Origin of the sequence: Raineyella sp. LH-20, from assembly GCF_033110965.1 — a bacterium.
GTDB lineage: Bacteria > Actinomycetota > Actinomycetes > Propionibacteriales > Propionibacteriaceae > Raineyella.
Genome location: NZ_CP137003.1, coordinates 2,016,401 through 2,072,886 on the forward strand (window position 1 = coordinate 2,016,401; position 56,486 = coordinate 2,072,886).

At 70.0% G+C, this 56,486-nt stretch carries 54 protein-coding genes, 2 tRNA genes and 1 pseudogene (2 of these 57 running past the window's edge); 38 read left to right on the forward strand and 19 right to left on the reverse strand.

What is annotated here, in order from left to right:
- The 6 genes from glp to R0146_RS08740 form a co-directional block, all read left to right on the forward strand.
- Positions 1–906, forward strand: partial view of a molybdotransferase-like divisome protein Glp gene (gene glp / locus R0146_RS08715; RefSeq protein ID WP_317688779.1) — the 3' portion only. The gene continues 417 nt to the left of window position 1, outside the view; the window shows 906 of its 1,323 coding nt (coding positions 418–1,323); its start codon lies off the left edge, out of view; its stop codon occupies positions 904–906.
- Between the two features lie 6 nt (positions 907–912).
- Positions 913–1,395: a cyclic pyranopterin monophosphate synthase MoaC gene (gene moaC, locus R0146_RS08720; RefSeq protein ID WP_317688782.1), complete on the forward strand. Its 483-nt coding sequence runs from the start codon at positions 913–915 to the stop codon at positions 1,393–1,395.
- On the forward strand, positions 1,392–1,907 hold the full coding sequence (locus tag R0146_RS08725; RefSeq protein WP_317688785.1) for a MogA/MoaB family molybdenum cofactor biosynthesis protein: 516 nt from the start codon (positions 1,392–1,394) through the stop codon (positions 1,905–1,907). The genes moaC and R0146_RS08725 overlap by 4 nt, the downstream gene beginning before the upstream one ends.
- A complete protein-coding gene (locus R0146_RS08730) occupies positions 1,904–2,602 on the forward strand; it encodes a GNAT family N-acetyltransferase (protein WP_317688787.1) in 699 nt (232 codons plus the stop codon). The genes R0146_RS08725 and R0146_RS08730 overlap by 4 nt, the downstream gene beginning before the upstream one ends.
- A 25-nt stretch (positions 2,603–2,627) precedes the next feature.
- Positions 2,628–3,539 carry a hypothetical protein gene (locus R0146_RS08735; RefSeq protein ID WP_317688789.1) on the forward strand — a complete coding sequence of 304 codons (912 nt, stop codon included), beginning with the start codon at positions 2,628–2,630 and terminating at the stop codon, positions 3,537–3,539.
- Positions 3,540–3,616: 77 nt separating this feature from the next.
- Positions 3,617–3,689: transfer RNA gene (locus R0146_RS08740), tRNA-Ala, on the forward strand.
- Positions 3,690–4,538: 849 nt separating this feature from the next.
- On the opposite strand, the gene R0146_RS08745 is transcribed toward R0146_RS08740, so the two are convergent.
- Positions 4,539–4,862, reverse strand: coding sequence for a hypothetical protein (locus R0146_RS08745; protein ID WP_317692447.1), 324 nt, complete (start codon positions 4,860–4,862; stop codon positions 4,539–4,541).
- Between R0146_RS08745 and R0146_RS08750 the strand changes: the two genes are divergently transcribed.
- Both R0146_RS08750 and R0146_RS08755 read left to right on the forward strand, forming a co-directional pair.
- Positions 4,812–5,507, forward strand: coding sequence for an AAA family ATPase (locus R0146_RS08750; RefSeq protein ID WP_317692357.1), 696 nt, complete (start codon positions 4,812–4,814; stop codon positions 5,505–5,507). The genes R0146_RS08745 and R0146_RS08750 overlap by 51 nt on opposite strands.
- Before the next feature lie 2 nt (positions 5,508–5,509).
- Positions 5,510–8,023, forward strand: coding sequence for a S8 family peptidase (locus tag R0146_RS08755; RefSeq protein ID WP_317688791.1), 2,514 nt, complete (start codon positions 5,510–5,512; stop codon positions 8,021–8,023).
- A 94-nt stretch (positions 8,024–8,117) separates the two neighbouring features.
- On the opposite strand, the gene R0146_RS08760 is transcribed toward R0146_RS08755, so the two are convergent.
- Both R0146_RS08760 and R0146_RS08765 read right to left on the reverse strand, forming a co-directional pair.
- On the reverse strand, positions 8,118–8,531 hold the full coding sequence (locus tag R0146_RS08760; RefSeq protein ID WP_317688792.1) for a hypothetical protein: 414 nt from the start codon (positions 8,529–8,531) through the stop codon (positions 8,118–8,120).
- Positions 8,532–8,746: 215 nt separating this feature from the next.
- Positions 8,747–9,715: an EamA family transporter gene (locus R0146_RS08765; protein WP_317688794.1), complete on the reverse strand. Its 969-nt coding sequence runs from the start codon at positions 9,713–9,715 to the stop codon at positions 8,747–8,749.
- Positions 9,716–9,786: 71 nt separating this feature from the next.
- Between R0146_RS08765 and R0146_RS08770 the strand changes: the two genes are divergently transcribed.
- Positions 9,787–10,698: a LysR family transcriptional regulator gene (locus R0146_RS08770; RefSeq protein WP_317688795.1), complete on the forward strand. Its 912-nt coding sequence runs from the start codon at positions 9,787–9,789 to the stop codon at positions 10,696–10,698.
- Between the two features lie 96 nt (positions 10,699–10,794).
- Here R0146_RS08770 and R0146_RS08775 read toward each other — a convergent pair whose 3' ends face one another.
- Positions 10,795–13,065: a multicopper oxidase family protein gene (locus tag R0146_RS08775; protein WP_317688797.1), complete on the reverse strand. Its 2,271-nt coding sequence runs from the start codon at positions 13,063–13,065 to the stop codon at positions 10,795–10,797.
- 725 nt (positions 13,066–13,790) lie between these two features.
- On the opposite strand from R0146_RS08775, the gene R0146_RS08780 reads away from it, so the two are divergent.
- Positions 13,791–14,360: a hypothetical protein gene (locus tag R0146_RS08780; RefSeq protein WP_317688799.1), complete on the forward strand. Its 570-nt coding sequence runs from the start codon at positions 13,791–13,793 to the stop codon at positions 14,358–14,360.
- Positions 14,321–14,806, forward strand: a complete 486-nt coding sequence (locus R0146_RS08785) for a glycosyltransferase (RefSeq protein WP_317688801.1) — start codon at positions 14,321–14,323, stop codon at positions 14,804–14,806. The genes R0146_RS08780 and R0146_RS08785 overlap by 40 nt, the downstream gene beginning before the upstream one ends.
- A gap of 57 nt (positions 14,807–14,863) precedes the next feature.
- Here R0146_RS08785 and R0146_RS08790 read toward each other — a convergent pair whose 3' ends face one another.
- Complete coding sequence (locus tag R0146_RS08790) at positions 14,864–15,313, reverse strand: MarR family winged helix-turn-helix transcriptional regulator (protein WP_317688803.1); 450 nt, start codon at positions 15,311–15,313, stop codon at positions 14,864–14,866.
- A 111-nt stretch (positions 15,314–15,424) separates the two neighbouring features.
- Here R0146_RS08790 and R0146_RS08795 point away from each other — a divergent pair, with 111 nt between their 5' ends.
- From R0146_RS08795 to R0146_RS08815, 5 genes are all read left to right on the forward strand, one after another.
- Positions 15,425–16,612 (forward strand): MFS transporter, encoded by a 1,188-nt coding sequence (locus R0146_RS08795; RefSeq protein WP_317688806.1) that lies wholly within the window; start codon positions 15,425–15,427, stop codon positions 16,610–16,612.
- 65 nt (positions 16,613–16,677) lie between these two features.
- Positions 16,678–17,502: an aldo/keto reductase gene (locus tag R0146_RS08800; RefSeq protein ID WP_317688808.1), complete on the forward strand. Its 825-nt coding sequence runs from the start codon at positions 16,678–16,680 to the stop codon at positions 17,500–17,502.
- A 15-nt stretch (positions 17,503–17,517) separates the two neighbouring features.
- Complete coding sequence (locus tag R0146_RS08805) at positions 17,518–18,363, forward strand: N5-glutamine methyltransferase family protein (protein ID WP_317688810.1); 846 nt, start codon at positions 17,518–17,520, stop codon at positions 18,361–18,363.
- Between the two features lie 103 nt (positions 18,364–18,466).
- Complete coding sequence (cysE, locus tag R0146_RS08810; RefSeq protein ID WP_317688812.1) at positions 18,467–19,288, forward strand: serine O-acetyltransferase; 822 nt, start codon at positions 18,467–18,469, stop codon at positions 19,286–19,288.
- A gap of 73 nt (positions 19,289–19,361) precedes the next feature.
- Positions 19,362–20,615 (forward strand): NAD(P)/FAD-dependent oxidoreductase, encoded by a 1,254-nt coding sequence (locus R0146_RS08815; RefSeq protein WP_317688814.1) that lies wholly within the window; start codon positions 19,362–19,364, stop codon positions 20,613–20,615.
- Between the two features lie 35 nt (positions 20,616–20,650).
- Here R0146_RS08815 and R0146_RS08820 read toward each other — a convergent pair whose 3' ends face one another.
- Complete coding sequence (locus R0146_RS08820) at positions 20,651–22,168, reverse strand: dolichyl-phosphate-mannose--protein mannosyltransferase (protein WP_411567191.1); 1,518 nt, start codon at positions 22,166–22,168, stop codon at positions 20,651–20,653.
- A 198-nt stretch (positions 22,169–22,366) separates the two neighbouring features.
- Here R0146_RS08820 and rsmI point away from each other — a divergent pair, with 198 nt between their 5' ends.
- From rsmI to R0146_RS08855, 7 genes are all read left to right on the forward strand, one after another.
- Complete coding sequence (rsmI, locus tag R0146_RS08825; protein WP_317688819.1) at positions 22,367–23,221, forward strand: 16S rRNA (cytidine(1402)-2'-O)-methyltransferase; 855 nt, start codon at positions 22,367–22,369, stop codon at positions 23,219–23,221.
- A 91-nt stretch (positions 23,222–23,312) separates the two neighbouring features.
- Positions 23,313–24,209, forward strand: coding sequence for a TatD family hydrolase (locus R0146_RS08830; protein WP_411567132.1), 897 nt, complete (start codon positions 23,313–23,315; stop codon positions 24,207–24,209).
- Positions 24,210–24,390: 181 nt separating this feature from the next.
- Positions 24,391–25,347: a resuscitation-promoting factor gene (locus R0146_RS08835; protein ID WP_317688823.1), complete on the forward strand. Its 957-nt coding sequence runs from the start codon at positions 24,391–24,393 to the stop codon at positions 25,345–25,347.
- Positions 25,348–25,451: 104 nt separating this feature from the next.
- A complete protein-coding gene (rsmA, locus tag R0146_RS08840; protein WP_411567192.1) occupies positions 25,452–26,294 on the forward strand; it encodes a 16S rRNA (adenine(1518)-N(6)/adenine(1519)-N(6))-dimethyltransferase RsmA in 843 nt (280 codons plus the stop codon).
- Positions 26,287–27,240, forward strand: coding sequence for a 4-(cytidine 5'-diphospho)-2-C-methyl-D-erythritol kinase (locus R0146_RS08845; RefSeq protein WP_317688827.1), 954 nt, complete (start codon positions 26,287–26,289; stop codon positions 27,238–27,240). The genes rsmA and R0146_RS08845 overlap by 8 nt, the downstream gene beginning before the upstream one ends.
- Positions 27,224–27,727 (forward strand): MarR family winged helix-turn-helix transcriptional regulator, encoded by a 504-nt coding sequence (locus R0146_RS08850; protein ID WP_317688829.1) that lies wholly within the window; start codon positions 27,224–27,226, stop codon positions 27,725–27,727. Before R0146_RS08845 ends, R0146_RS08850 begins: the two co-directional genes overlap by 17 nt.
- Positions 27,728–27,737: 10 nt before the next feature.
- The gene (locus R0146_RS08855) at positions 27,738–28,232 is read left to right on the forward strand and encodes a DUF2809 domain-containing protein (protein ID WP_317688831.1); all 495 of its coding nucleotides are present in this window, start codon (positions 27,738–27,740) and stop codon (positions 28,230–28,232) included.
- A 7-nt stretch (positions 28,233–28,239) separates the two neighbouring features.
- On the opposite strand, the gene R0146_RS08860 is transcribed toward R0146_RS08855, so the two are convergent.
- A complete protein-coding gene (locus R0146_RS08860) occupies positions 28,240–28,719 on the reverse strand; it encodes a DUF4188 domain-containing protein (RefSeq protein ID WP_317688833.1) in 480 nt (159 codons plus the stop codon).
- Positions 28,720–28,855: 136 nt separating this feature from the next.
- On the opposite strand from R0146_RS08860, the gene R0146_RS08865 reads away from it, so the two are divergent.
- A complete protein-coding gene (locus tag R0146_RS08865) occupies positions 28,856–29,548 on the forward strand; it encodes a MerR family transcriptional regulator (protein ID WP_317688835.1) in 693 nt (230 codons plus the stop codon).
- Here the strand turns inward: R0146_RS08865 and R0146_RS08870 are convergent.
- Entirely contained in the window at positions 29,530–30,219 is a 690-nt protein-coding gene (locus tag R0146_RS08870; protein WP_317688836.1) for a TetR/AcrR family transcriptional regulator, read from the reverse strand. The genes R0146_RS08865 and R0146_RS08870 overlap by 19 nt on opposite strands.
- A gap of 195 nt (positions 30,220–30,414) precedes the next feature.
- Between R0146_RS08870 and R0146_RS08875 the strand changes: the two genes are divergently transcribed.
- The 4 genes from R0146_RS08875 to R0146_RS08890 all read left to right on the forward strand — a co-directional run bounded on the left by R0146_RS08875 (position 30,415) and on the right by R0146_RS08890 (position 34,006).
- Positions 30,415–31,248: a sulfurtransferase gene (locus R0146_RS08875; protein WP_317688838.1), complete on the forward strand. Its 834-nt coding sequence runs from the start codon at positions 30,415–30,417 to the stop codon at positions 31,246–31,248.
- 94 nt (positions 31,249–31,342) lie between these two features.
- A tRNA-Gln gene (locus tag R0146_RS08880) sits at positions 31,343–31,424 on the forward strand.
- Between the two features lie 211 nt (positions 31,425–31,635).
- A complete protein-coding gene (locus R0146_RS08885; protein ID WP_317688840.1) occupies positions 31,636–33,282 on the forward strand; it encodes an HsdM family class I SAM-dependent methyltransferase in 1,647 nt (548 codons plus the stop codon).
- Positions 33,275–34,006, forward strand: coding sequence for a hypothetical protein (locus R0146_RS08890; protein ID WP_317688842.1), 732 nt, complete (start codon positions 33,275–33,277; stop codon positions 34,004–34,006). The genes R0146_RS08885 and R0146_RS08890 overlap by 8 nt, the downstream gene beginning before the upstream one ends.
- Before the next feature lie 234 nt (positions 34,007–34,240).
- Here the strand turns inward: R0146_RS08890 and R0146_RS08895 are convergent, their stop codons facing one another.
- From R0146_RS08895 to R0146_RS08940, 10 genes are all read right to left on the reverse strand, one after another.
- Positions 34,241–34,984 carry a hypothetical protein gene (locus R0146_RS08895; protein ID WP_317688844.1) on the reverse strand — a complete coding sequence of 248 codons (744 nt, stop codon included), beginning with the start codon at positions 34,982–34,984 and terminating at the stop codon, positions 34,241–34,243.
- Positions 34,985–35,104: 120 nt separating this feature from the next.
- Entirely contained in the window at positions 35,105–36,670 is a 1,566-nt protein-coding gene (locus R0146_RS08900; RefSeq protein ID WP_317688846.1) for a terminase large subunit domain-containing protein, read from the reverse strand.
- Entirely contained in the window at positions 36,657–37,370 is a 714-nt protein-coding gene (locus R0146_RS08905; RefSeq protein WP_317688848.1) for a hypothetical protein, read from the reverse strand. Before R0146_RS08905 ends, R0146_RS08900 begins: the two co-directional genes overlap by 14 nt.
- A complete protein-coding gene (locus R0146_RS08910; RefSeq protein WP_317688851.1) occupies positions 37,367–37,624 on the reverse strand; it encodes a hypothetical protein in 258 nt (85 codons plus the stop codon). Before R0146_RS08910 ends, R0146_RS08905 begins: the two co-directional genes overlap by 4 nt.
- On the reverse strand, positions 37,621–38,736 hold the full coding sequence (locus R0146_RS08915; RefSeq protein ID WP_317688853.1) for a hypothetical protein: 1,116 nt from the start codon (positions 38,734–38,736) through the stop codon (positions 37,621–37,623). Before R0146_RS08915 ends, R0146_RS08910 begins: the two co-directional genes overlap by 4 nt.
- Positions 38,737–38,783: 47 nt before the next feature.
- Positions 38,784–39,215 carry a hypothetical protein gene (locus R0146_RS08920; protein ID WP_317688856.1) on the reverse strand — a complete coding sequence of 144 codons (432 nt, stop codon included), beginning with the start codon at positions 39,213–39,215 and terminating at the stop codon, positions 38,784–38,786.
- A gap of 2 nt (positions 39,216–39,217) precedes the next feature.
- A complete protein-coding gene (locus R0146_RS08925; RefSeq protein ID WP_317688858.1) occupies positions 39,218–39,586 on the reverse strand; it encodes a hypothetical protein in 369 nt (122 codons plus the stop codon).
- Positions 39,586–39,876 carry a hypothetical protein gene (locus R0146_RS08930; RefSeq protein WP_317688860.1) on the reverse strand — a complete coding sequence of 97 codons (291 nt, stop codon included), beginning with the start codon at positions 39,874–39,876 and terminating at the stop codon, positions 39,586–39,588. The genes R0146_RS08925 and R0146_RS08930 overlap by 1 nt, the downstream gene beginning before the upstream one ends.
- Positions 39,877–40,277: 401 nt before the next feature.
- Positions 40,278–41,687, reverse strand: a complete 1,410-nt coding sequence (locus R0146_RS08935) for an AAA family ATPase (protein WP_317688863.1) — start codon at positions 41,685–41,687, stop codon at positions 40,278–40,280.
- 70 nt (positions 41,688–41,757) lie between these two features.
- A complete protein-coding gene (locus tag R0146_RS08940) occupies positions 41,758–42,000 on the reverse strand; it encodes a hypothetical protein (protein ID WP_317688865.1) in 243 nt (80 codons plus the stop codon).
- 92 nt (positions 42,001–42,092) lie between these two features.
- Between R0146_RS08940 and R0146_RS08945 the strand changes: the two genes are divergently transcribed.
- The 7 genes from R0146_RS08945 to pth all read left to right on the forward strand — a co-directional run bounded on the left by R0146_RS08945 (position 42,093) and on the right by pth (position 50,332).
- A complete protein-coding gene (locus R0146_RS08945) occupies positions 42,093–42,713 on the forward strand; it encodes a hypothetical protein (protein WP_317688867.1) in 621 nt (206 codons plus the stop codon).
- Entirely contained in the window at positions 42,710–44,113 is a 1,404-nt protein-coding gene (locus R0146_RS08950) for a tyrosine-type recombinase/integrase (protein WP_317688869.1), read from the forward strand. The genes R0146_RS08945 and R0146_RS08950 overlap by 4 nt, the downstream gene beginning before the upstream one ends.
- Positions 44,114–44,514: 401 nt before the next feature.
- Entirely contained in the window at positions 44,515–46,062 is a 1,548-nt protein-coding gene (locus R0146_RS08955) for a N,N-dimethylformamidase beta subunit family domain-containing protein (protein WP_317688872.1), read from the forward strand.
- Between the two features lie 112 nt (positions 46,063–46,174).
- Positions 46,175–47,563, forward strand: a complete 1,389-nt coding sequence (gene glmU, locus R0146_RS08960; RefSeq protein WP_411567133.1) for a bifunctional UDP-N-acetylglucosamine diphosphorylase/glucosamine-1-phosphate N-acetyltransferase GlmU — start codon at positions 46,175–46,177, stop codon at positions 47,561–47,563.
- Between the two features lie 113 nt (positions 47,564–47,676).
- Positions 47,677–48,645, forward strand: coding sequence for a ribose-phosphate diphosphokinase (locus R0146_RS08965; RefSeq protein WP_317688874.1), 969 nt, complete (start codon positions 47,677–47,679; stop codon positions 48,643–48,645).
- Positions 48,646–48,934: 289 nt separating this feature from the next.
- Positions 48,935–49,531 carry a 50S ribosomal protein L25/general stress protein Ctc gene (locus tag R0146_RS08970; RefSeq protein WP_317688877.1) on the forward strand — a complete coding sequence of 199 codons (597 nt, stop codon included), beginning with the start codon at positions 48,935–48,937 and terminating at the stop codon, positions 49,529–49,531.
- A gap of 198 nt (positions 49,532–49,729) precedes the next feature.
- Positions 49,730–50,332, forward strand: coding sequence for an aminoacyl-tRNA hydrolase (gene pth, locus R0146_RS08975; protein ID WP_317692359.1), 603 nt, complete (start codon positions 49,730–49,732; stop codon positions 50,330–50,332).
- 15 nt (positions 50,333–50,347) lie between these two features.
- On the opposite strand, the gene R0146_RS08980 is transcribed toward pth, so the two are convergent.
- Positions 50,348–51,484, reverse strand: coding sequence for a PrsW family intramembrane metalloprotease (locus R0146_RS08980; RefSeq protein WP_317688879.1), 1,137 nt, complete (start codon positions 51,482–51,484; stop codon positions 50,348–50,350).
- A 320-nt stretch (positions 51,485–51,804) separates the two neighbouring features.
- Between R0146_RS08980 and mfd the strand changes: the two are divergent.
- The 3 genes and pseudogenes from mfd to R0146_RS08995 form a co-directional block, all read left to right on the forward strand.
- A pseudogene (gene mfd, locus R0146_RS08985) lies at positions 51,805–55,398 on the forward strand (transcription-repair coupling factor); the annotation flags it as partial.
- 211 nt (positions 55,399–55,609) lie between these two features.
- On the forward strand, positions 55,610–56,131 hold the full coding sequence (locus R0146_RS08990; protein WP_317688881.1) for a hypothetical protein: 522 nt from the start codon (positions 55,610–55,612) through the stop codon (positions 56,129–56,131).
- Positions 56,132–56,255: 124 nt separating this feature from the next.
- On the forward strand, positions 56,256–56,486 hold the start of the coding sequence (locus R0146_RS08995; RefSeq protein ID WP_317692360.1) for a nucleoside triphosphate pyrophosphohydrolase. 432 nt of this gene lie beyond the right edge of the window; the window shows 231 of its 663 coding nt (coding positions 1–231); its start codon is at positions 56,256–56,258; its stop codon lies beyond the right edge, outside the window.

Sequence of the window (56,486 nt, forward strand, 5' to 3'; positions counted from 1 at the left end):
GCGGACGCGGTGGTGCCGTACGAGCACACCGACCGCGGCTCGCAGGCCGCGACCTTCCTGCACGCGCCCGAGGTGGGCGCCAACATCCGCCATGTCGGTGAGGACATCGCGGTCGGGGACCACATCGCCTCCATCGGTGACCAACTCGGCCCGCGCCAGATCGGGATGCTCGCCGGGATCGGCATCGACCAGGTGCTGGTCCGCCCCCGCCCCCGGGTGGTGGTGATCTCCACCGGCTCCGAGCTGGTCCAGCCCGGCTTCGAGCTGGCCGAGGGGCAGATCTACGACTCCAACTCGTTCATGCTCGCGGCGCTGGCCCGCCGCGAGGGCGCCCAGGTCTTCCGAGTCGGGATCGTCAGCGACGACCCCGATGTCGTCGCCCAGTCCATCTCCGACCAGTTGGTCCGGGCCGACCTGATCCTCACCACCGGTGGTGTCAGCGAGGGCGACCGCGACGTGGTCAAGGCGGTGATGCCGGGCCTCGGGCCGACCGACTTCTGCCGGACGGCGATGCAGCCCGGCAAGCCGCAGGGCTTCGCCCTGATCGGCGACGACCGCACCCCGGTGATCATGCTGCCAGGCAATCCGGTGAGCGCCTTCGTCTCCTTCGAGGTGTTCGTCCGCCCGGTGCTGCGCAAGATGATGGGCGTGCAGCCGTTGGTCCGCCCGACCACCCACGCGCTCACCCGGACGATCATCCGCTCCCCGAAGAACAAGACCCAGTTCCAGCGTGGCCTGGTCACCAGCACTCCCGACGGCCGCCGGCACGTCACCCCGATGGGTGGCGGCGGGTCGCACAAGCTCGGCGATCTGGCCCGGGCCAACGCCCTGGTGGTCATCCCGGAGGGCGTCGAGGTGGTCGACGCCGGCCACCCGGTGGAGATCTGGATGATCGACGATGAGTGAGGCGGCATGACCCAGGACGAGACCGAGCTGACCCACCTGGACGAGCGGGGCGCTGCGCGGATGGTCGACATCTCCGGCAAACCGGTGACCACCCGCACCGCGACGGCCCGGGGCCTGGTCCGGCTCGCCCCGGCCGCGGTGGCGGCGCTGCGCGACGACACCCTGCCCAAGGGCGACGCACTCGCCGTGGCCCGGATCGCGGGGATCCAGGCGGCCAAGCACACCGCCGACCTGATCCCGCTGTGCCATCCGCTGCCGTTGAGCGCGGTCACCGTCGACCTCGAGGTGGCTGACGAGGGAGTCCGGATCGAGGTGTCGGTCCGGACGACCTCGCGGACCGGGGTGGAGATGGAGGCGCTGACCGCGGTCACCGTCACGGCGCTCACCGTCATCGATATGACCAAGGCCGTCGACAAGCACGCCACCATCACCGACGTCCGGGTGGTCGCCAAGGCCGGCGGCCGCAGCGGCGACTGGAGCCTGACGTGACCACAGCGAACCCTCGGGCGGTCGTCATCACCTGCTCGACCCGGGCCGCCGCCGGAACGTACGAGGACCGCTCCGGCCGTGATGTGGTGGCCGGCCTGCGCGCCCTCGGCCTGGAGTGCGCCGACCCCGTCGTGGTGGCCGACGGACCCCCGGTGGGCGCCGCGCTGCGCGAGGCCCTCGCCGGGGGACCCGCCGTCGTGGTCACCACCGGCGGCACCGGACTGTCCCCGACCGACACCACCCCGGAGCAGACCGCCCCGCTGCTCGACCGTCAGCTGCCCGCCCTGGCCGCCGCCGTCGTCACCCGCGGGGTCGGCAACGGCGTGCCCACCGCGATCCTCAGTCGTGGCCTGGCCGGGCTGGCGGGACGGACGTTGGTGGTCAACCTGCCGGGCTCGAGGGGCGGAGTCGCCGACGGGATGTCGGTGCTCGGCGACGTGCTCCTCCACGCCCTCGACCAGATCCGCGGCGGAGACCACCCGAGGGACGACCACCCGAGGGACGAGGGGTGAGCACGCTCGGCGATCCGGCCTGGCCGGTGTCGCTGCACCGGGGGCGGGTCGCGCTGCGTCCGATCCGGCGCCGTGACGCCCGCGCGTGGACCGAGGTCCACGACCGCAACGACGCCTGGCTGCGTCCCTGGGAGGCGACCGTCCCGCCGCGCTCCGGCACCCGGGCGCCCGGCACGTACGCCGAGATGACCCGCGACCTGCTCCGGCAGGCCGCCGGGGGACGTACGTTGCCGTGGATCGTCTGGTACGACCCGGTCGACGAGGGCGATCCGCGGGGGCGGGGCGTGCTGGCCGGACAGCTCACCGTCTCCGGCATCACCCGGGGATCCGCGCAGTGGGCGCAGTTGGGCTACTGGGTCGACGAGCGCTGGGCGGGGCGCGGGATCATCCCGCTCGCCGTGGCGATGGCCACCGACTACTGCCTGGGCCCGCTCGGCCTGCACCGGATGGAGATCGTCATCCGACCGGAGAACGTCAACAGCCGCCGCGTGGTGGAGAAGCTCGGCTTCCGCGGCGAGGGGCTGCGCCCCGGCTACCTGCACATCGACGGCGCCTGGCGCGACCACCTGGTGTACGCGCTGAACGCCGACGAGGTGGGGCCGGGCGGGCTGGTCGGTCGGCTCGCGGCGACGGGCCGGGTGGCCGGTCTGGTGGACGATTCGCCCGACACTCCGCCGAGGATCACAGGCAGGTAACGGCTCACCCCGTACGGTTCGGGGTGTGGGACTGACGGGAGTGATCATCGCTGTGGTGGCCGTGGCATGGCTGGCCTTCGGCGTGCCGCAATTCCTGTCCGTCCCCCGCTCGGTCGACGAGGAGGTGCGAGATCCCGCCGAACAGATCGGCGGTGCCGTACGCATCCTCCGCTCCCGCGACGACTCTCGCGACGGTGAGGCCTCCGCCGCCGGCCGGGAGGCCGGGGTGGCGGGATCCCCGGGACCGGCCTCGGTGCCCCTGGTGGGGGCCGACGGGGAACAGTTCGCCCGTGCCGAGATCTCCACCCGGTTCACCCGGCACGCCGAGCTGAGCCGGCTGCGACGGATCGACCACGCCGCCGTACGGATCCGCCGCCGGGCGGTGTTCGGACTGGCCGTGGTCGACCTGCTGCTGATCGTCGGCTGCCTGGTCCTCAGGTGGCCGTGGGGCTGGTTCATCGGTGCCGGGGCGCTGTTGGTGCTCGGTTTCGTCGCCCTGCGGGTGAGCGTGGTGTTGGTGGACCGGGAGCTGGACCGCCGGATCGCCGAGCTGCGGACCGGCAACCAGGAACGGACCCTCGCCATCAGCCGCGAGGAGCTGCGCGCCGCCGGTGCGGCCGCCGAGCCGGGCTCGGACGCCTCGCGCACCTCGCGGGACGTGGTGTCGGTGCGGCAGCCGCTGTTCGACGACCTGCCGCGCCGCGACGTGGCGCCCTCGTTGTGGGAGCCGCTGCCGGTGACCGCCCCGACGTACGTCCAGCGGCCGATCGCGGCCCGCAGCGTACGGACGATCGACCTGGCCAGCCCCGACCTCAACGCGGCGATGGACAAGGCCCAGGGCGACCTTCCGGTGACCGCCGACGGCCAGGGCCAGCGGGACGGAGCGCGTGTCGATCGGGCGTCCCGGAGGCCCAAGCTGCGCGCTGTGGGGGAGTGACCCGCCGGTTTTGGGGACGCGGCGATCGGGTGCTAGAGTTCCAGTCCTGTCGGGGCACTCCGGTGTCCGCCTGACAAGGGGCATTGGCGCAGTTGGTAGCGCGTCTCGTTCGCAATGAGAAGGTCAGGGGTTCGAATCCCCTATGCTCCACCGATAGTTCGCCTTCGGGTGACGTCTTCCCTGGTCATCGACATATCTGTGCGCGGGTTGTAATAGGCGTCTTCAGGTGTCGGGTGATCCGTGCGTGGTGTCGACTGGCCGGGCCGTCTTGGCCGAACTGACCGTCGCGTGTCGTCCTGGGCAAGGTGAGCCGTGTGTGGGTCGGTCGGCAACTGGGGACGTACACGGTTGTCACTGATCATCGGCATGTAGTGCAGGGTCGGCCCCGGGGTCGTGCCGTGGTCGAGCATTGTCAGTGGGCGCCGATAGAGTTCGTGACATCGGAGCGTAAAGAGGGGTGCCATGGCGCTGGTCACGTCCTTGGCGGGTCGGGTCCGGAACACGAGCCTGTCGAAGAGCCACTCCCTCCTGCCGCTGTCGCTGACTTCACATCGAAGATGGTTGACAGGTGTGAGTATGCGAAGTTACATCCGACCCACGAGGGCCTCGGCTACTTCGGCTTCAACGAACCAGCCAAGGCACACATCGAGGTGATGAGCTACGATCGTCTTGTCAACGCGACCACTGAGCGGAACAGGGACCATCTCTGGGTGGACATGCTCAACACTTCCGCTACCCGGCGCATCGGTCAGGTGATCGGGCCGGACCTCGGCATACAACCGCACCGCCCGTTCCCTCAACTCAGGCGGATACCTCCGCGACGTGTCTTCTCGCATGACTCCATCCTTCCCAAAGTCTGGAGTCTCCGGACACACTGGGAGGATTCACAGTGGGCTTGGGCTCCTTCGGTGCGGCCCCTGGGCAAGGAACCGTCAAGCACCGGTAGGATGGGCCAACGATGACTACCTGAACGGCGAAGGAGAGTTGAGCATGGCACGATCAGACTTGCTCCTCGCTCTCGTTCAGTCCGGCGCAGGCGGTGATGACTTGGCATTTCGTCGCGCGGCAGAGGCATTGATCGCCGAGGAAGAGAACAAAAAGCATAATGTGCTCGCTTCGCAACTCACGGAGGCTCTCCGGCGAAAGAAGCCAGGTGCAGGTGCAACCATTACTTCGCTCGCGCGCAATGATGCCATGCGCGGATTGTTCTATGAACAAGAACCGCAGCGTCGGCTGGCTGAACTTGTCCTGCCAGTTGAGGCGCGCCAGACCGTGATCCAGTTCATTGAAGAGCATCACCGGCGTGACCTTCTGCGCAGTCACGGCGTCGAGCCTCGACATCGCCTTCTGTTCGTTGGTCCGCCCGGTGGTGGGAAGACTTCTCTTGCGGAAGCTGTAGCAACCGAGCTAGCTGTTCCTCTCCTTAGCGTCAGGTATGAGGGCCTAATTGGCAGTTTTCTTGGCGAGACTGCCGCTCGCATGGAAGCACTCTTCGATGCAGTGCGCATACGTCCGTGCGTTCTCTTCTTTGACGAATTCGATGTCGTGGCAAAAGAGCGCGGCGACACGCACGAAACCGGGGAGATCAAGCGTGTTGTCAGTTCACTGTTGCTTCAGGTAGATCGGTTGCCGAGTCACGTCATTGTCGTTGCCGCGACCAACCATGCGGAACTCTTGGATCGCGCAGTCTGGCGACGCATGCAACTTCGTCTCGAACTGCCGTACCCAACGAGAGCCGGAAAAGTGGAGTGGTTGCAGGCGTGGTCGACGCGAACCGGCGTTGATCTCGGGCTGTCTCCACGCACTATTGCTGACCGACTGGGGCGCGTTAGCTTCGCTGAGCTTGAAGAGTTTGCGCTCGACGTTCAGCGTCGTTCGATCTTGTCAGGACCGGAGCCCGATTCTTTGGCAGTGGTTCAGCAACTATTGATGCAGTGGTCTAGCCGAGCCGCTGTTAGCGAGGAGTGACGATGCCGGATGAACGGGTCTCGAAGACGAGACCCGTAATATTTGGACGGATCGTCGATTCTAAACCCATACCGGCGCGTCGTGGCGGAGGGGGCCGAGCGCAGTTCTCAAACCCTGATGAGCGATTTCGTAGGATTGATGCGCGCTTCGATGAGGCATCGGCTGCCCTTGGAGACCAGGTCCGGCTTGTTGAGTCGATCCATGCTGCCGACCCCCAACTTGTCCTTGTTTTTGAAGCCCTCGATGAGCAGATCGACCTGAGTGGGGTGGTAGAGAAGCTCGGCGTTGAGATTCTTATGGAGGCAGAAGACGCGATCGAGCCGTCAGATGAGTTTCAACTCCGCAGTGACAAGCCGAGGAACCCGTTCATCGCTTCGTGTCTGCACGCGGTCTGCACTGATCAGAAGACATTCGGCAGCCTCCTATCACTCTGGCGGACCTGGAAGACAACGCAGCACCTCCCACATGGTTACTCGAAGTTGCGCGACCTCTTTGCGCACCTAAAGGACGTCCGTCCTTGGGGACCTCAGGACAGGCTGGGTTCCATCAACTGGGATGACTACTTCGCGGGGCACATCGATGACCGACTCCACAGCGTTGAGATCGAGCTATGGTACCGCCGCAGTTCTGAGAAGCGGCAACAGAGCCAGCAGGAAGTCGCGACGCTGATCGAGACGGCGGGCGGGCACATCACCACGAGCGCCATTGTTGATCAAGTCGGCTACCACGGATTGAAGTGTATGGTGCCGACTCAGATGCTCCGCGATCTTGCAGCAGGTGACCACGAGGCGGTTCGTCTGGTCAGATCTGCGCACGTGATGTACCTGCGGATCGTAGGACAGTCATTACCAGTTGTTGCACCACCGATCGAGTCGCAGGGATCCGTGGGGGCGCCATTGCCCGACGGTGACCCAGTGCTATGCCTTCTCGATGGGGTTCCGGCCGCGAACCACCCACTCTTGCAGGACCGTGTAGTTGTGTTTGACCCTGACGACTTGGCGAACCTCGCCACCGTCGAGGAACTCCGACACGGGACTTGGATGTCCTCTGTTGCGGTCTGGGGAGATCTTGCGGGAAATGAAGGAGTCGCTCGTCGTCCAGTCCTGGTCCGACCTGTACTCACTCCTGCAAATGACACGATCAACCGAGACGAGGAGCTTCCTCCGAGTGAACTTGTGCCAGACCTCATGTGGCGCACCTTCCGAGAGCTTTTCGACGGTACTGAGAGTCAGCCTGCTGCCGCTCCAAGCATTACAGTTGTAAACATATCGATCGGTGATCCGGCTGCGCCGTTTGACACCATCATGTCTTCTTGGGCGCGCATTATTGACTGGCTCAGCTACGAGTACGGCGTACTGGTCATCGTGTCGGCTGGCAATCATCCTTATCTCGAGCTCAGCCCGGCGACGTCAGCTGACATCACTCGAGCGGTCGGCAGCGACCGTCGCCTAGCGACCCTCGAAGCAGTGTACCGACGGCAGAACCAGCGCCGCTTACTTGCGCCTGCCGAATCTGTCAATGCGGTTAGCGTGGGTGCGATTCACGGCGATGAGTCCCTTGCCGTTCCGCAGGGCTATGCCATCGATCCAGCCGATGGGTTGCCTTCTATCAGCCCGATCTCTCCAAGCGGTAGCGGGTACCGCCGAAGTATCAAGCCGGATCTTGCCGCCAATGGTGGCCGCGTGTTCTTCCGCGAAGGCATCACACCACAGGACGCCATCACCTTCGCCGGTCTCAGCTCCATTGGTCCTGGAATTAGGGTCGCGACACCGGCTCAGTTCCAAGAGACCCACATTGCTGGTACTAGTCCGGCAGCTGCACTCATGTCACGGAGAGCGGCGAGGCTCCATGATGTGGTGGAGCAGATAACAGCAGGAGAACCGCTAACGCGCAGGCAACGAGCGTCGGCGATCAAAGCACTCCTGGTCCATGGCACTTCAGTGCCTGACAACGCCGTGCACGCACCGCTGGCGCGCGAGGTCGCATTCGGGAACGGTGCAGCTGTGCGAGACCTGGCGGATGGATGCGCCACCAATGAGGCTGTCATTCTATATGTGGGGTCGATCGGTGCCAACGAGGAACAGGAGTTACTCTTCCCTCTGCCAGATGGCCTGAGCGTGCGTGAGACTAAGCGCATCGATGCAACCTTGGTCTGGCTCACACCTGTCAACTGGCGGCATCGGCAGTACCGAAGGGCAGCTCTTTCCTTCGTGAAACCGGCCGGTTCGATCCCAGCGTTGGGAACGCCCAATGGAGTTTCGTCGGACGCATCTATGCGTGGAGCGACGACGGTGCAGCATCAGTCGTGGGAATTCGAGAAGGCACTAGCCTCAGGGCAAGGTTCGAACATGGCTGTCCGCGTCAAGTGCTACGAACAGGCGGGTGGTCTACTTGGCGAGCGCATTGACTTTGCAGTCGCTCTGTCGCTCTGGGTCGCGCCAGCCCTGAACATTGATGTCTACAGCCAGGTGAGGGCCCAGGTTGAGACTCGGGTAGCGATTCGCCCACAGCAGTGAGGCCGGGCGCGTCCGCACCTGGCGATACTTGCCACCTCGGACTGTCACGAAGACAGCTCTGTCGCACTTCGGTGGTGGGCTACGACGCTCAACTTCAGTTCACCCCTCGTTGGGATGCCGGGCGCAAACTCACTCTGCGTTCGAGGAGGCGGGTTCTGACGGTTGCCGCGTTAACGTCGAATCTGGCTCCGATGCGTGCCAGCGACATTCCGCTTTGGTGCAGGCTGACGGCTTGGTCGATCTGCTCCCTGCTGAGGCCCTGTTTCCGGAGCTGCACACCCGCGCGCTTGAGTGCGTCGGAGATGCCGACGCGGTTGTAGCCGTGCTCGGTGGCGAGCTCGCTCAGGGTGGCGCCACCCTGGTAGTCGGCGATCATGGCGGCCAGCTCATCGGCGCGCAGGTCCCGGATGTTCCGGCTGGCCGGTGTACGGGCAGGCCTGGTAGCTGGGGTGTTGGGTGCCGGCAGCTTGGCGATGAGGCGCTCCAAGTCGCTGGCGAGCGTCTTCATGCTGACCCCCGTTGTGTAATAGGTTCCAGCAGCGCCCACCGATAGTTGTTCCCGCCGTGTCGTAGGCCGGCTTCCGGTCGCGATCCTCTTATCTACGCAGGCGCACCCGGCCTTGCGCCCTTTCGACGCGCACAATGGCTGATCGACGTAGCTGCCCGAGCGCGTGGTTCGTTGCGTCGGGGGCGATCAACCGACCGGTGTCATGGTGACCGTGGTCAGTTGCGTGACACCTCATCCGTGATGAGGACGTCCCCGGCCGCGGTCACGGGTTCTGGAGTGCGCCCGTCCGGGGACGGCCTGTCGGGCGCTGCTGCTGTGCGCGCGGGGCGGGCCGCCCCGAACACCACGCCGGCGGCCACCAGAGCGGCCCCGACCACTTCGGCGGCAGTGATGCGCTCTCCCAGGGTGATCCAGGAGGCGACGATGCCGAAGCCGGGCACCAGCATCGAGAACGGTGAGACCACCCCGGCCGGATGCCGTGTCAGCAGCCAGGTCCAGATCCCCGACCCGACGACGGTGCCGAGGATGACGGTGTAGGCGAGACCCGCGAGTGCCCCGGCGGCGTCCATCGACAGCGCGCCGGCCAGGGATCGTACGATCCGATCCGGCCCTTCAGTGACCAGTGACAGGGCCAGCATCGGCACCGGCGGCACCACCGACATCCACAGCGTGAGGTGGAGGGGTCTCGGGGCACCCGCGCGGCGGCTGCAGATGTTGCCGAACGCCCAGCCGAGCGCGCCGGCGAGGGTGAGCAGGAACGGGACGAGGGCCGCGCCGCCGGTGCGACTCCAGCCGACGACGGCCAGACCCGCCATCGCCACCAGGGTGCCGATCACCGCGCGGCGGCCCACCCGCTCCCGAAGGAGGACTGCACCGAGCAGCACGGTGAACGGCGCGGAAGACTGCAGCACGAGGGAGGCGAGTCCGGCGGGCATCCCGGTGGCCATCCCCCAGTAGAGGAAGAGGAACTGCAGGGTGCCGAAACCGAGGCCGTAGCCCACCAGCCAGCGGACCGGCACCCTGGGACGCGGGACGAACAGGATCGTCGGGATCGCGATGAGGGTGAACCGGATCGCGACGAGCAGGAACGGTGGGAAGTGGGTCAGCGAGACGTGGATCGCGACGAAGTTGATGCCCCAGATCAGAGCGACGAGGGTGGCCAGGAGTTTGTGGTGGAGGGGCATGTCGCCATCCTGGTGGCCCTGACCCTGTAGCACAACTGACAGTTTGTGAAGCAAGTATGTAGGCTTCCTTCATGGAATTGCGCCATCTGGAGCTGTTGCGGGACCTGGCGCACTACGGCAGCGTCACGGCGGTCGCGCGGGCGACGTTCCGTACGCCGTCGGCGGTCTCCCAGCAGCTCAGGACCGCGCAACGCGACCTCGGTGTGTCGCTCGTCGAGCCGGCCGGTCGGGGGATCCGGCTGACCGAGGCCGGTCGTGTCCTCGCCGAGGGCGGCACCGACGTCGCGGCGGCCATCGAACGGGTCCAGGCCAGGTGGGACACCTTCCGCAACGACCTGACCGGCACGGTGTCCGTCGCCGCCCTGCCGTCGGCCGCCACCTTCCTGATCGGACCCGTGCTGCAGGCCCTGACCGCCACCGGGATCGAGCTCACGCTGCACGACCACGATGTCGCGGAGGCCGATTTCGCCACCCTGGCCGCCGACGTCGACATCGTGATCGGCCACAGTCTCACCGGGGAGCGGCCCGCCGGCACCGAGGGGCTGCTGGTCGCCAGCCTGGCCCGCGAGCCGCTCGATGTCGCGATGGGCGTACGCCACCGACTGGCCGGACAGCCCCGGGTCAGGCCGGAGGATGTCCTCGACAGCGACTGGATCGGCGTCCCGGTCGGCTACCCGTTCGACACCGTACGCCTCGCGATCGAGAGCGTCGCCGGGACGCGGCTGCGGATCCGGCAGCGGCTACGGGACAACCGGCTGATCGAGACCCTGGTCGCCTCGAGCGACTGCCTGGCCATCCTGCCGCGGTTCACCACCCCGACCGGCGACGGGCTCGTGCTGCGCGAACTCGAGGGGGTGCCGGCGACCCGCTTCATCTCGGCCATCCTGCGGCCGGACAAGGCGGAACGTCGCGCAGTCCGCCACGTCCTCGACCAGCTGCGGCGGGTGGGGGCCGAGCGCAGCGGCCCGGTCGGCTGGTCGTGACGCCAGGCCGGAGGCTCACCCGGGCGGCTCAGCGCGGCGACGGAAGGCGGCCATCGCCACGCTGAGCTGACGATCTCGACCGTCACGACCGGCCCGTCAGAAGTCCGTCCCCTTGATGTAGCTGCGTGTCACGTTCAGTGGCACCACCTTGTCGGGCCGCATCATCTCGTTGTCCTCGTGGTCGATGATGTGGCAGTGCCAGACGTACCCCTCGTTGCCGGAGGGGTCGAACGGGAAGGCGGCTGCGGCCCCGGTGCTCCCGACCGGGGCGCTGTTCGGCGACCACCGGACGATGAAGCGGGTCACCTGGCCGGGGCGGGTCATCACGGTGTCCTTCCACCCCGCTTCGTACGACTGCGGCGGCACCGCCGCCCCGACCAGATAGGGCCCGACATCGGGGTTGCCGCCGAGGGTGCTCCCGACCGTCACCTTCGTCGGCGTGGAGGTCTTGGTCTTCGGGTCGTACACGTTCCCCTGCCCGGTCACGTAGTCCGCGGGCGGGCCGTACCCGCCGATGAACACCCCGGGCGGGTAGGGCAGACCCGTCGCGGGATCGATCGCCGTGCTGCCGGGAAAGAGCAGTGAGTACGCGGCCAGGTAGGCCTTGGCATTGAGGACTTGGCGATTCATCAACTGGAACTGCACCAGGTGCAGATGGATCGGATGGGCGTCGGCGGTGAGGTTGATGATCTCCCACAGTTCGGTCGTGCCCTCCTTCGGTGCCTCCGAGACCTGGAGGTGCAGCAGCGGGTCGCCCGCGGGAAAGTCGGTCCGCAGGCCTCCGTCGGGACCGTCTGGGAACTTGTCCACAGCGACCGACAGGCCGGTCCACTTGGTGTTGTTCACCAGCGCCTCGAACGGGCCCTTGGGTCCGGCCACCTCATTGAGGGTCAGCTGGCGGGTGACCGCCGGGGTGACGCCCGTCGCGGGCGTGCCGGTGACCGGGTCGACCAGTCGGACGATCGCGCTGCGCGGCCGCAGCGAGCCTCCGCCGGCGGGGTCGTAACCGGTGTCGGTCGGGACCTGAGCGGAGACCCGGAACTGCATCACCCTGCCCGTGGTGCTCGTCGGGGTGGCCCCACCGTCGGGATAGGGCACCGGCGCGGTGTTGCGCAGTTGCAGCGTGTTGAGCGGGAAGGTCACCCCTTTTGCGGCGAGCAATTGCCGCCAGGTGGCGTCATTGAAATCGATGATGACGTCGTAGCGCTCGCCCGGCATGATCAGCAGGCTCTTCGGCACTGCCTTGTTCGTCGAGTTGGGATCGATCAGCGCGGGCCGGTCGAGATAACCACCGTCGGTGCCGATGACCCACATCCGCGGGCCGCGCACCCCGCTGGCCGAGTCGACCAGGGAAAGGTCGTACGTGCGGGCGTTGGAGCCGTTCAAGAACAGGAAGCGGTGCCGCTTGCCGTCGACCGCCTTGTAGGGCCAGACCTTCCCGTTCACGGTGATGGTGTCGCCGACGAACTCCGGCATCCAGTACGGGTGCAGCGCCGGGTTCATCCCGACGTTCGGGAAGAACAGTTGGCCGTTGACGTCGAACATCCGGTCCTGGATGACCAGGGGGATGGTGGCCTGCGCACCGGTCAACGGTGAGCCGGTGCCGATCCCGTACGGGGCGAGCCCCGGCGGCAGCCAGTCCGGCAAAGGATTGCCGAGGGCGTCGGTGTCCCGGTCACGCAGCAGGTAGGCCCCGGCGATGCCGGCGTACACATTCAGGCGAGTGGCGCCCAGGGCGTGGTCGTGGAACCAGATACTGGCCGCTTCCTGGGCGTTGGGATAGCGGTACACGCAGTGTGTGCCCGTAGCGTCCACTCCGTAGGCCGCGGGCCCTTGGTGGTGACCGTCGCTGGTGAACCAGGCGTCGGGTCCACCGTCGAGCCACGGCGGCACCTCGCCGCCGTGCAGGTGGGTCACCGCGGGGACCGGACCGGTGTAGTGGTTGGCACTCGGCCCTTGGGTCAACGGGTCGGCCCAGTGCAGCGTCTGATCGGTCCAGTTGTGCCACCCGACGCCCTGCGCGGTCTGCGACCTGGGCAGATTGTTGGTGAAGGACACCTGGGTGGGGGTGCCGCGCTGGGTCAGGACGACCGGTCCGAGATAGCTGCCGGATCCCGGGGCGACGATGCTGGTCGCACCGCTGGGCCGGTAGCCCCATACGTACGTGCCGGTGCTGGCGTACAGGCCGTTCGCTCCCGCGAAACCTGTCGGCAGCATCTGCCAGGTGAACTCGCTCATCGACAGTGACACGTCCTGGGTGCCGTCGACGAGGGTGAGACTGGGGACTGGGTCGATGAACTGAGGGATCTTGTTGCCCGCCAAGGGCTGAGTGACCGTGAGCGCGGCGTACGCTCCGGGTCCCTCCAAGAAGGTGAGTCGAGCGCTCAGGAAGAGGCCCATGGCCCCCGCGCTTCCGAGAACGAATTGGCGCCGCGAAATGGCTCCAGGCATCGCGATTTCCCCCTTGAATCCGAACCTGCGAAATGGGATCGGAGACCGCATCGGCGCGCCCGAGACGCGGCTCTTGGATCGAAAGTCTAAACTCGACGTGACAAAGGTCACAAGATCCTCATAGGTCGAATGATGGCTGCGGCACAGGCTTCCGTGGGCCCGCTGGGTCCGCAGACTCGGCCATTCCCATCGCCTCCCGCGTGCTGCCCGGCTCCCGCAAGTCCTCACCCAGTACGCACCCATCGCGAATCCCCGGACGGTGGCGTGATCTGTCGATGGTCGCGTCGACGTCGAATCCGGCGCCGATGCGTGCCGGCGACATGCCTCTGGAGCACACCGGCCGACGCCTACGCTGAGGGCATGTCTTGTGCCATGCCGGATCCCTGTGCACGCCGATGAGGCTGTTGCTGGTCGCCTGGGGATCCCGGGGTGATGTGGTGCCACTGGTGAATCTCGGCCGCGGCCTGGCTGCGGCGGGGCATCGTGTCACGGTTGCCGCGGCGTCCGACCTAGTCCACCTCGCCGACGAGGCCGGGCTCGAGTCCAGGCCGTTTCCGATCGTGCTCGGCGGCGGGGGCGATGACCCCGTGGTCGCCCGGTGGCTCGCGGGTGCCAACGGTCAGCGCGAGGAGATCCGACTCATGCGCGCCGCCATGGACCACTTCGCGCCGATCCTCGCCGAAGGGCTCGCGGCCGCGGTGGACGATGCGGACGCGGTCGTGTCGGGCGTCATCAGCACCGCCGGTCTCGCCGGTTGGTCCCGGCGGGCCGGGCGTCCGCTGGTGGCGGCCACCATGTTTCCCCAACTGCCGACCGCCTCGGCCGATGCGACGCTCTACCCCGTACGACCGGGATGGTCGCGGGCCAACCGGATGGCCGGCCGGCTTCAGCTCGCGTTCACGCACACCCTGTTCGGTCGTCCGGCTGCGGCGGTGCAGCGTCGGCTGGGACTCCCGCTCACGGGGCGACGAGGATACCTGGACGCGATCCGCACCACCCCGACCCTGATCGGTGTGAGCCCGCTGCTGGTGCCTCCGCCCTCGGATTGGCCGGCTCACGTGCGCGTCACCGGTGCCTGGCGCACCGAGCTGCCGACCGGTTTCGAGCCCGACGGTCGGCTGGTGGAGTTCCTCAGCGCCGGCCCGCCGCGATCTATCTCGGCTTCGGGTCCATGCCCAGCCTCGACGCCGCCCGGCTTCGCGCGCTGGTGAGGGAAGCCGTGGCTCGCGCGGGCGTCCGCGCGGTGATCGGAGGCGTCCTCCATCAGGGCGACGAGGCGGTGTCGGCGGTGACGGACACCGCTGTCAGCATCGCCCCGACCCCGTTCGGTTGGCTGCTGCCGCGCACCGCCGGCGTCGTCGCTCATGGTGGCGCCGGCACGACCGACGCTGCCCTCGCCGCCGGCGTCCCGCTCGCCGTGGTGCCGCACATGGGCGACCAGTTCTACTGGGGACGGCGGGTCCACGACCTGGGTGTCGGCCCCGCGCCGCTCCCGCGCCGTGACCTGAGCGTCGATGCCCTGGCCGACCGACTGGAGGCGCTGGCTGACCCTGACCTGCGAGATCGGGCGCGGATGCTCGGCCGGCAGTTACGTGTCGAGGACGGCGTGAGCTCCGCGGTCGAGGTCATCGACGAACTCGTTCGCACTCCGGCATAGCTGCGGCCAGCACCACGACTCGCAGGCGTGCGGTCTCCCCCTCGGGGCGACAGAGACTCAGCTGTCCGCAGGCACACCCTGCAGGACATGCACCACCGGGGCAAGCTCGGGCTGCTCCGTCGCCTTCGCCAGTACGCGTTCCAGCGTCTCGTCGTGCACCGGGCGGGCCCGTTCGTAGAGTTCCCGGCCACTCGGGGTCAGCTCGGTGTAGATGCCGCGGCGGTCGTCGGCGCAGAGGATCCGGGTGAGCAGTCCGCGGTCCTCCAGGCGCGTCACCAGCCGGGTCGTGGCGCTCGGGCTCAGCGCCGTGGCGCGGGCGAGCTGGCGCATCCGCATGTGCCAACCGTCCTGGCGGCTCAGCGCATCCAGCACCGTGTACTCGACGACCGAGAGCTGTACCGAGGCGCTCAGCGCCTGCTCCAGCTCGGCCTCGATGAGGTTGTGGAGCGCCGCCAGGGTGCGCCATCCACGGGCGCGGATCTCCACGGCGTCGTCGGCGATGCCCATGCTGCCTCCAGATAGTTGTTTGCGCTGACTAGTTGCGTGTGCAATGATGATTGTCGTCACCGCAATAACCAGCGTGTGCAACGATTCTAGCAGAGAGACCGGACCGTCACCATGCCATTGGGACTCATCGCGCTCGCTATCGGAGCGTTCGGCATCGGACTCACCGAGTTCGTCATCATGGGCCTGCTTCCCGAGGTCGCGAGCGGCTTCGGCGTCAGCGAGGCCACCGCGGGCTGGCTCATCTCCGGCTATGCCCTGAGCGTCGTGGTCGGGGCGCTGGGCCTGACCGCCGCCACCTCGCGCTGGCCGCGCAAGAAGGTGCTGCTCGGCCTCGTCGTCCTGTTCATCCTGGGCAACACGCTCACCGCGCTGTCGCCGGACTTCAGGGTCGCGCTGCTCGGCCGCGTCCTCGCGGCGCTGTGCCACGGGGCCTTCTTCGGCATCGGCTCCGTGTTGGCCGCCGACCTCGTCGCGCCCGAGAAGAAGGGGAGTGCGATCGCCCTGATGTTCACCGGCCTCACTGCGGCCAACGTGCTCGGCGTGCCCTTCGGCACCTTCCTCGGGCAGCAGTACGGCTGGCGTGCCACCTTCTGGGCCATCGCCGCGATCGGCGTCCTCGCGTTCGCCGGGATCGCCGCCCTGGTGCCGGCCACGTCCGCCGACAGCACCGCGGTGAGCCTGCGCCGCGAACTCGGGGCCTTCCGGTCGAGCCAGGTCTGGTACTCGCTGATCGTGACCGTGCTGGCGTACGGCGGCATGTTCGGGGCCTTCACCTACATCGCCTACACCCTGACCGGGGTCTCGGGCTTCGATGCCTCGGCCGTGCCGTGGCTGCTCGTGCTCTTCGGTGCCGGCCTCGTCGTGGGCAACTGGGCCGGTGGCCGGCTCGCGGATCGCTCGATCGACGCAACCCTGGTCGGATTCGTCACCGCGCTCGTCGTCGTCCTCGTCCTCTTCGGCCTGCTGGCCGGCTCCCAGATCGCCACGATCGTGCTGCTGGTCGCGATGGGCGGCTTCGGCTTCGGCACCGTGCCAGGGCTGCAGAGCCGCATCATGCGCTACGCCGGCGGCGCACCCACCCTGGCCTCCGGTGCCAACATCGGCGCCTTCAACGTCGGCAACGCCCTCGGCGCCTGGGCCGGCGGGGTCGGCATCGCCGCGGGTCTCGGCTACACCGCCCCGATCTGGATCGGAGCCGTCATCACCGTCGCTGCGCTCGTCGTGATGATCCTCGCGGCCTCGGCGGCGCGGCGTACGACGCCGACCCCCGCCCCGGTGCTGGTCGATGTGGCCGGCTGACCGCTCAGCCCTGAACAATCCCTCTGCCACGCGCAGGAATCCATCCCTCTGACAAGGAGAACACCATGACCATCCCCACCATCGCCCTCAACAACGGCGTCGAGATGCCCCGGCTCGGCTTCGGCGTCTTCCAGGTGCCGGATGAGGAGACCACCGCGGCTGTCACGGCCGCCCTGGAGGCCGGCTACCGCAGCATCGACACGGCCGCGATCTACGGCAACGAGGCCGGCGTCGGCCGGGCCCTCGCCGCCTCCGGCCTCACCCGCGACGAGGTCTTCGTGACCTCGAAGCTGTGGATCACCGACTTCGGCCACGACGCGGTGCTGCGCGGTTACGACGCCACCCTGGAGCGTCTCGGCCTGGACCACCTCGACCTCTTCCTGCTGCACTGGCCGGCCCCCACGCAGGACCTCTATGCGGAGAGCTGGCGCGCGCTGGAGGAGCTCTATGCCGACGGCCGCGTACGGGCCATCGGCGTCTCCAACTTCGAGCCGGAGCACCTGGCGCGGATCACCCGGGACGGCGGTGTCGTGCCCGCGGTGAACCAGGTCGAGCTGCACCCCGCCCTGCAGAACCGTACGGTCGTGGCCGCGAACCAGGCGCTCGGCATCGTCACCGAGGCCTGGAGCCCGCTGGCCCAGGGGGCGGTGCTCGGCGAGGCGGCGATCACCGCGATCGCTGAGCGGCACGTCCGGACCCCGGCCCAGGTGGTGCTGCGCTGGCACTTGCAGCAGGGGCGCGTGGTGATCCCGAAGTCGGTGCGCCCGGCCCGGATCGCCGAGAACCTCGACGTCTTCGGCTTCGAACTCTCCGCCGACGAGCTCGCGGCGATCGACGCCCTGGAGCGCGATGGGCGCACCGGCCCGCACCCGGCGTCCTTCAACGGCTGAACGGCCGAGACGTCGGTGCGGGCCCGAGCCGCAGTCCCGCGGCTCGGGCCCACCGCCCTCGGTGGAGGTCCGTACACTCGAGGCATCGACCTCGATGCCTCCTCGCCGTCGGCGCGGCCCCATCTCGACCTGCTCCGCCGGACCGGGTCGGTCTTCGCCGAGGACGAACTCTCCGCACTCGCCGCCGCTGCGGCGGACGCCGACGACCTGACCGTCCTGGTGGCCAGTCGGGCGGAAGGGGTCCCGATCGAGGTGCTCGTCGGGTACGCCCGCTTCGGTGAGCTGCGGATCGCCGTCGCCCCGGGCGTCTTCGTTCCTCGCCACCGCACCGAGTACCTCGTCGAGCGGGCCGGCCGTCGGGTGCGACCGGGGGACACGGTGCTGGATCTGGGCTGCGGCACCGGGGCCGTCGGTGCGTTGATCGGTCACCGGGTGCCCGGCCTGGCGCTCACGGCCATGGACGCGGACCCGGTGGCGGTGGCGTGTGCCCGGGGGAACCTGCCGCCGTCGGCCCGGGTCGTCTGCGGGGACTCACCGGCGCTGCTGGCGCCGGCCCGGTTCCGGGTGATCGTGGCCAACCTGCCGTACGTTCCGAGCAGCCGGATCGCCTACCTGCCACATGACGCCCGGGACTGGGAGCCACTGCAGGCGCTGGACGGGGGCCCCGACGGGCTGGACCCGTTGCGCCGGGTGGCGCCCGATCTGCCGGCCCGGCTGGTGCCCGGCGGCTGGTTCCTGCTCGAACTCGCCGCCGACCAGGTGGAGACGGCACGTACGGTCCTGACGGCGGCCGGCTTCGCCGCGTCCGCGGTCGGCGTGGCCGACGACGGTGAGACCTGGGTGCTCGAAGCGCAACGGTGATCCGGGACACGTCTTGATAATCAGCATCTGTGATGGTATCCATAAGTCCACGTACACCTCGGAGGGGCGGGCCCGTCCCGCGAGGTCGTCGAAAGGACCAGTGATGACCGATCACATCTGGCAGCGGATCCGCGAAGAGGTGGCGAGGGACGCCGCGCAGGAAGCGAGTCTGGCGAGTTTCCTGCACTCGGTGGTGCTGGGGCACCCCGATCTCGAGTCGTCGCTGGCGCACATCCTTGCCAGCAAGCTCAACAGCACCACGCTCACCGAGCTGACCCTCTTCGACATGATCAAGGCCGCGCTCGACGCCTCGCCGGAGATCGGGATCGCCGTCCGGGAGGACCTGGCCGCCGTGCTCTCCCGCGACCCGGCGACTCGTGGCTACTCCCAGCCGCTGCTCTACTTCAAGGGCTTCCACGCCCTGCAGGCCCACCGGATCGCCCACTGGTACTGGGTGCACGACCGCCAGGCGCTGGCGCTCTACCTGCAGAGTCGTACGTCGGAGGTCTTCGCCGTCGACATCCACCCCGGTGCGCGGATCGGCAAGGGCATCCTCTTCGACCATGCGACCAGCATCGTGATCGGTGAGACCGCGGTGATCGAGGACGACTTCTCGATGCTCCACGAGGTCACCCTCGGCGGCACCGGCAAGGTCGGCGGGGACCGCCACCCCAAGATCGGCCGCGGCGTGATGATCGGCGCCGGCGCGAAGGTGCTCGGCAACATCAAGGTCGGCGAGGGCGCCAAGATCGGCGCCGGCAGCGTCGTGCTGTCCGACGTGCCCTCCTTCACCACCGTCGCCGGGGTGCCGGCCCGGCCGGTCAGCTACCCGGCGAACGCCCACCCGGCGCTCGACCTGGAGAACGAGCTGATCGAGTCCGAGCGGCGGGAGCGACAGAACGCCTGGGGTGCCGGTCCCGCCTGACCCGTCTGCTCGGCCCGTCCGCCGCACCGACGAACGACGTCGTACGGTCCGGCCGGGTCGCTAGTCTGAGGGCATGCCTGCCGCCGACAACGCGCCGATGACCACCCCACCCTGGGGGACCAGCTCCCGGACCTGCGGACCGGTGGCGGACACGACCTGTGACCTACTGGTGATCGGCGCCGGCATCGTCGGCCTCACCGCGGCGCTCACCGCCACCCGGGCCGGAGCCCAGGTGGTGGTCGTCGACGCCGACCGGATCGGCGCCGGCACCAGCGCCTCGACCCCGGGCATCGCCTCCATCCTGCACGGCGTCTCCTGTCAGCGGATCGAGGAGACCCACGGCACCGACGCCGTCGTGACCTACGTCGCCGAACTGGAGCGGGCCCTCGAGGTGATCCGGGCCGAGGCGGCCGCCGGCGGCGTGCCGACCCGGGCACTGCCCAGTCATGCGGTCGTCGAGGACGGTCACAAGGCGCACTACCTGCACCGGGAGCGGTTCGCGATGCGGGCCGCCGGCATCAACCCCGAGGCCGAGGACGTGCCCGACCTGCCGTTCCCCACCCGCCCGTCGATCCGCGTCGACGACGCGCTGGCGATCCAGCCGCGCCTCTACGTCGAAGCCCTCGGTCGAGCCGTCGTCGCCGGCGGCGGCCTGGTCCACGAGGGCAGTCGGCTGGGCAAGCTGGTGCCCGGATCGCCGATCCGGGCCCACTTCAAGGGCCACGACGAAGCCGGGGTGGAGTCCGCCGCGGTCGTCCGGGCCAGGGCGGTGCTGCTCGCCACCGGCGCGCCCGATCCCGACTTCGGTCTGGTCGGGCCTCGGCTGCTGCCGACCACGGTGCATGCGCTCGCCGGTCACGGCTACGACCTGGCCGGCGCCTATCGGGTGGTCGACGATCCGGACCGACCGTACGTCCTGCGGCCCGGCTTCCGGCCCGGCCAGGTGGTGATCGCCGGACGTGCCCACGTCACCGGGCGCGGCGACCGGGCGGCCGCCGAGGAGCTGGCCGGCTGGGTGAGCGACCACCTGCCGGAACTGGAGATCACCCACCGCTGGCAGTACGGCTGCTACCGCAGCTACGACGGGCTGCCCCTGGTCGGCGAGGTGGGGCTGCGCAGCAACGGGATCTACGTCGCCACCGGCTTCGGGGACGACCACATGGCCGCCGCGACCGCCGGGGCACTGCAGATCGCCGACCACGTGACGGGGGCGAGCACCCGGCTGCCGTGGAGCCCGGTGCACCCGCGCGGGACGGTCGGTCGGCAGGCCCGCAGCCTGGCCCGGATCGGTGCGGCCCGGGTGCGCAACAGGTTCGTCCGGGAGTGACGGGGTGCCGGCCCGGACGGGCCCGCGACGCCGGCTCAGACCCAGCTGGGGAACCACATCCGCGACCACCACTGCGACCAGGTCAGCAGGCCGTCGGTGTAGATCGGCCAGAACCAGGCGAAGTTGAGGATCACCAGCGCGACGTACGCCCCGACGATCGTCGCGCCCAGGATCCGTCGCCGACCGCCGTCGGCGGGCCCGATGATCCGTCCCAGGCACATCGCCAATGCGGTCACCGTGAACGGCACGATGCAGATGGCATAGAAGTAGAACAGCGGCCGGTCGGTATAGAGGAACCACGGCAGCCACATCGCCAGGGCACCCACCACGGGCACCGAGAAGCGTGCGTCGCGCAGCCCGATCCAGAACAGGATCGCCGCCGCCAGCGCCGCCGCAGCACCCCACCACAGCAGCGGGGTGCCCAGGGTGGTCATCACCCGGATGCAGTCCTCCCCGCCGGGCGGGCAGCCGTCGGTGCCCGGGGTGATCCCGTTGACCGCGTCCAGCCCGAGCGGACGCATCAGGATCAGCCAACCCCACGGTCCCGCAGCGTACGGATGGGTCGCGTGATTGATGTAGGAGCCGGTGTGGAACTGGTAGATCTCGCGGTGGAAGGCGAACAGTGACGCGACGGCGCGCGGCAGGTGACGGGCCAACGGGGTGTCGGGATTGTCCGCCGCCCACTGGCGGTCCCAGCCGCCGGTGGAGACCAGCCACGGGATCCACGACGCCAGGTAGCTGAGAACGGCGACCGGCACCAGCTGGACGAAGGCCGGCAGGCCGTCACGGAACAGCCCGGGCAGCAGCGGGCGGCGGGCGCCGGCCAGCCGGCGGGCGCCGATGTCCCACGCCAGGGCGAGCACCCCGAACGCGGCCAGCGCGTAGACCGAGTTCCACTTCGTGGCGATCGAGCAGCCGAACAGCACCCCTGACGCCAGCCGCCAGGGCCGCCACCACAGCCGCGGACCGTACGCTCCGCCGAGGTCCGCCAGTCCGGCCGCCTCCAGGTGGGCCGCCAGCCGGGCCCGCATCGCGTCGCGGTCGCGGACCAGACAGGCGACCGCAGCGACCAGGAAGGTCGCCTGGAAGACGTCGAGCAGGCCGAGCCGGCTCATCGTGAACGCCAGACCGTCCACGGTGAGCAGGATGCCGGCCAGGGCGGCGACCAGAGTGGATCGTGACAGCCGCCGGGCCAGCAGCATCGTCGCCGCGATCAGCAGGGTGCCGAAGACGACGGCCATGGACCGCCAGCCGAACGCGTTCATCCCGAACATCGCCTCGCCCAGCCCGATCAGCAGCTTGCCCATCGGCGGATGTACGACGAACTCGGGGGTGCTCCCCATCTGGTCGATCGCGCCGCGGACGATCAGGTCGTTCGCATTGTCCGCCCAGACCCGCTCGTAGCCGAAGTGGAGCACCGACCAGGCGTCCTTGGCGTAGTAGGTCTCGTCGAACACCAGCTTGTTCGGGTCGCCGAGGTGCCACAACCGGATCAGGAAGGCGACCAGCGACACCACGCCGACCAGCGCCCAGCCCGCCCGGGCGTCCGGCATCGGTGGCCTGAGTCGTTCGACCACCGTGCGCCGTTCCACCACGGTCCGACGGCCCGGGCCCCGGGGTGTCCGCGCGTCCTGCCGGCGATCGGGGCGTCCCCGCGTGCCGACCGGGGTGGCAGACTCGGCCTCGGGCTGTGGATCGTGTGGCAGACTCACGCCGCCATCGTACGGAGCCACCGGCAAGGAGAGACCAGAGTGCACGTTGCAGCGACGCCCGGCGAGGGGCTTCTGGTGCTCGCCGGCGCCCCGATCGGGGACATCGATTCGGTCTCGCCCGCTTTCCGTACGGCGCTGTCGCAGGCCGATGTGATCGCCGCCGAGGACACCCGCCGGTTCGTCGACCTGCTCCGCCGGATGGGGCTGGAGGTCGCCGGGCGTGTCGTGTCCTACTTCGAGGGCAACGAGGCGTCCCGTACGCCCGCGCTGCTGCAGGACCTGCAGGACGGGCGCCGGGTCGTCGTGGTGACCGACGCCGGCATGCCGTCGGTCTCCGACCCCGGCTACCGGCTGGTCCATGCCGCGGTCGAGGCGGGCATCCGGGTGACTGCGGTGCCCGGGCCGTCGGCGGTGCTGACCGCGTTGGCGGTCTCCGGGCTGCCGGTCGACCGGTTCTGCTTCGAGGGCTTCCTGCCCCGCAAGTCGGGCGAGCGCCGCCGCCGGTTCGCCGAGGTCGCCGATGAGCGACGCACCATGGTCTTCTTCGAGGCGCCGCACCGGCTGGCCGACTTCCTCACCGACGCCGCGGCGGTGCTGGGCGCCGACCGGCCGGCCGCGGTGTGCCGTGAACTCACCAAGACGTACGAGGAGGTCGTCCGCGGGCCGCTGGGCGACCTGGCCGCCTGGGCCGTCGAGGGCGCCCGCGGCGAGATCACCGTGGTGGTGCAGGGTGCCGCGGCGCCGGTGGTCGACGAGGCGGCCGCGGTCGACCGGGTGCGTACGCTCCACCAGGGCGGGATGCGGCTGAAGGACGCCGCCAAGCAGGTGGCCACCGAGACCGGTCTGGGTGGGAACGACCTCTACCGGGCGGCGCTGGAGACCGACCGTGGGTGAGTGAAGGGATCGGGGTCGTCCCGCTCGGGACCCTGGCACCCTGATCCATCTTCTGGGGGCCCCTCCGGAAGGGGGGAGGGGGCCCCGTAGGATGCCGGGCGTGAGGGATTCTCCTGCACCGATGCCCGAGGCGTTGCCCGCGCCGGTCACCGATTCACACACCCATCTCGACACGACGGCCGAGTACACCGGCTTCGCCGTGGACGAGCTGGTCCGTCGCGCCGGCGCCGTGGGCGTCACCCGTACGGTCCAGGTCGGGTGCGACGTGGCGAGTTCGCAGTGGGCCGTCGACCTGGCGGCCCGGACGTCGTCGGTGGTCGCGACCGTCGCGATCCACCCCAATGATGCCGCCCGGCTGGCCGAACGGTCCGGGCGCGCCGCTCTCGACGAGGCGCTGCGGGAGATCGAGGAGCTGGCCGGCGACCCGCGCCCGGATGTGGTGCGTGCCGTGGGGGAGACCGGCCTGGACTACTACCGCACCCCTGAGGGGCGGGGGCGTACGGCCCAGCGGGACGCCTTCGCCGCCCACCTGGCGATCGCCGCCCGGCACGGACGGACCGTGGTGGTCCACGACCGCGACGCCCACCAGCCGATCGTCGAGATCCTCGATGCGGAGGGGGTGCCGGATCGCCTCGTCATGCACTGCTTCTCCGGGGACGCCGTCGACGCGCGGGTGTTCCTCGACCGTGGCGCCTGGTTGTCCTTCCCCGGCACGGTGACGTTCCCGGCCAACACGGCGCTGTGCGAGGCGTTCGACCTGGTCCCGCTGGACCGGTTGCTGGTCGAGACCGATGCACCGTTCCTCACCCCGGTGCCCCACCGCGGCTGGCCCAACGCCGGCTACCTGGTGCCGCACATCGTCCGGTTCCTGGCCGAGCGACGCGGCCTGCCGGTCGCCGACCTGTGTGCCGTTCTGGTGCAGAATACCCACGATGCGTTCGGCGGCCCCTGGTCGGCTTGGCGCGAAGACCCTGACAATGCCTGCTGACAAGGGGAAACACTCGATGGTGGAACACGGCCGCCGGTATCTGGGCGGAGCTGACCAGGTCCCTTCCGGGGTGCCGCGCCGTTCGGTCGACTTGATCACGGGAAGGTCTCGACGTTATCGTTCCGTGACGTTGGATGACTCGGGCGCCCCTCGCCCGACAGCTGAGCGGGAGAAGACCTTCGTGCAGAAGAAGACCATCGCCCTCATCGCCACCGGCACCGTGCTGACGCTCGGGCTGGGGACGGTGGGCGTCAACGAGGCCCTCGCCAAGACGGTCACCGTGTCCCTCGACGGCACCCCCACCCAGTTCCGTACCTATGCCGGCACCGTCGGCCAGGCGCTGAGCAAGCAGGGCATCACGCTGGGCGAGCACGACGTCGTCGCCCCGTCCGCGGACTCCGGCCTCACCGAGGGCGAGCAGATCTCGGTCCAGTACGCCCGGCCGGTGACCGTCACCATCGACGGCCAGGCCCGCAAGATCTGGACCACCGCGACCTCGGTCGACCAGGTGCTGTCGATGCTGCAGCTGACCGATGCCAATGCTCTGGTCTCGACCAGCCGCTCCGCCACCATCGGTCGCGAGGGCCTGGACTTCAGCGTCGAGACGCCCAAGAAGGTCCAGATCGGCGTCGACGGCAAGAACCTCGAGGTGATCTCGACCAAGCGTACGGTCGACGAGCTGCTCAAGGAGCAGAACATCACCCTCGCCTCGGGCGACAAGGTCGACCCGGGCCTCACCACCGTGCTGACCGACGGCCTGAAGGTGACCATCACCCGGGCGCCCAAGCCGGTAGTCGTCGTCGCGCCGAAGCCGACCGCGACGCCGAAGCCGACCACCAGCACCCGGTCGACCACCACCACGAAGTCGACGACCACCACGTCGACCAGCAGCTCGGCTCCGGCAGGTGTGTGGGACAAGATCGCCCAGTGCGAGTCCGGCGGCAACTGGTCGATCAACACCGGCAACGGCTACTACGGCGGCCTCCAGTTCAACCTGTCCACCTGGCGGGCGTACGGCGGCACCGGCCTGCCGAGCGACGCCAGCAAGGCGCAGCAGATCGCCATCGCGCAGAAGGTCCAGGCCGCCCAGGGCTGGGGCGCCTGGCCCGCCTGCACCTCCAAGCTCGGCCTGCGCTGATCGCCGGATAGCACCCGCGGGGCCTGATAACGTACCCACCCGTGGGTGAACCGGACGAGAACGCCGCGCCGCGCGCGCAGGAACCGACGCGCACCGGGCCCGCCCTGCTGGATCCCAGCACGGTGCGGGCCCTCAGTGCTGAACTGGCCCTGCGCCCGACCAAGACCCGAGGGCAGAACTTCGTCACCGACGCGAACACCGTCCGCCGGATCGTGGCGCTGGCGGAGTTGCGGGCCGACGACCGGGTGGTCGAGGTGGGGCCAGGACTCGGCTCGCTGACCCTCGGTCTGCTCGAGGCGGCCGGCTCGGTCGTCGCGATCGAGATCGACGAGCTGCTCGCCGGGCGGCTGCCGCGGACGGTGGCCGACCGCGCCCCCCAGCAGGCCGACCGGTTCACCCTGGTCGTCGCCGACGCGCTCGACGTCACCGCGCTGCCGGCCCCGGCGCCGACCGCGCTGGTCGCCAACCTGCCGTACAACGTGTCGGTGCCGGTGATCCTGCACCTGCTGGCGCTGTTCCCCTCGATCGAGCGGGGGCTGGTGATGGTGCAGTCGGAGGTCGCCGACCGACTGGTCGCCGGACCGGGATCGCGGACGTACGGCGTCCCCAGCGCCAAGGTGGCGTGGTACGCCGAGGCCACCCGGGTGGGCAACGTGCCGCCCACCGTCTTCTGGCCGGTGCCGAACGTCGACTCCGGCCTGGTGCGGATCACTCGCCGTCCCGCTCCGCCGACCTCCGCCACCCGGGAACAGGTGTTCGCGGTGATCGACGCCGCCTTCGCCCAGCGCCGCAAGATGCTGCGGGCCGCGCTGGCCGGTCTCTTCGGCTCGTCGGCGGCGGCGAGCGAGGCACTGCAGGCGGCCGGGATCGACCCGACCTCGCGCGGCGAGACGCTCACCGTCGCGGACTTCGCCGCGATCGCCGAGCAGGTGGCCATCCGTGGCTGAACCGCTCGCCCCAGCCCCGGCGGCGTCGCGACCGGGGAGCGTACGGGTCCGGGTGCCCGGCAAGATCAACCTCGCGCTGTGCGTCGGCCCGCGCCGCGACGACGGGTTCCACGACCTCGCCACCGTCTTCCAGTCGGTGTCCCTGGCCGACGAGCTCACCGCAGCCCCCGCGCCGGCCGGCGTCGTCACGGTCGCGGTGCACGGCCCTGGGGCCGACCTGGTCGGCGCGCCCGAGGACAACCTGGCCGTCCGCGCCGCGCGGCTGCTCGCTGCGACGTACGCTCCACAGGCCGGCGCCCACCTGGAGATCGCCAAGGGCATCCCGGTGGCCGGGGGGATGGCCGGCGGATCCGCCGACGCCGCCGCAGCGCTGCTGGCCTGCGACCGGCTGTGGGGCCTCGGGCTACCCACCGAGGCGTTGCTCGACCTGGCGGCCACGCTGGGCAGCGACGTGCCGTTCACCCTGCTCGGCGGCACCGCTGTCGGCCACGGCCGCGGCGAGCGCCTCGCCCCTGTCGAGGTCGACCACACGTTCCACTGGGTGCTGGTGACGTCGCCCGACGGGCTGTCCACTCCGGCGGTCTTCCGCCGCTTCGACGAGCTTCACCCGCCGGACACGGTGCCGGCGCCGGTGGTCCCGGACGGACTGCTGGCGGCGCTGGCGGCGGGGGACCCGGTCGCCCTCGGCGCGGCCTTGCGGAACGACCTCGCCGCGCCCGCCCTCGAGCTGCGCCCCGACCTCGCCGATGTGTTGGCTGCCGGGACCTCGGCCGGGGCGGTCGGCGCGATGGTGTCCGGCTCCGGGCCGACCTGTGCCTTCCTGGCGCGCGACGCCGCGCACGCGACCGGGGTCGCGGCGACGCTGCAGGACCGGCTGCCCGGTCGAACCGTGTATGTCGTGGTGGCACCCGCGTCGATAGGATTCCCGCATGCAGGACGAGGTTGATCGGCTCATCGCCGACTGGAGTCGCGAGCGTCCCGACCTCGACCTCGCGCCGATGCAGGTGCTGAGTCGTGTCACCCGGGTCGCCAAGCAGCTCGATCATGCGCGCAGTTCCGCCTTCGCCCTGCACGACATCGTCTCGTGGGAGTTCGACGTGCTGGCCGCGCTGCGCCGCTCGGGGGAGCCCTATCAGCTGTCCCCGGGGCGGCTGCTGCAGGAGACGATGGTCACCTCCGGCACGATGACCAACCGGGTCGACCGGCTCGCCGCCCGCGGGCTGGTCCAGCGCGGCCCCGACCCGCACGACGGACGCGGTGTCGTGGTCAGCCTGACCGCCGCCGGCCTGGCGACCGTCGACGGGGCACTGGTCGACCTGCTCGGGGCGGAGCGGCGGATCCTGGCGGTGCTGCCGGATGCCGATGCGACGCAGCTGGCCGACCTGTTGCGGGCGTTGGCCGGGGAGCTGGAACGGCCGACCCAGGCGATCTGAGAATCGTACGATGACGCCTGTGCTTCCCGGCCGCGTCGGCCGCCGCCGGATCGGTGCGGCGATCGCCCTCCTCGCGGTGATCGTCGCGGGACTCCTGACCCATCTGCTGGTGCCGGGCTCCGCTGCCACCGACATCGCCGGCGACGCCTTGTACGCCGCTGCCGCGTACCTGGCGATCGTCGTCCTCGCCCCCCGCCTCCGGCTGCTCACCGTCGCCTGCCTCGCCGCCGTGTGGTGCATCGCCGTCGAGCTGTTCCAGCTCACCGGCGTCCCGCTGGCCGTCGGCGCCCGCTTCAGCCCCGCGTTCCTCGTTCTGGGTTCCACCTTCGCTGTGCGCGACCTCGTCGTCTACGTCGTGGCGGTGGCGGCACTGGCAGCGGGCGACGCGGCGGTCCTACGTTCCGGTGTCGGCGGAAGTCCATGGGGTGGCGAGACCCCGGAGAGCCCCGTGGACCGTACGTCGCTCGACGCCGGGGTGGCGCAGCCACCGCGGCGGGACCGGTAGGCGTTCGTCAGGCCGGCGGCTCACCCATCCGCTGCCGGGCGGTGTCGAGCCGTGCGGTGACCGGGCGGATCCCGGTCGCCCTGGCGAGTCCCTGCCGCGGCGCGTCGACGTAGATCGACTCGGCGTGGACGACCGGGAAGGTCTCGTGCCATATGCCCACCGCTCCCTTCGCGGTGCGGGCGCGGCGGTTGTAGGCCGCCCACGCCGGGCGATGGGTGGCCCGCGGATCACTGGCGTAGGCGTACAGCTTGTCCAGGCTGTTCCAGTACTGCACCAACCATGGCCCGCGCGGATCGAAGACCAGCCGGTAGCCGAGGAGACCGGAGTCCCGGTCCTGGGACAGTTCCCGGATCATCCGGGGCATCGCCAGGAAGACCGGCAGCCAGCGGTCCGGCCGCCACCAGGTGTTGATGGTCATGCCGATCAGGAAGACGACCAGCTCGCCCTCGTAGTCATGGGTCATCCGACCCCGGTTGGGTGCGGCCATGGTGGGCTCCTCCGATATTTTGGATAGTTGGGCTCCCCAATATTGGAGAGTAGTACTGTCTATTCAGCCGGGGCAAGTCCGCTTCACGGGTGATCCGCCCCATCACGCAAAGTCCGCCCCTCAGGCAAGGAGTCCGGTGCGTCTCTCCGAGTTGTCCCGTCGCAGTGCGGTCCCCACCGCAACGATCAAGTACTACCTGCGGGAGGGGCTGCTGCCGCCGGGCCGGCTGACCTCGGCCACCCAGGCCCAGTACGACGAGGGGCACCTGTCCCGACTGCGACTGGTCCGGGCGCTGGTCGGGCCGGGTGGGTTGTCGATCGCGACGGTGCGGTCCGTGCTCGCGGCGATCGACGACCCGCCGGAGTCACCGTTGGAGCTGCTCGGCCGGGCGACCGAGCTGCTGTCGGCGTCGCCGGGGGACTGTGGCGGCGCAGAGACCGACGGCGGAGAGACCGACGGCGGAGAGACGGGCGGCACAGGGGATCCGGTGGCGCGGCGTACGGTCGCCGCCCTCGGCTGGTCGGTCGCCGAGGGGAGCGGGGCGATGGTAGAGCTGGCGGCGGCGCTGGACGCCATCGACGAGGCGCAGCTCACCCTGCTCGAGGGCGGGGTGGCGCGCTACGCCGAGGTCCTCCATGGGCTGGCGGTCGAGGAGGTGGCCACCGTGCCGGACGACTCGCCGGAGGCGGCCGTGCGCCAGGTCGTGTTGGGCACGGTGCTGATCGAGCCGTTGCTGTTGGCGTTGCGGCGGCTGGCGCTGCAGGATGCCGCTGGGCGACGGTTCGGCCAGTCCCGCACGGGGTCGGGGTCTCAGTCCCGCGGGGTGTAAAGGCCGGGATCGCGGACCATCCGCGACAGGCCGTTCCAGGCGAGATTGAGGATGTTGGAGGCGACGGTGGCCCGGTCCTGGTCACGTTCGTCGAGCCACCACTGTCCGGTGTAGGCGATCATCCCCACCAGCATCTGGGCGTACATCGGGGCCATCTCCTCCTTGAGCCCGCGGCGGCGGAACTCGTCACCGAGGATGTCCTCCACCTGCGAGGCGACGTCGGAGAGGATGGTCGCGAACGACGTCCCGGTGGAGCCCGTCGGCGCATCGCGGGAGATGATCCGGAACCCGTCGGGATTGGTCTCGATGTAGTCGAGCAGCGCCAGGGTGCCGGCCTCGACCTTGCGGCGCGGCCCCTTGGCCCGGTCGATGCCCGACCGGATCGCCTCCAGCAACGTACGTTGTTCGCGGTCGACGATCACCGCGTAGAGGCCCTCCTTGCCGCCGAAGTGCTCGTAGACGACGGGCTTGGAGACCTGGGCGCTGGCCGCGATCTCCTCGACGGTGGTGCCCTCCACACCCTTCTCGGCGAACAGCACCCGGGCCACGGTGATGAGCTGTTCGCGGCGCTGTGCCGCGGTCATCCGGGTGCGCCCCTCGCGGGTGCGCGCGGGGCGCATGTCGCCGCCGGGCGCGGGGGAGGGTGACGAGGGAGTCTTGGTGCCGGTCACTCCGCCTCCGATCGCGTCTGTTGCCTCGCCGGCGGCTCCTGCTCGCATCGGCGTCGTCGCCCCGGACTACGGGCACGTGCCGACGGGCAGGCTCGACGGGCGCGCGCAACGGCCGACCACCGAGCAGAGGATTGGCGTCACTCTAACATTCCGGGCACTGCGCCGGGCGGGCCGCCGGTGGCCTAGCGTGCAGGCATGAGGGTGTTGATCAGTGCCCAGGAGCTGGGCGAGCGGATCTCCTGCGGCGAGGCGCCGGTGCTGCTCGACGTGCGGTGGGTGTTGGGTGATCCGTACGGTCAGCAGCAGTACCGGGAGGGGCACATCCCCGGTGCCGTGTACGTGGATCTCAACGCCGAACTGGCCGCGCCAGCCCATCCACTGGAGGGCCGCCATCCGTTGCCCGACCCGGCCGACCTGCAGGCGGCGGCGCGGCGCTGGGGTCTGCGGGACGGTGACACCGTCGTGGCGTACGACGCGTCCGGTGCGATGGCCGCGGCCCGGGCCTGGTGGCTGCTGCGATGGGCCGGGTTCGGGGCGGTGCAGGTGCTGGACGGCGGCCTGGCGGCTTGGCGGGCGGCGGGCTTGCCGCTGGAGGCCGGCGAGGTCACCCCGGCGCCCGGGGACGTGGTGCTCGGGCACGGGCAGATGCCGGTCATTCCGCTGGACGGTGTGCTCGCTGCGGCGGAGGCCGTGCTGCTGGACGCCCGGGCCGGGGAGCGCTTTCGCGGAGAGACCGAGCCGATCGATCCGTACGCCGGCCACATCCCCGGCGCGGTGAGCGCGCCGACCGGGGACAATCTGGGGCCCGACGGGTGCTTCTTGCCCGCGGTGGAGCTGCGTCGGCGATTCGAGGCGCTGGGCGTACGTGATGGGGTGCCGGTCGGGGTCTACTGTGGGTCCGGGGTGACCGCCGCCCACGAGATCGCGGCGCTGGCGATCGCGGGTTTCGACGCGGCGCTGTACCCGGGGTCGTGGTCGCAGTGGTCGAACCACGAGGAGCTGCCCCGAGCAGTGGGCGCCGAGGCGTGAGGTCGCGCCGGTGTCGACTGAAGTCCCAGCGCCGACGGCGGGGGCATGCAGGATGCCCCGACTATGCGTAGAGTGTGTCTCCGGCTTGCGCCATTCCCCGGTTGGTCTGTCGGCAGGGCCCGCCTGACTTTGAATCAGGACAAGCGACGCAGGTTCGACTCCTGCCCGGGGAGCCATCTGGCCTAGTCAGGCTGGGAATGGCCCGCCCTCACAACTGGGGGCGGCCCTTCGGTTTGTGTGTGCGGACACATAACCGGTAGAGAATCGGCCGAGTTGGGCGCCCGGCCACGGCGGCACACTGGCCGATGCGAAGCGCCGGGGGCCCACCCAATCCCTCTCCCGCGGGCCGGTCCCAGCTTCGTCAGTCAGGTGGGGCAGACTATCCGCATGGGCGCAGACACACCGGCACTGAGGAAGGCCCGCGGGGCGTTCTTCACACCCGAGCCCATCGCGGAGTACGTCGTGAAGTGGGCAGTGCGCAGCTCCGATGATGTCATTCTGGAGCCGTCCTGCGGGGAGGCCGCTTTTCTCCTTGCGGCCGGCAATCGCCTCGACGACCTCGGGTTGGGGTCCGGTGAGCTTCACGGTGCGGAGCTTCACGAACAGTCCGCAGAGACAGCCCGTGACCGTCTCGCTGCGCGTGGCCACCAGGCCGACATCCGCACGGGGGACTTCTTCGCGATGACCCCGACGCCACGGTTCGACGTGGTCGTGGGTAATCCTCCGTACGTCCGGTATCAGGACTTCTCGGGGGTCTCCCGGGTTCGGTCGCGTCAAGCTGCGCTGCGCGCCGGTGTGGCACTAACACAGCTGGCCTCCTCGTGGGCCGCGTTCGTGGTGCACTCGGCGCTGTTCCTCCGCCAGGGTGGGCGTATCGGATTGGTTGTGCCTGCCGAACTGCTGAGCGTCAATTACGCCGCGCCTGTGCGGCAATTCCTCATGGGTCGCTTTGCATCTGTGCGGCTGGTCCACTTCCTTGAGCGTGTGTTCGGTTCTGACGTGCAGGAGGAGGTCGTGCTGCTCCTCGCCGACGGCTACGACCCTGACGGCCCCGGCACCGACCACTGTGAGCTGTACGAGGCTCAGAACGCGGCAGCATTGAGCGGTCAGCTGGCGGCCAGGAAATGGGCCCCCGAGACCCCCGCCAGCAAGTGGACCGACTCGCTGGTGGGCTCGACAGGCCTCACGGCTTACCAGGATGTCCTCGGTTCGCCAGCGTTCACGACGCTGGAGCAATGGGGCGACACGTCGCTCGGCATCGTCACCGGCAACAACAAGTTCTTCGCGCTATCGCCCGCTCGCGTGGCCGAGTTGGGGATCCCCCGACGTGACCTGATGCGGCTTTCGCCGCCCGGGTCGTCCCACCTGCGCGGAATGACCATCAGTACCTCAGCTCTCACCGAGCTGGGTAATCGAGGCTCCTCGGTCTGGCTGTTTCGACCGAACGGTGCCCCATCGGAGGCGTCAGCTGCCTACATCGCTGCGGGCGAGATGGCAGGAGTTGACCGGGCCTACAAGTGCCGGGTGCGTTCCCCATGGTGGCGTGTTCCGCTGCCAGCCCAAAAGCGGCCAGCCGATCTGTTCTTGACCTACATGAACGCAGACACCGTGCGGCTTTGCGCGAACACCGCCAAAGCATGGGGGCTCAACTCCATCCACGGCGTCTATCTGCGGTCCGAGTACCGAGGACTCGCCGACCTGCTCGCCGTCGCCTCGCTCAACTCCGTGACCATGCTTGGGGCAGAGATTGTCGGCCGCGCCTACGGGGGCGGAGTGTTGAAGATGGAACCACGCGAGGCCGATGCGTGGCCTATGCCCGCCCCCGAACTGGTGCTCGAGCATGCCGATGCATTAACCGTGGTTCGAAGCCAGCTAGGCCGTGTGCTGCGGAGCGGCCAGATCGGTGAGGCAGCCAAGCTTGTCGATGACGCCTTCCTCGTTCGGTCCGTCGGCCTGTCACGGTCAACTGTTGCGGAAGTCAGAGAGGCGCGTCAGAGTCTCTCGGATCGTCGGAAGGCACGCGGTCGTGCGTGACATTGAGGAAGCATTCGCCTACGCGATCCGAGCGGCCGGGCCGAAACCGCCGGACGATTCGCCCCAGGCGCAGAAGAATCCTTGGGTCGGTAGATTGTCGAACAACCTGGCCGCGGTGATCGCGGCAGAGCTTCGCGCCCGCGGAATGGACGGCATCATGCCGTCACCACCAGGTGAGTCGGGCGCCTCGGGAGCCGAGCGCCGGTTAGCTGGAGGCATCGGCGCCAAGAAGGTCGACGTGACGTGGGCTACTGAGGAGTCTGGACTCATCCTCGGCGTCAGCGTGAAGACGATCATGTACCGGGACAACCAGTCGGGGCACTTTCAGAAGAACCTGACGAACCGGCGCGGAGACATGTTGATAGAGGCGGTCACCCTCCACCGACGGTTCCCGTATGCGGTGCTGGTCGGCATGCTGTTCATGGACAGCGGAGCCGCCCGCGACCAGACTGACCGACGTCGGTCGACGTTCACCAACGCTTTTCCACGCTTCCGACTGTTCACCAGAAGGCCGGACCCGGCTGGCCGAGAGGAGCAGTACGAGAGGCTGTACCTGCTCCTCGTGGACTCCAACCAGTTCCAGCCAAGCGTGCAGGCCTACGAGGTGAACAACCAGGACGTTGAAGTGCCGCTGGCCACCGTAATGGACGACATCCTTGACTTGGTGGCAGAGCGGAACGTCGACCTGTACGAGGTTGCTGATGGGAGCATCACGAAGCTCTGAGGGGGCCCGTCCTCCTCAAGGTCTCGGCCCCCCAAGCCGTAAGCCGAGCTCAACATCTCTGACCTAAGCGCAGCCGATGACGTGCGGTATTACCCGTCGAAGCAGCATTCGGTGGTGAGGTGTGGGCGGTCGATCCGCCGCCCCCCTTCCAGGCGTTGGACAAGCGACCCAGTAGCCTAGATAGGCCCCGAGGTGGACACCCCCCATGTCCCCTCGGGGCCCATCCTTGGCCCACTAGTTGCCGGGCGGCAGAGCTCCCTGCACCACTCCATCCATCGCACTCGCGAGGATCGCTCGGGGGATCTCATGGAGGAGGAAGGCCTTCACCGTGGACCCGAAGCGGACAATAAAGCCGCGAGTCCTGTCGTCCTGAGCCTCGTCACCGCTGCTGGCATAAATTCCGAGCGCACCAATCAGCTCGGCCGCCCAACGCCGCACGTCCGGTTCTCCATGGACCCCGACGCCGCGGAGCGCCTGGTCGAGTCGATTGACCAGCTCTAGCAGGTAGTCGCGGGCATCCGCGTCCAGATCGAGCCCGCTGATCAACGCGCGGGCCTCATCGACATAGGGGAGCAGACTCTGGAGTGCAGCAGCATCCTCGATCGGCACCCCGGCAACGTCCACCATGCCGACCGCCCCAGCGAGCATGCCCAGATCGCTGGCAGTCAGGTGCTCCCGTGGTGCGGACGGCGTCTCTCGCATGACCCAGTCGGTGCAAAGGATCGCGCGCCGGGCCGCCTCCAGGCCGGGGTCCAGATACTCAACCGGGCGACCCTGCACCTTCAGAACCTCAAGTTGTCGTTGGACTTCGTCGAGCCAGGTCATCGCCTCAACGTGCGCCTGCCACCAACCGACGCCTTCCTCATCGCGGTGGTTCACCACCGTCACCCCAGCGGGCGTCTGTCTCCACCGCGCGAGACGCTCGAACAGCTTCGACGCATTGCTCTTCTCAGATTCCACTTCCACCCCGTCCGTCATGGACAGCATCCTTGCAGGGGTGTCTGACAGGTTAGCTCAGAACCTGTGCCGGGTGCCCAACCCATACCGGGAGAGCTGGCGCGACACGAAGAAGCCCGTCTCGGAGGCTGCTCGCTGCCATCAGATCCCCTTGTTCCGGTTCGGGTCGTCCCAGGCTCCGGGTAGGGCGATGACGGTCGAGGGGCCTCCGCCAGCCGAGCGGCGCCGGGCCTCGCGGACGGCTGCCCCTCCACCGGCGCGGAGGAGGTCGAACCGACCCGTTGCCCCGCGGCCGGCGGCGGTCACGTTGGCCCGGAGGTCACCGCGGTCGATCGGGCGGCGGTTGGCGGGGGTGGCGATCGAGGACACGCCCGAGGGGCGCTCCATGAGGTCCGCGACCAGCATTCCGACCACGGTGGGGATGTCGTCGTGGGCGCCGGGAGGGTTCTGCAGCTTGACGGTGCTGGGACCGGTCTCGATCAGGCGGGTGGTGAGGAACTGGTCTCTCACCTCGGGGTCGTCGGGCAGCTCCAGGGCCCTGTCCCGCAGCGCGATGAACAGGCCGCGGGCCAGGCGGTTGGCGCCTACCGACGAGAAGACGAACTCCCGTGTCCGGACTCCTCCGGTCGCCAGGTTGGCGGTCATCTGCTCGGCCTGCATCCGGTCGAAGCGCAGGCGGCTGACGCCGTACTCCTTGCACAGCCGTAGGGTGGCGGCCTCGACTTCGGCCAGTTCCACGCGGCCACTGCTGCCGGACGAGGGGCGCCAGTAGAGGCAGCGGTCGACGATGACGACACGGCCGCCGGTTCGGTGCTCGAGGTGGCCCACGGCCAGGGCGGTGAGGTCTCGCCGGGTGCCGATGTCGAGGGCGGCCACGTACTGGAGACCGGCGCGAGGCGGCAGGGAGGCGGAGCCGGGCCGGATGGCGGCCTCGATGTCCTCGGGGCTGGTGAGGGAGTCGTCGCCCTCGGCCCACTCGCACAGGATCAGGCGCCGGTACTCGGCTGCGGTCAGGGACTCCCGCGCCGCTGCAGTGTCCTCCTCGGTCCACCAGGGCGATGGGCCCGGGCGGCTCGAGGTGTGCCAGTGACGCGAGCCGTTGGCGGCCTGCCAGACCTCGGCCCCCAGGCCGGTAGGTGATCCGGCGGTGCCGATGACGACCAAGCGGGAGCCGGGCACCTTCGGTTGACCCGACACGATGGCTGACCACAACCGGCGGGTGTTGGCCGTGCGGGGCCACATGCTGATTTCGTCGGCGACGGTGAGCCATGGCCGTACGCCGAAGGCCGAGGCGCCGTCCGAACTCTCGATCGACAGGGACGCGCCGGTGCCCCGCACGGTGACCGATCGTGCCCCGACCTCTACCGTGCCGGCCAGGCCGGGGGTCCGGGCCACCATGCCGGCCAGGGCATCGGCGAACAGCGCGGCCTGATCGGCGTCTACCGCGTACACGTAGGACCGGGAACGGGGCGGGGCCTCCGTGAGCAGCAGTGCCAGCGCCATGCCGGCCGCGTCGCTCGTCTTGCTCATGCCGCGGCCACGGAGCAGGTAGTGGCGCCGAGGGGCACCGGGCTCGGCGGCCAGTACCGCCCGGGCGTCGTCGCGCTGCCAGGGGTGAGCGATCGTGCCCCACCGCTGCCCGTCCTCCAGGACCAGGGCCGCGAGGATGGTCTCGGCCTTGCTCGGCTCGGTCTCAGTCGTCGTCATCGTCGAGCGCCTCCTCGTTGTCGTGGTCGGTGGTGCCGTACTGCTCGGCCAACTCGGCACGGCGGCGCTCGAGGGCTTCCGCGGCGATCTCCTCCAGGGCCTCGGGATCGACCTCGATGCCGCGGGTGGGAGCGGCCTCGATGGTGGCCGGGACGGCAGTGCCCTCCAGGGCCTCGCGGCCAGCCTCCAGCACGAGGGATAGATCGACCGCCGAGAGGCTGGCGGTGGCTCGGGCCTTCGCGAGCTCGGCCTCACTGAGGGGGTCCAGACCCAGGCGCTGGCGGGCCCGCTCCGCAGCTCGCTCGGCGGTGACCAGCAAACTGGTGTAGCCGCGGGGCGAGCCGTCCTCGTCCAGCAGCCCCACGCGGTCCTCGTGGTGGCGGAGCAGGATGCATCGGGCTTCCGCGGCGGCCCAGGCGGCGACTGCCTCCCGGTGCGGTGCCAGGTCCGGGCGACGGGCGACCAGGTCGGCCGCCAGGGCGTCGGCCACTGGTGAGACGACCGCGGTGCTGGTGGCGCCGTGCTGCAGGGCATCGGCAGCGCGAGCGGGCCCGCCGGTGCCTGCGCCCTTGGCCGGGCCGCCGGGCCCGCCACCGCGAGGTGGCCGGTAGTAACCGGAGCGCTGCCATCCGTAGGGGTTGCCGCGCTTCCGCTTGATCGGCGTCGGCTCTGCGCGGGCGCTGTCGTCGTCGGTGGTCATCGTTCGACCTCCTCGGTATCGGTGTCGGTGTCCTCGAGCACGTCCTCGAGCACGACCAGCCCGTTCGCATCCACGAGAGCGGCCAGGCCGCGGGCCGCCTCCAGGACGTCCCGAGCAGCTGGTGACGGGTCGCCGGGTGCGCTGGTCAGCTCCTCGGTCACCAGCTGCAGGCCCCAGGCCAGCACCACCGCCTCGTCGAACGACAACGGTCGGCCCGTCGCGGTCACGATGCGCACGGTGGGCGAGGTGGTCATCGCGTCACCGCCGGGGAGGTGCCGAGGTCGAGCCCCAGGCCTCGGGCGATCTCCTGCCGGAGCCGGTCCAGGTCTGCCACGGTGCCCAGGTGTGCCCACGGTGTGGCGCAGGGCGGCGGGTTCGGGCGCCCGGTGCGGGCAGCAGCGCGGACCAGGTCGGCGTACGTGCGAACGGGTGGATCGAGTTCGGCGCCCTGCAGCTCCGCGCGGATCTCCCACTGAGTGCCGAGTCGAGGATCGAGGAACGAGGTGAGCGCGATCTCGGCGCAGGCGGCGCCGAAGCCGCCGCGCTTCTCGTAGGCGGCCTGGCAGGCGGGGCACAGGTGAGCGGACAGGTCCCCGGCAATGTCGAGGGGGGCCCAGGTGTCGCGGGTGACCTCGGCGCGGCCGTGGCGGACCAAGGCCACGGCGGGGACGTCGACCGCGGCGACACCACAGCAGGCGCAACCGGAAGACACCGCGGTGCCGCCGTAGGACGGCGTGGGTGCGGCGGGGCACGGGACCGACAGGGGCGGCGCGGATTCTGCCAGGCGTTCGGTCCGATGCTTGGCGAGGGTGGCGCGCAGCTGCAGGCGCAGCGCCTCGGGCACGTGGCCCCACGGCTCGGCCGCTGCGTGGCCCTGCAGGCCCACCCGGTCGCCGTGCAACTGCTGATGGAAACACGCACGCCAGCCGAGGGAGCCGAGGGCTTCGACCGCATCAGGCAGGTCGGTAACGGGGCTGACTGCCAGTTCCGCGGGGTGGTCGAGGACAGCACTCCCGACCAGGATCCCGCCCACCAGGTCGTACGCGCGACCGGGGCCGGCGGCGCTGAGGAACTTCGGATGTGCCTCCGTCGCTTGCTCGGCGTCGGCGAGCAGCTGCTCGCACTGATCGCACAAGCCGAGCGGCACCTCGACAGACCGGGTATGCCGAGCGGCCAGCCCGGCAGGGACACCGCCCGGCCGGACAGCCACGGACACGTGCCCCCATCGGTCGAGGGTGGCGGCGGAGACGGCTCGGCCGCAGACGGCGCACGCGAGCAGCGAGCCGTCGTCGGGTAGCGCGACCAGGGCGCGGCCCTGCTCGTCGGTGGGGTGGGATCGGGCGGACTTCGAGGTGAATCGGGACATGGTGCGTTGTTCCTTGTCTAATCGCGATTTGAAGAGATATTCAGAACTCAGCACCGGTAGAACTGGCCGCGGCGCATAGCCTGACGGGCCGCCTCGCCTTGGCAGGCGCGGCACGGCTTCGGGGTCTTCACGGACGGTGTCGACGTCGGCGATGAGGACGAGGATGCCGCCGAGGTGGAAGCGGCGACCGTGCTGCCCTGTGTGTCGATCTGAGCCCCTCGCGGGGTGGGAGTCGTGGCCTTCAATTCGCCCGGCGTGCGAGGGCGTGGACGGGCCGTTTCTGAGCGGCTGAGCGCTTGTCTGGCCTTCACCTTGGCGTTGCGCGTGCGGGCGGCGTCGACCAGGGCCAGCCGCTCGGCCTTGCGGGCCTCGGCGGCGCCCTGCCGGGTCTGCTCGGCGGCCTCGATCTCCGCCACCGACCGCGGTGGGGGCGGGGTGCCGGCCGAGGTGGACGGGGCGCCGAACTTGCGTGCGTCCACCGTCAGCGCCCCCCTCGGCGCGCGCCGTTGCCGCGGTCGCGGCCACTCCAGTCGGGGTCAGTGGTCGAGGTCGACCTCGGCGCCCAGGACGGCGAGCCCGCGGGCATCACCTTTTCGTGGGCGTCGTGCTGGTCTCCCCGGTCGCGGGGCACCCGAGGGGCTGCGGGCGCGACGTCGGCGTAACCGGCCCGCCGTACCCGATCGGAGCACACCCCCAAGGGCAGCTCCCAGCAGGGCGTCCCGGTGCGGGCTCGGTGCCGATTGCAGGAGATGGACAGCACGCGGACCAGGGCGGCGCGACTGGCGTCAGCGACGGCCAGGCGATCGACCGGCCGTTCGCGGCGGGTGGGGGCGTAGGTCGAGGTGGTCATCATGCGTTCCTTCCGTGGTGGGGGTAGTACCGGGCGGTGAGTTCGGCGAGGTGCCTCTCGCGCTCGGCGCGGCGTTCGGGCAGCCGGGCCAGGTCGTCGGCCAGCCGGGCGGCGCAGGGCGGGCAGTAGCGGGCGTGACGGCGCAGCTCCTCGGCGTCCAGGGAGTTGTGCGCCGCGACGTGGCGGTCGATCAGGTCCAGGGCGTAAGGCGTGGTGAGTGCCGCGGTCGAGGTGAGCGCACTGACGGGGTCGGGTGATCGGCGGTCGGGGGGTCGGGTGGTGGGGCTCATGGTCGGATCTCCTTGGGTTGTGTGTGGGGTTGTGTGTGTGGAACGTGGTTGCCCTTGTCAGGACGGGATATCTGCCTGATCTGACGTCAGGTGACGGGCCCGGAATTGACGCGCGCGCGAGCGGAACGTGCCGGGCGAGGCGCGGCGGGGCCGTTCGCGGGGGTAGGGGAATCCCGTCCCCCAACCCACCCCCCTGTACGCCGGGGGTACTAAAGACCCCCCGGCACGTACAGGTGGGGCCGCGTACAGGTCGTATAGGTGCGCGAACAGGTCCAGATCCCCGCCGTTGCGCGGGTCGCGTACAGGTCGATCTGCCCCGTACTGGTCGAAGGTGCCGAAGTGCGCGTACAGGTCCCGCGTACAGGTCCGCCGAGGAGGTGGAGCCACCGGCACGGGTCGGTTCATCGGGCTGCCACCCCCCACCTCGCGGGTCGGTTCGCGGCGCGGTCGCCTGGCTCGCTCAAGGCCAGGTCTCCGGCCTTGACCAGCGCTTCCAACTTGCGCCGCGCCTTCGCCTTCTGGTTGGCGTCGGGCTTGTCTTGGTCGAACATCGCGCGGGCAGCCTCGACTGCTGTCACTCCCTCGGGACGGGCGGCCAGCGCCACGAGGTCGGCAGTGTCCCAGATGGTCGAGCGCCCGTGCGCGTGGTCGTGCAGGACCTTGAAGGTGCCCAAGTCCTCGGCCGGTTGCTTGAGGTGGCGGAGATCTACGATCGAGTCCCCGGCGGCACCACCGATGCCGAGGACGGACCCGGCGCCGGCCGTGATCCACGTGGAGCCGTACGCGTCATCCAGCCCCGGGATCGTGCCCGCCGGCAGCTTGCGGGGATGGTGCAACTCGAGAATGGCGATCCCGGCCACCAGTGCGGTCTGTCGGGCTGTGTTCCACCCGGTGCCGCCCTCGTCGTCGATCACCGACCCGGCATCCTTCAGGCTGTCGACCACGACTGAGTCGGCCCCCGCCTCGGCACACAGGCGCGCCAGAGCATCGGGATTCTGGACCAGGTTCACCGGCGGCGGGCCCATCCAGACCACCAAGCGTTCGTCCAGCAGGTCGCGCACATCCGGGCCGATCATGCGTCGCATCGAGCGCAGCGCCTGCCGCGGGCGGTCCATCGCCAGATACAGCACCCGCCGGTGGCCCGGTGTCACGGGCAGATCGAGCAGCCGGGCGAACCCCGGGACCCCGCAACGGCCGAACGCCCATTGCTGAGCGAGTGTCGTCTTGCCGAGGCCCGCCGCGCCGAGCAGCACCAGCGACTCACCCTCGGCCATCAGCACGCGATCCCCGGTTCCCCAGATCGGCACCGGGGACTCGGGTTGGTCGAGGATCAGCGACCCGCCCGGCAGCATCAGTTCCGCCGCCGTCGGCAGCCCAGACGCGGCCAGCTGGCGGGCCTTCATCTGCTTGCGGACGTCGTCGCGGACCCACTCGGCTCGAGTGGTGCAGGCGACGCACTGGCGACCATCGTGTCCGAATGCCCCAGCCCGTGGACATTTCGGCGGTTCCCGTAGTGCGTCCTCCGGGAACCCATCGTCGTAGGCATCGTCGTTGCGCAGCTCCGCCGGACAAGGTGCGGGCGGACTGGTCACCGTGACCACCACAGGGCCGGCATCCATCCGATCGAACGCGGCCAGCAGCTCCGGCAGGCGGTGAATCACTTCCGGGATTCGGTCGATCATCGCGCCGGCCGCGTCGAGGTCAACGGTGAACGACCGCCCGGTGTCTAGACTCTCCGTGTCGGCGTCGTTGGATTGTGCGGTCCCCGAGGAATAGGCCTCCTCGGGGGCCGCGTCATGTTCGGGCGCCATCCTGCGTCCCTTCCGTGTGCGAGCGCCCGGCCCTCGGCCAGCGGCGGTGTGGGCCCGGACCGGGCCGGGGTCAGGCAGCGTCCAGGTCCCCGAGCATCCGGCGCAGTGCCGGCACTGGCACGTGAATGCGGCGCCCCACCCGGACAGTCGGCACCTTCCCGGTGGACGCGTCGCTGTAGGCCGTGGCCCGGCTCGCGCCGACCAATCCCGCCCAGTTGGGAACGTCCTCGGAGTACAACGGGATGACCGCTAGGGTCCGGATCTCCTCCAGCTTCGTGAATCGTGGTTCATCGACCGCCGTGGTCTGCGTCATGGCTTCCTCCTGCTGTCCTGCTCGTTGTTTGTGAGCGGTGCACGTCGTTGGAACCCATTGTGGCCGAAAATATCTCATGCTATTTTGTAGTCATGCACCGAGTTTCTAAAGGATGGGCGGTTGCCGTCGAGCGCCGCCCCGAGGTCGACCGACCCAAGGGGGACCCCGGCACCTCGTTCACCACCGCCGGCGTCCTTGAGGACGTCGTCGTGGTCGATATGGGAGACGGCTACTTGGTGGAGATGACGCTGAATCGCACGGGCGCGACCGAACGCGATCGCCTCACCTCGGTGAAGATCTCCGGTCCGGGGGTGACCCGGGAGGATCTGTGCGTCCTGCCAATTGTGGCTCTGCAGGCCACCGCCGAGGCCGCGCTTGAGCGCCTAGACGAGGGGTTGTCCGAGGGGTTCCACCCCTCAGTTGCTCTGGCGGTGGCCGCCCGGGGGAGTGGGGACGACAAAGGCGAGATACCCGGGCCGGAGGAGTTCGCCCGGGTATGGCGAGAGACGCCGGCCCGGATCGATCGTGACGGCCTTCGGGTCACCCGCCGCCAGCTCCTCGCCGAGCGATACGGAGTCACTGTGTGGAGGATCGACCAGCTCAGCCGGGCGGCCCGGGACAGGGGCTTACTCCCCAAGCAACGACCGGGCCGACCCCGGAAATCGTCCATCGAAAAGAACGAACAGACCGACCAGCGGGGGACAGAACGATGAGCACCAGGACAACAGCAGCGCCGGCCACCGGGGACCGCCCGGCGAAGCGCAGCGGATCGCGGCGGGCGCTACCTCCCCGCGAGATCGCGCTCAGGGTGTGCGCCGAGTGTGGCGCGAAGCGGGGGACCAAGCGCGTCGGATGGGTGGAGATCACCCGCGACGGGGAGGTGGTCGGCTATACCTGCCCGGGCTGCCCCGAGTTCGATGAGCCGATCCGCCGGATGGTGGGCAAGTCGGGGGCAGTCAGCTTCCGGGCCGTGGTGAAGGGGCAGCAACGGACCTTCCCGACCGTCGAGCAGGCCCGCGAGTGGGTGGCCGAGGCCCGGGAGGCAGGCCGGGCCGGCCACGCCCTGCCGGACGATCAGCTGACCGTCCAGCAGTTGGCAGACCGGTGGCTCAAGCGTCGTCAGGATGAGACAGCGGCCGGGCTCGGAGTCCGCGAGGTGACCATCGAGGGATACAGGTCGGCCCTAGCGTCCCCCTTGGCCGTCATCGGCAACCGGAGGGCCTCAGACGTCACCACCGACGACGTTGAGGGTCTCCTTGTCGCCCTCGCGACCAAGGGTGGGAAGGCCAAGCGGCCGCTGTCCCACCGCTCCCTCACGTACGCGCTCGTGACCCTGCGCCAGGTGTTCGCCTACGGCGTGAAGATCCACGCGACCAAGGCCAACCCGGCCGCGGACGCGAGGGTGCCGAAGGCCCGCAAGGCCCGGACGGCGAAGGCGGGAGGCACCACCACGGCGGCGACGCAGGCCGACAAGCCGACGTGGACGGGAGCGCAGCTCGTGGCCTTCCGTGACTTCGTCGATGAGCACCAGGCCGGCAAGGTCGCCGAGGCGGATCCGTGGGTACGGGCGGGGATGCGGCTGACCTTGTGTGGTCTCCGCCGCTCGGAGGTGCTCGGCCTGACATGGTCCGCGGTTGACCTCAAGCGGGGGACGGTTCAGATCAGGGCGTCCCGTGTGAAGACCGGAGCCCACGGGGCCACAGCCACCGAGGGGGCGAAGACCAAGCACAGCGAACGCACGGTGCGGGTCGATGACATGCACCCCGGCACGTCAAAGATCCTCCGTGAGCTGTGGATGGCCCAGGGACGCCCCTCCGGGGACTCGCTGGTCATCGTGGACAACCTGGGCCAGGCCGTGGCCCCTGACACGTACTCATACCGGTTCCGGGCCCTCTCGAAGGCAGCGGGTCTGCCGGATCTCGGCTCGATCCACCGCGTGCGGCACAGCCTCGCCCTGATGCTCCACTCGGCCGGGGTGGTGCCCAACGATGGCGCGTCCATCCTCGGCCACGACGTGGCGACGCACCTCTCCTTCTACCTGCCGACGAACGGGGACAGCGCGGCCAGGGGTGCCGCTGCAGTCGGGGCCGCCCTCGCGGCTGTCAGGTTGTGACCTCCGGACGGGCACACAACGCGCACACAACGGCGCACACAAACGGATCAGAACTCAACCGAACCGAGGGTGACTGAGATCAACTCGGCGCGGCCCGATCCTCGAAATAACGGGCATCGGGGCGGACGAGGGCGAACTGAGCCCAACTCGATAGGGCGACTTTGAATCAGGACAAGCGACGCAGGTTCGACTCCTGCCCGGGGAGCCATCTGGCCTTGTCAGAGCCGGTTCTCTGACAAGACCCTTGATGTGCCGCGACACGAGGGCACGACGCCGTGCCCCCGTTGCGCCCTCGTGAGCGCACGGCCCGGCCACGTGCGCCCTCGAGCCGCCGCGCGGGGCGTGCACCATGGTCAGTCAGCGCCCGGTCAGCGCTCCCGGCAGGCACTAGTGTCGCCCGCATGCTCACCCGATCCGGCCGGCGCCGGGCCGGTGCGGCCCTGCTGGTCGTCTGCCTCCTGCTGGCGTCCTGCGCGGCCCCCGGCACGGCGCCGACCGCCCCGCACGCCACTGCGTCGACCTCGCCGACCCAGCCCTGGACCGTCGCCGAGAACGCCAAGCCGGGCACCGACGACTGGCGGATCCCCGCCGCCTCGGTGGCCACCGATGCCCAGTTGGCCGGCTACGCCGACCACACCTCGGTGCTGCCGGGGGAGTCGTTCGGCCTCTACGTCACTTCGACACTGGGTGACGTCGCGGTCGCGGCCTACCGGGTCGGCTCGTACGGCGGCAGGGGTGCCCGGCTCGTCTGGCAGTCGCCGGAGCCGCTCAAGGGCACCAAACAGCCGGACCCGGTGATCGAGGCCGGCAACATGGTCGTCGCCGAGTGGGCGAAGACGGCCGACGTCGCCACCACCGACTGGCCCGAGGGCTCCTACCTGCTCAAGCTCACCGCCGGCGGCCGGTCGCGCTACGTGCCGCTCACCGTCCGCAGCCGATCCACTGCGGGGCGGTTGGTGATGGTCAACGCCGTGATCACCGACCAGGCGTACAACGACTGGGGCGGCTATTCCCTCTATGACGGGCCGGGCAACGGCCGCGCGACACGGGTCAGCTTCGACCGTCCGCAGAAGGGCAACGGCGCCCAGCAGTTCTTCGGCGACGAGCTCGGGGTGATCCAGCTGGCCGAAGGGCTCGGCGTCGACCTGGCGTACGTCACGTCGGTGGATCTCGACCGCGAGCCGGGCCTGCTGCAGGGGGCTTCCGGGATGGTCAGCATGGGCCACGACGAATACTGGACCGTCCCGGAACGTACGGCCGTGGAGAAGGCCCGCGACAGCGGGACCTCGCTGGCCTTCCTCGGTGCCAACGCCGTCTACTGGCGGGTCCGGCTCGAGGACGGGGTGACCGGCGACCGCCGGGTCGTGGTCGGCTACAAGAACACCTCCGACCCGAAGAAGGGCGCGATCGACACCACCGTGATGTGGCGCTCCCAGCCGTACGCCGATCCGGAGAACTCGCTGACCGGCATGCTCTACGAGTGCTTCCCCGCGTACGGCGCGATGGTGATCGAGGACCCGACGTTCCCCTTCTTCGCCGGCACCGGTGTCACCAAGGGCCAGCAGATCCCCGGCGTGGTCGGCATCGAGATCGACCGTGCCTACCCGATCCAGGGCACGCCGTCCGCACTCACCGTTGCCGCCCATTCCCCGGTGGTCTGCGGCACCGGTAAGCACACGTACTCCGACATGACCTATTACTCCACCGGCACCGCCGGCGTCTGGGCCACCGGGTCGATGATGTGGGTGAAGGTGCTCAACGGCCCCAACGCGAAATACGGCATCACCGATGCCTCCGTCGCCTTCGTCCGGCGGGTGACGGAGAACGCGTTCCGCCAGATGGCCGAGGGCAACGGCCGGGGAGCGGTCGCCAGCACGCCGAACCTGGCCGGTCTGAACGCACCTACCGCCAGCACCACCGGCACCGGGGGACCGGTCGACCACCCGTGACCCGACTCGCCGGCCGTGTCGGCCCTGCACGATAGGGTGAGCACACCGCGCCGTCCGGGATCCGATCACCCCGGGGCGCGCCCGCAGACAGCCCCGGCCGAAGGAGACGACGGTGACCGTGAGTGACGACGTGACGACGAACGGAACGGCCGGCGGAGGTGTGGCCGCCGTCGTGGTGCTCGCCGCCGGTGCCGGCACCCGGATGAAGTCCACCCGTGCGAAGGTCCTGCACGAGGTCGCCGGGCGTTCGATGCTCTCCTGGGCGGTGGACGCCGCCGAGCAGGTCGCCCCCGAGCATCTGATGGTCGTCGTCGGACATCAGCGTGAGCAGGTCGAAGCCCACCTGCGGGAGGTCGCCCCCGCCGTGCTGACCGCGGTCCAGGAGGAGCAGAAGGGCACCGGCCACGCGGTGATGTGCGGACTCGCCCCGCTGGGGGAGATCAGCGGCATCGTCGTCGTGACGTACGGCGACGTCCCGCTGCTGAGCGGCGACACGCTGTCCGCGATGGTCGAGGACCACCGCCGGTCCGGCGACGCGATCACCGTGCTGACCGCGCACGTGCCCGATCCCACCGGCTACGGCCGGATCGTCCGTGGCGACGACGAGGGCATCGCCCGGATCGTCGAGCACAAGGACGCCTCCGAGGCCGAGCGGGCGATCGACGAGATCAACTCCGGCATCTACGTCTTCGACGCTCAGATCCTGCACGACGGCCTGGCCAGCCTCGGCACCGACAACGCCCAGGGCGAGCTCTACCTCACCGACGTGATCGCCCATGCCAACGCCGTCGGCCGCCGCGTCGGGGCGTACGTCACTGACGACCTGTGGCAGACCGAGGGCGTCAACAACCGCCTGCAGCTCGCCCGGATGGGCGCGGAGATGAACCGCCGGATCGGCGAGAAGTGGATGCTCGCCGGCGTCACGGTGGTCGACCCGGCCACCACCTGGATCGAGGACTCCGTCGACATCGCCGCCGATGTCACCCTGCTGCCCGGCACCAGCCTGCTCGGCGCGACCTCGATCGCCACCGGTGCGGTGGTCGGCCCGGACACCAGCCTCAAGGACGTCGAGGTCGGCGAGGGGGCCACCATCACCCGTTCCCAGGGCCTGCTCGCCACTGTCGGCCCGAGCTGCCAGGTCGGGCCGTACGCCTACCTGCGGCCGGGCAGCGAGCTGGGTGCGGACGTCCGATTGGGCGCGTTCGTCGAGACGAAGCGGGCGGTGATCGGTGACGGCGCCCATATCGCGCATCAGGCGTACGCGGCGGATGTCGAGATCGGCGCCGGGGCCACGCTGTGTGCCGGTACCATCGTCGCGAACGATGACGGGGACACCAAGCACACGACGCGTGTCGGTGCCGGTGCGTTCATCGGTGCCCACAGCGTGTTGGTCGCCCCCGTCACGGTCTCCGACGGGGCGTACGTCGCCGCCGGATCGACCGTCACCGAGGACGTGACCGCGTCGGGTGCCGACGGCACCCGTGGGTCCGGACTCGACTGAGGATCGACACCTCGCGCCGGCAGCGCCACTGTCGGCGCTTTCGCCGTGGGCCCAGCGCGGCGAACGACACGACAGGGGGCCGGCACCCCCGACAACTCCGAGGAGACCAGCACGTGAGCGGTTTCAAGCTGCCGACCGAGAAGCATCTGATGCTCTTCTCCGGCCGGGCCTATCCCGAGCTCGCAGAGGAGATCGCCAAGCTGATGGACACCGAACTGGTGCCCACCCGGCATGTGACGTACGCGAACTCCGAGATCTACGTCCAGTACCTGGAATCGGTCCGCGGCTCGGACGCCTTCGTGATCCAGTCGCACGCCGCGCCGGTGAACGAGTCGCTGATGGAACAGCTCATCATGATCGACGCGCTCAAGCGGGCCTCCGCCAAGCGCATCACCGTGGTCGTGCCGTTCTACCCGTACGCCCGGCAGGACAAGAAGCACCTGGGCCGCGAGCCGATCTCGGCCCGCCTGGTCGCCGACCTGTTCCGCGCCGCGGGTGCCGACCGGATCATGTCGATCGACCTGCATGCCGCGCAGATCCAGGGCTTCTTCGACGGCCCGGTCGACCACCTGTGGGGCCTGCCGGTGCTTGCCGAATACGTCAAGGGGAAGTACGACACCGACGAGATGACGGTCGTCTCGCCCGATGCCGGTCGGGTGCGTCTCGCCGACATGTGGACCGACCGGCTCGGCAGCCGCCTGGCGATCATCCACAAGCGCCGTGACCCCAGCGTGGCCAACACCGTGGCCGTGCACGAGGTCGTCGGTGACGTCGAGGGTCGGGTCTGCGTCCTGGTCGACGACATGATCGACACCGCCGGCACCATCTGCCAGGCCGCCGAGGCTCTGATCGACCGGGGCGCCAAGAAGGTCATCGCCGCCGCCACCCACGCGGTGCTCTCCGGGCCGGCCGCCGAGCGGCTGAACGACTCGCCGTTCGAAGAGGTCATCGTCTGCAACACCCTGCCGATCCGCACCCCGGTGCCGGTCGACAAGCTGACCGTGCTGTCCATCGCCCCGATGCTGGCGCAGGCGATCCACGAGGTGTTCGAGGACGGCTCAGTCACCAAGCTGTTCCGCTGAGGCGACGGACACCGGCCCCGCTCCTCGGGGTGTCGGTGCCCTGCCTCGCGCAGGCCCCGGTCGATCCGTCGACCGGGGCCGCTGGCGTTCCCGGCGCGTCCGGCGCGCGTGATAGGGTGTCCGGGTTGCCTCGGCGAGGGGAGGCGTACGCAGGTACGCCGAACGTGATCGACGTGGTGTGCCGACGCCCCACCGCGGGCGCGGCTGCCGGTGGATGCGTACGTCCCGGCCCTGGCGGCAGATCCAGCATCCCGGCCGCCCGCATGACGGCCCGACACCAGGAGTCATCATGGCTGACGCCACCCTCTCCGTCCAGGTCCGCGACGAGTTCGGCAAGGGCGCTTCCCGCCGCACCCGTCGGGCCCACCTCGTCCCCGCCGTCCTCTACGGCCACGGCATGGACCCGCTGCACCTGACCCTGCCGGGTCACGAGGCGATGCTCGCCCTGCGCACCGACAACGCCCTGCTCGAGCTCAACGTCGCCGGTGAGACCACCCCGCGCCTGGCGCTGGTCAAGCAGATCCAGCGCGACCCGATCCGCGGCGACCTGATCCACGTCGACCTGCTGGCCGTCCGCGCCAACGAGAAGGTCGTCGTCGAGGTCGCCGTGCTCGTCACCGGTGAGTCCGCCCCCGCCACCACCGTGGTCCTCGACCGCAACACCATCAGCCTCGAGGCGCCGGTCACCCACATCCCCGAGGACATCGAGATCAGCGTCGAGGGCCTCGAGGCCGGCGCTCAGGTCGCCGCCAAGGACCTGGCCCTCCCGGAGGGTGTCGCCTTCGTCGGCGATCTCGAGGAGATCCTGGTGACGGTGTCCCACGAGGAGGTCGAGGCCGCCGAGGAGACCGCGGAAGCCGCCGAGGAGACCCCCGCCGCCGAGTGACCTCGCGGAGGGTGGCCCTCCCGGGGGACACTCTTACTCGGGCGGCCGGCATCCGTATCGCTCGACGGCAGGACACAGACAGTACGAACGGCTGACGGCAGGAACGCCTGACGGCATGACGCCTGACGGCATGAGGCCTGACGGCAGGAACGCCTGACAGGCGCCGACGATCGAGGTGACGTACGTCGCCCGGAAGGACTGACGGACATGTGGTTGGTGGTGGGGCTCGGCAATCCGGGCCCCACCTATACCCACACCCGGCACAACGTCGGCTACCTGGTCGTCGACGAGCTCGCCCGCCGTGCGGGGGTGCGCCTGAAGTCGGTCCCGAAGATGCGGGCCGATGTCGCCGAGACCCGGATCGGGCCGCTCGGCCTCGGCATCCCCGGCCCCGGTGCCGTCCGCCTCGCTCTGGTCCGGCCCCACACGTACATGAACGAGTCGGGGATCGCGGTCGGCCGGCTCGCCGGCTTCTACGGGGTCACGCCCGCCGAGATCGTTACGATCCACGACGAACTGGACCTCGACCTGGGCCAGCTGCGGCTCAAGAAGGGCGGCGGCGACAACGGCCACAACGGCCTGAAGTCGATGCGCGCCCACCTGCACTCGGGGGACTTCCTGCGGGTCCGGTTCGGCATCGGGCGGCCGCCCGGCCGCCAGGCGCCGGCCGACTTCGTCCTCGCGCCGATCCCCGCGGGGCTGCGGGCGACGGTCGCCGTCGAGGTCGCCCGGGCCGCCGATGCGGTGGAGATGCTGCTCACCGAGGGGCTGCCGGCGGCCCAGAACCGCTACAACTCCTGAGCCGCCCGACGGGTCTCAGCCCCGCCAGCCGCCCGGCCGTGGTTCGAACGGCGGCAGCGGCGCGGTGGGCGGTGGTGCCACCGGCGGAACCACCGGGATCCCGCCGGTCATCGGCTCGATCACCGGGGCTGCCGCCGCGTGCAGGGCGGCGACGAACATCGCCAGCTCGGCCTGTTGGGCCTGCACCTCCGGGGTCGACCAGCCACGTTTGATCCGGTCACGGACGAACGCCAACTCGGTCACCGCGTCGGTGAAGGTGGCCACCGCCCGGGCCTCCTCCCGTGGCAGGCCCTTGGTCCGGGCCGCCCGGGTGCGCAGTGACCCCAGCCACCCGGCCTCTTCGGGGCTGATCAGGCCGCTCCACACCATCTCGGGCAACTCCCGTCGCACCACCATGCCCTCCAGCCGCCGCGACCGGATCGCCTGGCGCACCAGCACGATGAACGCCGGCACCATCACCACCACGTACGTCACGACGTAGGCGGTGATGCTGTAGGAGGACGAGAAGTTCCACACGCCGTGCAGCACCATCGCTCCGGCGAGGCCGAGGAGGATGACGGTCACCTTGGCCCCGGTGGGCCGCCGGTGCATCGAGGCATACACCCCCAGCGCCGTCATGGTGGTGAAGAAGGGGTGCGCGAACGCGCCCATCAGGATGCGGGCGAAGAACATGAACGTCGTCTGGCCCAGCGAGTCCGAGGTGGAGAAGTAGAGCAGGTTCTCCACGAACGCGAAGCCGATCCCGGACATCCCGGCGTACACCAGGGTGTCGGTCAGCGAGGTCATCTCGCGACGACGGACGCCGGTGAGCATCACCAGCAGGAAGGCGCCCTTGAGGGTCTCCTCGGCCAACGGGGCACCGACCGCCGCGGACAGCACGTCGCTGCCGTCGAAGGCGAGCAGCGACAACAGCTCCTCGATCAGCATCGCGCCGACCGTCGCGACACCGCCGCCCCACAGGAAGGCCCAGATCAGGTAGGCGGGCGGCTCGGGCTCCCAACGGTCCAGCCACATGTAGCAGGCGATCACCACGACGGCGCCGACGGTGGCGAGCACGACGGCCCCGATGAAGGTGCCGGGCGTGGTCGCACCGGACAGGGCGAGGTAGACCACGACGGCGGCGCCGATGGCGGCCAGGATGAGGCCGGCCAACGGGGCACCTGCCCGGCGGACCATCCTGACCTGCACCGGTCGGTACGTCTCGGCCGGCGCCGGCGCGCCGTACGCCCATCCCGCCGGTGCCGGCGTGGACGGGCGGGCCCACGGCGACGGGGGCCCGGGCGGCCCGGGCCAGGGCGACGGAGCGGGACCCGGCGGGACCGGTCCGGGGCCCGCCGGTGGGGGCACGGGCCCGCCCCGCCACGACGGGCGCTGCTGGTTCGGCGGCTGGGTGTCGCTCACAGCCACAGGGTAGGCGATCCCGGTGACATCGCTCCGCGGCCGGTGTCTGGGCCGCGCGCTACCGTTGTCCGGTGATTGAACACGTGACGGGCAGGCTCGCCGGCATCCTCGACCTCCTGGGCACCGATCCGGTGGTCGCCGAGTGCGTGTCCGATGCCCGCGCCGGTGTCCTGCACGCCGTCGACATCACCGCCCCCGGCTCGGTCCGTGCTTTTCTCACCGCGGAGCTGGTGCGGCGCACGGAGCGTACGTTCCTGCTGGTCACCGCCACCTATCGGGAGGCCGAGGAGCTGTCGGACGCGCTGCAGGCACTGCTCGGCGCCGACGTCGCCGCCTACTATCCGGCCTGGGAGACCCTGCCGCACGAGCGTCTCAGCCCACGCTCCGACACCGTCGGGCGGCGGCTGGAGGTGCTGCGGCGGCTGGCCGGCAATGACGAGAAGCCCGCCCCGCGGGTGGTCATCGCGCCGGTCCGTGCGGTGCTCCAGCCGCAGGTCGCCGGTCTGGCCGACATCACGCCGGTCCGGCTGCGCCGCGGCGCCGAGTACGACATCTCCGCGGTCGCCGAGGACCTGGTCGGCGCCGCCTACCTGCCGGTCGACATGGTGCAGCGGCGCGGAGAGTTCGCCGTCCGCGGCGGCATCGTCGATGTGTTCCCGCCGACCCACGAGCATCCGGTCCGGATCGACTTCTTCGGCGACACGGTCGAGGACCTGCGCTACTTCATGGTCGCCGACCAGCGCTCCACCGACCGTACGCTCGACGAGGTCGTCTGCTCGCCGTGCCGCGAACTGCTGATGACCCCACAGGTCAAAGCCAGGGCCGAGGCGCTGGTCGCCGACCATCCGGAACTGACCGAGATGCTCGACCGGATCGCCCAGGGGCTGGGCGCCGACGGTATGGAGTCGCTGGCGCCGGCACTGGTCGACCGGATGGAGCTGTTGCTGGACGTGCTGCCCGACGACGCGTTGGTCCTGGTCGCCGATCCCGAGTTGGTCCGCACTCGGGCGGCCGACCTGGTGACCACCTCGGCGGAGTTCCTCCAGGCCGGGTGGGCGGCCGCCGCCTCCGGCGGCAGCGCCCCGATCGACCTCCAGGCCTCCTCCTACCAGGAGCTCGGCGCCGTCCGGGCCCACGCCCTCGAGCTGGGCCAGTCCTGGTGGACGCTGTCCCCGTTCGCCGCCGGTCCCGAGGCGGAGCGGGACGTGGCGGCGGAGGCGCTGGCCCATCTCACGGCCGGCGCGACGCCGATCCGTACGCTGCAGGCCCGCGACGCGCACAGCTGGGCCGGCGACACCGAGCGGGCGGTGGCCGAGATCGCCGCCGCGGTCCGGGACGGCTGGCGGGTGGTGATGTCGGCCGAGGGGCACGGCACCACCCAGCGGCTGGCCGACCTGCTCGCCGAGCACGACGTCGCCGCGCGGGTCGTGGCCGACGTCACCGAGCCGCCGGCCGAGCACGTGGTGGAACTGGTCACCACCGGCATCCGGCACGGTTTCCTGGCCGACGACGTACGGCTCGCGGTCTGGACGGCCGGTGACCTGTCGGGCCAGGCCCAGACCGACCGGTCCGAGCGGAAGATGCCGGCCCGCCGCCGCAAGGCCATCGACCCGCTGGAACTGAAGCCCGGCGACCCGGTGGTGCACGAGCACCACGGGGTGGGTCGCTACGTCGAGATGATGCAGCGTACGGTCGCCGGGGCCACCCGCGACTACATGGTCATCGAGTACGCGCCGAGCAAGAAGGGCCAGCCCGGCGACCGGGTGTTCGTCCCGATGGAGCAGCTCGACCAGGTCACCCGCTACGTCGGTGGCGAGCTGCCGACCCTGGACAAGATGGGCGGCTCGGACTGGGCCAAGCGGAAGTCGCGGGCGCGCAGCGCGGTCAAGGAGATCGCCGGCGAACTGGTCCGGCTCTACGCCGCCCGGCAGGCTGCCAAGGGCTTCGCCTTCAGTGCCGACTCCACCATGCAGCGCGAGCTGGAGGACGCCTTCGACTACACCGAGACCCCTGACCAGCTCTCGGCGATCGACGAGGTCAAGCACGACATGGAGCAGACCGTGCCGATGGACCGGCTGATCTGTGGCGATGTGGGCTACGGCAAGACCGAGATCGCCGTACGGGCCGCGTTCAAGGCGGTGATGGACTCCAAGCAGGTGGCCATCCTGGTGCCGACCACCCTGCTGGTCACCCAGCACTACAACACCTTCGCCGAGCGTTATGCCGGTTTCCCGGTGCGGGTGGCGGCGCTGTCCCGGTTCCAGACCGACAAGCAGGCCCGCCAGGTGCTGGACGACCTGTCGGCCGGCAAGGTCGACGTGATCGTCGGCACCCATCGGCTGCTCTCCCAGGAAGTGGTCTTCAAGGACCTCGGCCTGGTGATCGTCGACGAGGAGCAGCGCTTCGGGGTGGAGCACAAGGAACAGCTGAAGAAGATGCGGATGAACGTCGACGTGCTCGCCATGTCGGCCACCCCGATCCCGCGCACCCTGGAGATGGCGATCACCGGCATCCGGGAGATGTCGACCATCGCCACCCCGCCGGAGGAGCGCCATCCGGTGCTCACCTTCGCCGGGGCATACGACGAGGGCCAGGTCACCGCCGCGATCCGCCGTGAGCTGCTCCGCGAGGGCCAGGTCTTCTACGTGCACAACCGGGTGCAGACCATCGACCGGGCCGCTGCCCGGATCCGCGAACTCGTCCCCGAGGCCCGGGTGGTCACCGCGCACGGCCAGATGGGGGAGCGTCAGCTCGAACAGGTGATGCTCGACTTCTGGGAGCGGCGCGCCGACGTGCTGGTCGCCACCACCATCGTCGAGGCCGGCCTGGACATCGCCACCGCCAACACTCTGATCGTCGAGCGCTCCGACCAGATGGGCCTGTCCCAGCTGCACCAGCTGCGGGGCCGGGTCGGCCGCAGCCGGGAGCGGGGCTACTGCTACTTCCTCTACCCGCCGGACAAGCCGCTCTCCCAGGACGCCCATGACCGGCTGGCGACGCTGGCGGCGAACACCGACATCGGCGCCGGGATGGCGATCGCCACCAAGGACCTGGAGATGCGCGGTGCGGGCAACCTGCTCGGCGGCCAGCAGTCCGGCCACATCGCCGACGTCGGCTTCGACCTCTACGTACGGCTCGTCGGCGAGGCGGTGGCCGAGTACCGGGGCGACGCCGACGTCGAGGAGGAGACGGACACCCGGATCGAACTGCCGGTCGACGCCCATCTGCCGGAGGACTACATCGGCTCGGAACGGCTGCGCCTAGAGATGTACAAGACGATCGCCGAGGTGCGCTCCGACGCCGACCTGGCCGAGGTCCGCGCCGAACTGGAGGACCGCTACGGGCCACTGCCCGATCCGGTGGAGACCCTGCTGGCGGTCGCCGGATTCCGGCTGCGCGCCAAGGCGGCCGGTCTGCGGGAGGTGATCGTGCAGGGCTCGAGCGTACGGTTCGCGGCGGTCCGGCTGCCCGAGTCACGTCAGCTCAAGCTGGCCCGGCTGCACCCCAAGAGCGTCTACAAGGCGCCGGCCGGCCAGGTCATCATCCCGCGGCCCACCACGTCACCGCTGGGCGGCCGTCCGCTGCAGAACCGCGACCTGCTGGCCTGGGCCGACCAGGTGGTCCGCGAGGTGCTCACCCTGCCGCCGGCACCGGGGAGTCGACCCGCAGCCGCCTCCGCTGCGGCGCCCGCGGCGAGCGGTGCGCCGACCCGGGGGACCGACACCGTCCCGCGGTCCGGGCAGCAGCGGGGGAGCACGGCGCGTACGCAGCGGCCGGTGGCGAAGGAGCAGACCGCTCGGCGAGGTGGCCCGGCCGGGCGACCTCGCCGAGGCGCGTAGGATCGGGCCGACGACCAGACGCTCGACGGGAGACACCATGGCGCTTCGCGCACTGCCCGCCCTCGCTGCCGCGGGGGCCATCATCCTCACCCTCACCGGGTGTGCCGGCGGCACCGGCTCCGACGCGGTGGTGATCAACGGACAGCGGGTGTCCATCGCCGAGGTGGAGAAGACGGCCACCGCGGTGGCCTCGTCGGTCCGCGGCGACTCGGTGACCCTGCGCGACGAGCAGCTCGTGGTGGCGGCGCTGGTGTCGCAGTCGCTCGCGGACGGTGCGGCCCAGAAGGCCGGCAAGCCGATCACCCCGGCCGACCGGGACGCCGCGCTCGCCTCCGTGCCGGGCGGGACGCAGCTGCAGAGCGACCCGGACGCCCGGCCGTACGCCGAGGCCGTCGGGGACGTCGTGCACGCCCAGCAGGCGTTCGGCGCCGAGGCGATGGCCGCCCAGCAGGCCACCACGAGGATCGCTGTCAATCCGCGCTTCGGCACCTGGGACACCAAGCAGATGAGCCTGGTCACCGGCACCGGCTCGCTGTCGGTGCCCGTCTCGACGAACTGAGCCACCGGTGGCTCCTCGCGACACCCCCCGTGCTCCGCGCGCCATCCCACCCCGTGCTCCGCGCGCCATCCCACTCGCCACGTCCGGCACCCCGCACCCGCAGCTCGACCGCTTCGTCGAGGTGATGGGCATCCTCCGCGAGGACTGTCCATGGGACGCCGAACAGACCCATCGCTCCTTGGTGCAGTACCTGGTCGAGGAGACGATGGAGACCGTGGAGGCGATCGAGACGGGGGAGCCGGCGCACCTGCGCGAGGAACTCGGCGACCTGTTGCTGCAGGTCGTCTTCCATGCGGCGATCGCTGCGGAACCGGGCGGTGAAGGCTTCGACATCGACGACATCGCCCGCGGTGTC

Excerpts from the sequence above, each read along its gene's own strand:
- moaC (WP_317688782.1), top strand. The coding sequence starts at position 913 with ATGACCCAGGACGAGACCGAGCTGACCCACCTGGACGAGCGGGGCGCT.
- R0146_RS08755 (WP_317688791.1), top strand. The coding sequence starts at position 5,510 with ATGCCGGATGAACGGGTCTCGAAGACGAGACCCGTAATATTTGGACGG.
- R0146_RS08760 (WP_317688792.1), bottom strand. The coding sequence starts at position 8,531 with ATGAAGACGCTCGCCAGCGACTTGGAGCGCCTCATCGCCAAGCTGCCG.
- R0146_RS08765 (WP_317688794.1), bottom strand. The coding sequence starts at position 9,715 with ATGCCCCTCCACCACAAACTCCTGGCCACCCTCGTCGCTCTGATCTGG.
- R0146_RS08770 (WP_317688795.1), top strand. The coding sequence starts at position 9,787 with ATGGAATTGCGCCATCTGGAGCTGTTGCGGGACCTGGCGCACTACGGC.
- R0146_RS08780 (WP_317688799.1), top strand. The coding sequence starts at position 13,791 with ATGCGCGCCGCCATGGACCACTTCGCGCCGATCCTCGCCGAAGGGCTC.
- R0146_RS08785 (WP_317688801.1), top strand. The coding sequence starts at position 14,321 with ATGCCCAGCCTCGACGCCGCCCGGCTTCGCGCGCTGGTGAGGGAAGCC.
- R0146_RS08790 (WP_317688803.1), bottom strand. The coding sequence starts at position 15,313 with ATGGGCATCGCCGACGACGCCGTGGAGATCCGCGCCCGTGGATGGCGC.
- R0146_RS08795 (WP_317688806.1), top strand. The coding sequence starts at position 15,425 with ATGCCATTGGGACTCATCGCGCTCGCTATCGGAGCGTTCGGCATCGGA.
- R0146_RS08800 (WP_317688808.1), top strand. The coding sequence starts at position 16,678 with ATGACCATCCCCACCATCGCCCTCAACAACGGCGTCGAGATGCCCCGG.
- cysE (WP_317688812.1), top strand. The coding sequence starts at position 18,467 with ATGACCGATCACATCTGGCAGCGGATCCGCGAAGAGGTGGCGAGGGAC.
- R0146_RS08815 (WP_317688814.1), top strand. The coding sequence starts at position 19,362 with ATGCCTGCCGCCGACAACGCGCCGATGACCACCCCACCCTGGGGGACC.
- R0146_RS08820 (WP_411567191.1), bottom strand. The coding sequence starts at position 22,168 with ATGCCGGACGCCCGGGCGGGCTGGGCGCTGGTCGGCGTGGTGTCGCTG.
- R0146_RS08830 (WP_411567132.1), top strand. The coding sequence starts at position 23,313 with ATGCCGGGCGTGAGGGATTCTCCTGCACCGATGCCCGAGGCGTTGCCC.
- R0146_RS08850 (WP_317688829.1), top strand. The coding sequence starts at position 27,224 with ATGCAGGACGAGGTTGATCGGCTCATCGCCGACTGGAGTCGCGAGCGT.
- R0146_RS08855 (WP_317688831.1), top strand. The coding sequence starts at position 27,738 with ATGACGCCTGTGCTTCCCGGCCGCGTCGGCCGCCGCCGGATCGGTGCG.
- R0146_RS08860 (WP_317688833.1), bottom strand. The coding sequence starts at position 28,719 with ATGGCCGCACCCAACCGGGGTCGGATGACCCATGACTACGAGGGCGAG.
- R0146_RS08875 (WP_317688838.1), top strand. The coding sequence starts at position 30,415 with ATGAGGGTGTTGATCAGTGCCCAGGAGCTGGGCGAGCGGATCTCCTGC.
- R0146_RS08885 (WP_317688840.1), top strand. The coding sequence starts at position 31,636 with ATGGGCGCAGACACACCGGCACTGAGGAAGGCCCGCGGGGCGTTCTTC.
- R0146_RS08895 (WP_317688844.1), bottom strand. The coding sequence starts at position 34,984 with ATGACGGACGGGGTGGAAGTGGAATCTGAGAAGAGCAATGCGTCGAAG.
- R0146_RS08900 (WP_317688846.1), bottom strand. The coding sequence starts at position 36,670 with ATGACGACGACTGAGACCGAGCCGAGCAAGGCCGAGACCATCCTCGCG.
- R0146_RS08905 (WP_317688848.1), bottom strand. The coding sequence starts at position 37,370 with ATGACCACCGACGACGACAGCGCCCGCGCAGAGCCGACGCCGATCAAG.
- R0146_RS08910 (WP_317688851.1), bottom strand. The coding sequence starts at position 37,624 with ATGACCACCTCGCCCACCGTGCGCATCGTGACCGCGACGGGCCGACCG.
- R0146_RS08915 (WP_317688853.1), bottom strand. The coding sequence starts at position 38,736 with ATGTCCCGATTCACCTCGAAGTCCGCCCGATCCCACCCCACCGACGAG.
- R0146_RS08925 (WP_317688858.1), bottom strand. The coding sequence starts at position 39,586 with ATGACCACCTCGACCTACGCCCCCACCCGCCGCGAACGGCCGGTCGAT.
- R0146_RS08930 (WP_317688860.1), bottom strand. The coding sequence starts at position 39,876 with ATGAGCCCCACCACCCGACCCCCCGACCGCCGATCACCCGACCCCGTC.
- R0146_RS08935 (WP_317688863.1), bottom strand. The coding sequence starts at position 41,687 with ATGGCGCCCGAACATGACGCGGCCCCCGAGGAGGCCTATTCCTCGGGG.
- R0146_RS08940 (WP_317688865.1), bottom strand. The coding sequence starts at position 42,000 with ATGACGCAGACCACGGCGGTCGATGAACCACGATTCACGAAGCTGGAG.
- R0146_RS08945 (WP_317688867.1), top strand. The coding sequence starts at position 42,093 with ATGCACCGAGTTTCTAAAGGATGGGCGGTTGCCGTCGAGCGCCGCCCC.
- R0146_RS08950 (WP_317688869.1), top strand. The coding sequence starts at position 42,710 with ATGAGCACCAGGACAACAGCAGCGCCGGCCACCGGGGACCGCCCGGCG.
- R0146_RS08955 (WP_317688872.1), top strand. The coding sequence starts at position 44,515 with ATGCTCACCCGATCCGGCCGGCGCCGGGCCGGTGCGGCCCTGCTGGTC.
- R0146_RS08970 (WP_317688877.1), top strand. The coding sequence starts at position 48,935 with ATGGCTGACGCCACCCTCTCCGTCCAGGTCCGCGACGAGTTCGGCAAG.
- R0146_RS08990 (WP_317688881.1), top strand. The coding sequence starts at position 55,610 with ATGGCGCTTCGCGCACTGCCCGCCCTCGCTGCCGCGGGGGCCATCATC.